Below are 57,671 nucleotides of genomic sequence, written 5' to 3' on the forward strand. Positions count from 1 at the left end.
GAAAGCCAGCCTTTAGAAACTATTTTCCGCGAACTGCAGGAGCTTTTTCTAAAAAATACAATACCAATAAGAAATAACCGAACAAATCAAAGGAATAAGGATAAGCTCAGAGCCAGAGTGAAACCTAAAGTAAATAAAAATCAAAAAGATGCAATATAAAAATCCTTAACTTAATGACATTGGGCCTGGGCCACGTGGTTGTTAGCTAGATTGGCAGGATGGAGTGGATATAAATCTCATGGTCCACCAGGATATATCACAATCAAAGAGGGGTTAGATAAGTTTAACCAACAATTTATAGTTTACGCGCAAATAATGGAATATAAAGATGTGTGTAAAGATTAGCTCCAAAGAGGGGATAGCATGGCGCAGAAAAGTCTATAGGGCTTGGGGTGACAATTGATTGGAGCAGATGAAAGAGATTGCTTTGGCTCGCTCAATTCCAGGCCTCGCAATGACGAGTTATGGTTAGTGTCCTTCGACTCCGCTCAGGATGACATAAATGTTTTTAGGCAGTGGGTTCCCGGCATAGAAGATTTTGGAAGCAGAAAGCAGTGAAATCTGTGCAGTTGTTTACGGCTTGCACAAACAAGGGAATTTGCAGCTGCAACGGAATGTGATTAGGGATAGCCTCAAATTACCGCTCACGAGATTTCGCTAGCTTAATGCGACAAAAGATTCAAGCCTTGGGTTTTTGGTCCTTTTTGGGCCAAGCCAAAAGGACTAGGTCTTCGCCGCCAATGAGGCGAGGCAAGCACAGAGTGTGGGGTAAAAGAAATATAGAAAAATCGTGCTCGTACAAGCTAAGCACGACAAATGATTTGAGGAACGAGAAAGGTTGCCATGACTCGCTCAATCCCGGGCCTAGCAATGACGGTCTAGCAGATGAAGAACCTATATTAAAGATAAATCCTCCCCCTACCCCCTCCAAAGGGGGATAGCATGGCGCAGAAAAGTCTATAGGGCTTGGGGTGGCAATTGATTGGAGCAGATGAAAGAGATTGCTTTGGCTCGCTCAATTCCAGGCCTCGCAATGACGAGTTATGGTTAGTGTCCTTCGACTCCGCTCAGGATGACATAAATGTTTTTAGGCGGTGGGTTTCTGGCATAGAAGATTTTGGAAGCAAAAAGCAGTGAAATCTGTGCAGTAATTGACAGTTTTCACTAACAAGGGAATTTGCAGCTGCAAGGGTATGTGTGTGGTCTAGCCTCAAATTACCGCTCACGAGATTTCGCTAGCTTAATGCGACAAAAGATTCAAGCCTTGGGTTTTTGGTCCTTTTTGGGCCAAGCCAAAAGGACTAGGTCTTCGCCGCCAATGAGGCGAGGCAAGCACAGAGCGTGGGGTAAAAATCGTGCTTGTACAAGCTAAGCACGACGCAGAAAAGTCCGCAGTGACGGACTAATTCCAAAGCGTGAGGGGGTATAAAACAAAAAAGCAACCCAAGGTTGCATTAATTTAAATTATTTAATTTGTTTGAGTAAATAAGCACCATAACCACTTTTAACTAATGGAGTTGCTATTGCCCTAAGCTGCTCTGCATTGATAAAGCCCATGCGGTAGGCAATTTCTTCTATACAACCTATTTTTAAGCCCTGGCGTTCTTCAATAATTTGAACAAACTGTCCGGCTTGCATTAATGAGGTAAAAGTTCCAGTATCTAGCCAGGCGGTACCACGAGATAAAACGCCAACTTTTAAAGTACCTCTTTCTAAATAAACTTTATTAATATCTGTAATTTCGTATTCTCCACGAGGAGAGGGTTTAATGTTTTTAGCTATCTCAACAACTTCGTTATCGTAAAAATATAAGCCGGGTACAGCGTAATCTGATTTTGGTTTTTCAGGTTTTTCTTCGATTGAAATTGCATTTTTATTTTCATCAAATTCGACAACACCATAGCGTTCCGGATCAGAAACCTGATAGGCAAAAACAACGCCCCCTTGCGGATCTGAACTGGCTTGTAGTAATTTCGCCATTCCATCGCCATGAAAGATATTATCACCCAAAACCAGTGCAACTTTGTCCTTTCCAATAAACTCTTCGCCAATTACAAAGGCTTGCGCCAAACCATTAGGCTCTGCCTGAACCGCATAACTAAATTTGCAGCCTAAAGAAGCTCCATCGCCAAGTAACTTCTCGAAATTTGGCAAATCGTGAGGGGTAGAAATAATTAAAATTTCTTTAATACCAGCAAGCATTAAAGTCGATAATGGATAATAAATCATCGGTTTATCGTAAACCGGCATCATTTGCTTGCTGCAAGCTAAGGTTAATGGATGTAAACGGGTTCCGCTACCACCGGCTAGTATTATGCCTTTCATATCTAGATATTAAATTTGAGATTTGAGGTATTCTCAAATCTATGCTTCGTTAAAATTATTATTTATTTAATTGTTTAATACAGTCGACCAAACTATCTCTCCAGTAAGGAATTTCTATATTAAAAGTAGATTTTATTTTTGATTTATCCATAACAGAAAAGGCAGGGCGCCTGGCTTTTGTAGGATAGGCCGACCCAGGGATTGGATTAACCTTAACCGAAGTTTTACTGATATCAAATATGGCTTTTGCAAAATCAAACCAGGAGGTTACCCCTTCATTACTATAGTGGTAAATACCGTAGATTTTACTTTCAGATTCGATGATATCAAAAATTGCATTCGCCAAATCGATAGCATAAGTGGGTGTACCCACCTGGTCCGCTATAACACCCAATTCATCGCGTTCAGCACCAAGTTTCAGCATGGTTTTCACAAAATTATTTGCATATTCCGAATACAGCCAGCTTGTACGAAGGATAAAATAGGCTTCCAGGATATCGGTTACTGCTTTTTCTCCATCCAGTTTGGTTACACCGTAAACATTTATCGGATTTGCAACATCATCCTCTTTCAAAAGTTTAACCTCATTGCCTTCAAACACAAAATCGGTTGAAACATGAACTAAGGCAACTCCATTTGCCTTACAGGCCCGGGCTAAATGAGCTGCCCCTGTTTCATTAACTGCTTTCGATAAATCAACTTCATCTTCAGCTTTATCTACAGCAGTGTAGGCCGCACAATTAATAACAAATTGTGGTTTCTCTTTTTCAAGAAGCGTATTTAAGAGTTCCTCATTCAGGATATTGGCTTCCTGCTCTATAGGAAATACAATTTCAGAAATGCCACGACGCTCTGCAACTGTTCTAAGGCATTGCCCCAGCTGTCCACCAGCGCCAATTACTACGATTTTGCTCATATTATTTTAGAGAAGAAAAACTGTTTAAGATTAAATCTTTTTCCGAAACAGCTTCTTTATCAAATGGAATCATCCAATCGATAGCTAAGTCTTTATCGTTATACATCACCCCAATTTCTGAAGCTTTGTTATAGAAATTATCGCATTTATAGAAAAACTCAGCGGTTTCGCTTAAAACTGAAAAGCCATGTAAAAACCCACGCGGTACATATAGTTGCAGTTTATTTTCTGCACTTAGTTTTACCGAAATGTGCTGCCCATAGGTGGGCGAACCCGGGCGTATATCTACCGTAACATCTAATACCTCGCCTTTTATTACCCTAACCAATTTAGCCTGTGCAAACTCACCCGATTGGGCATGAAGCCCTCTGATAACACCATAAGAAGAGAAAGACTGGTTATCCTGAACAAACTCGCCAGACATCCCTGTTTTGTCTTCAAAAGTTTTTTTATTGAAGCTTTCAAAGAAATAACCCCTCGCATCTTCAAAAACCCGGGGTTTGATAATTACACAATCCTTTAATCCTGTTTCCTGAATCTCCATTATTTAGTATTGTATTGCTGTTGGTAATAAGATTGATAGTTCCCGGAAGTAACATCATTTAACCAACCCTCATTTTGAAGATACCAGTCTACCGTTTTGGCTAAACCTTCCTCAAATTGAAGACTAGGTACCCAATCTAATTGATTTTGCAATTTCGAAGAGTCGATTGCATAACGTAAATCATGCCCGGCTCTGTCGGTTACATAGGTAATTAATTTAGCAGATTCACCTGCTTCACGTCCTAATTTCTGATCCATTATGCTACAAAGCAGGTTAATCAGATCGATGTTTTTCCATTCATTATGACCGCCGATGTTATAGGTATCTCCGGTTTTAGAATTGTGGAAAATCACATCAATTGCACGCGCGTGATCTTCTACCCACAACCAATCGCGAACATTTTCGCCTTTGCCATAAACCGGAACCGGTTTATTATTTTTAATATTATTAATCGCAAGTGGAATCAATTTCTCCGGAAAGTGATGTGAACCATAGTTGTTTGAACAATTTGAAATGACGCAATCCATTCCGTAAGTATCGTGATAAGCACGTACGAAATGATCAGAACTAGCTTTCGATGCAGAATACGGACTATGTGGGTCATAAGCAGTTGTTTCTGTAAACATGCCTTCCTCACCCAATGCACCATAAACTTCATCTGTACTTACATGATAAAAACGCTTTTTATCATAATCACCTTTCCAGTATTCGCGTGCAGCATTTAATAAATTTACAGTCCCGATTACATTGGTAATTACAAATGCAGTAGGATCCGTGATTGATCTATCCACATGACTTTCTGCAGCCAAATGAATCACGGCATCAAAATGCTCCACTTTAAATAATTCATTCATCGTAGCCGCATCTGTAATATCTTCCTTAACAAATCTGTAATTAGGTTTATTTTCTATATCTGTTAAATTTGCTAAGTTTCCTGCATAGGTTAACTTATCAAGATTTACGATTTCGTACTGAGGATATTTATTTACAAAACGGCGCACAACATGTGAACCGATAAAGCCGGCACCACCGGTAATTAAGATTTTTTTCACTTTATGAGGATAAATGTTTTTTTCAATCCGCTAAAATAAGATAGATATTACACATAAACAACTTATTATGCTTTTTGACTTGGTCTTCATGACTGATTATTTCTTACAAAAATTTGGCAAACTATTTCCAAAACCTTATTGAAAACGGAGCACTTCGTGGTTCTCCGCTTAGCTCGAAAAGACGATTTAAGAAGTGAATAGTCAAGCTAATATTTAGTTTTCCAAGCGCTCAGGATGATAAGATTTGAATGAAGATTTTTGCAAAAATAGATTGCTTTGGCTCGCTCATACAAAGACCTCGCAATAACAAATTATAGTATCCTTCGGCTCCTTTCAGGATGATATATGTTTTAACCATCTAAGGAAACCTAAGCTTAAATGGACTCATATATTAAATGGTCAACTCTTAGTTTTTTACTAAAATTGATATTATAAATAAGATATTGATTGCATTAACGGAGTTATGCCCCAAATTAATCTGCTTTCAATTACATTGCTGCAACAGAACTTTCTAATTCCTTATACCACTCTTCACCATACTTACGGATAAGTGGTCCTTTTAAAAAGCTGTAAACGGGAACTTTCAATTCACGTCCAAAAGTACATGCATCGTGGCAAATGTGCCACCTGTCGTAATTTAAAACTTCAAACTCTGGGTATTTAGTAATTCGAATTGGATATAAATGACAGGAAATGGGCTTTTGCCAATCTACAATACCTTGTTCGTATGCCTTTTCAATGGCACATTTTGTTATGCCGCCTTCAAACAGCACGTATGCACATTCTTTATTTTTATCTACGCAAGGCGTGGTTAAATCACCATCTTCATCAACAACATAGGTGCCTTGCTCTTCTATTGCTTTTATGCCTTTTTCGTTTAAGAGGTGTTTAATTTTAGGATAAATCTCTTCCAGAATTGCTTTTTCATCATTATCCAATGGCGCACCAGAATCACCTTCAACGCAACAAATTCCTTTGCACTTACTTAAATTGCAAACAAAATTCTCTTTTAACACATCTTCGTGCACCAGCACTTGCTCAACTTCTATCATCATGACTCTTTTGCTAAAGCATATTTTAAACCCGAGGCAGATTTCAATTCCATCGTTACTGCACCAACTAAAATCTCAACCTGTGCTTTCACAGGCACTCTATTTCCATCATCGGTAACCCAAAGGTACAAACGACTATCCTTTTTAAAAATTCTACCTGGTTTAATCGAAGGACTAAATTTCAAGCATCGAATATTACCAAGTTTACTTTTAACTATTTCTTTCCCGATATATTCGATTTCGAGGGCAGAAATTTCATCTCCAAGAAAATAATTTAGTTTAAACTTATCGCCTGTTTTAAGTTTTGTTATATCAAGGCTTCGGGCAAAATAATAAGCAGATACTAAATCAAATGTTTGAGTAGTAGGCGTTGTAAAAGTTCCTCTATTCGATACTACTTTTTTGGCATCCTGGTTAAACCTTGCTTTATCTTGTCTTTTATAACTGGCTTCTCTTATATTTTCCTGATAGAAATAAGGTAACAAATCTGTTTTATCAATATAAGAATCGTAATGATCCCTTATTTTATAGAAAACATCAAATGTTCCGGAGGTTTGTGCATCAACGGTTAATTTATAGGTTGGTTTGTTATCAAATTTTAAATCAGAATTCTGAACTTTTATTGTTGCTTCTGCAGCGGTAATAAAGCCATATTTTAATTTATAGCTTAATACTTCACCTTCCTGGAAAACGGCATCTTTCTTTACGGGCAGCTGCTGCGCCGAAGCGATGAGCATACTGAGCGTAGCAGTTAAAATTAAAAATAACTTTTTCATTTGCTTTGTGTGTTTCAATTTTGTGAATATCTGCATAATAAACGATTCCTTTGCAGCCATCCTTACCTGATAACCAAAATTAATCTTTACGCTTGTATACGGGCACAGTTGAGCAAGGCTCGCCAAACATAATACTTTTAACTACAGGCGTTAATAAATTAGTAATTTCTACATAAGCAGAAACCGGAACCTCTATATCGCCACAACCTTTAACCACCACACGTTCATTGGCATAGGCTTGAGGATCGATTTTAGCCAATGCTTTGGTAAACAGCATAGCTTCCAAAGTATCGAGCCCACCGAATACAACTTCGTTGGCAAAAGGTTTTAATCGGTTTGCCAGTAACATATAAGCCCAGGTTGGCACAATGGCATCAGCAGAACAGATAATGGCTACGTTTTTATCCTGATACTGCGACCAGTCGTGTGTTTTAATAAATTCCCTGAAATCTTTCTCTCTAAGCATTAAACCATGAAAAAGGTTTTCTTTGATATCATAAACAACCCTTTCACCTGGATGATAATACTCTTCCAGATTTAAAGATATTAAACCACTATTTGCGACTTTATTAACGAAGTTTTCCTGAATTTCCATGGCGTTTAAATAAAAAAACCGTTCCGACTATACATCGGAACGGTTACAAAATTACGCAATTTCTAATTAATAGAATTTCACGCGATTGTCTTTTATCTTAGCATTATCTTGTAAAGCTTGGAAAGCTGCTCCTAAAGAACGCTGACCTAAATTTAACATCATCGTTTCTTTTTGCTTAAACATGTTTGCAATTGGTGCAGGATTTGAGAATCCATCAACAGTGAAAACATATACGCCACGTTCGCCATTTACCGGAGTTGAAACTTTACCTGGTTGAGAACCGAATACTGAGCCTACTAATGTATTTTCCTGAGCAACACCCGGAATAATAGGGTTTGCAAAAACAATGTTTTGAACGGGCATTACAGTACGGCCAACTTTAGAGGCAATTTGCGCTAAACTGCCCTTACCAGCACTTTCAAATTTGGCTTTTAATAATTTTGCTTTCGCAGCATTAAGCACCATTGGCTGGATTTCTTTTTTAACAGCCTCTAATGGTAATGTACCTTTAGGTTTAACATCAGTTAAGTGTGCTACAACATATCCATCGCCCATGGTGTAGATTTCAGGTAAAACATCACCTTTATCTGCAGCATAAGCAGCCTGAATTAGTTTACGAGGGTTATCTAAACCTGGAGCGAAACCTTGGGTTGCTGTAATTTTATCTGCTACAGAAACTTTCAATTTATCTTTCTCTGCTAATTTAGCAAAGTCATTTCCCTTAACATCGGCTAAGAAATTACTTGCCGCTTTATATGCTGCTGCTTGTGTTTTACTACTTGCCGCTAAAGATTTCTCTACATAGGCTAACTTAGCTACTTTAGAAGAACCAATTTGTTTTTCAATTTTAATTAAGTGAATACCGAACTGAGATTTAACAACTTTTAAATCTCCGGTACTGCCGTCGAACGCAGCGTTCTCAAATTCTGGAACCATTGCACCACGAGCAAATGTACCAAGCTCACCACCTTTATCTTTAGAACCATCAACACTATATGTTTTAGCTAACTCAGCAAAACTGCCGCCTTTAGAAACTAAACCCTTTAAAGAATCTGCTAATTTAACTGCATTCTCTTCGCCACCAACTTTAGCCGGGTCGATTAAAATGTGACTTGCTTTTACTGAATCTGGAGAGAAGCGACTTGAAACAACCTTAATTACTTTGTAAGAATTGCCTGATAAAGCGGGGCCATAAAAACTACCTGCAGGTAAAGAGAACACAGCCGAATCAATTGCAGGATCTAATTTTCCTTTTGGTAAATAAGTGTATGGAACTTTAACATCAGAATTAATTGCTGCGAAAAGCGAATCGTTTGCTGCTACTTTGAAATCGGCGGCAATTTTTTCGATTTGTGCCTTAACTGCTGCAGAATCTGCTTTAGTTGGTTTGATACTGAAAGCAACATATTCGAAAGTACGTGTTTCTGAAGGGTTGTTAAAGCGTGCCTTGTTTTGATCGTAGTATTCTGAATAATCAGCATCTGTTAACTTAACAGAAGCATCAGAAATACTTGTATAATCAAGATTAACGTATTTAAAGTTAGCCAGTTTGTTACGGTTAGTATACTCATCAGTTGCTTCTAAAGAAGTAACATAAACCGAATTGCGGATTAAGTTTGAATATTTTTGTTGTAATGTTTGGTTTTTAACCTCGGTTTGTAACATGGCAGACTGGCTTTGTGCCTGCGGCTCTTTAGATTTCAAAAAGCTGTTTAACTGCATACGATCCAACTGACCTGTTTGAGGGTTGGTAAAGTATTGTTTAATTAGAGGACTTGGATTTTGACCAACTAACAAGTCAACCAATTCATCCTCAGATACGGTTAAACCTAAACGTTCGTATTCTTTATTTAACAATACGTTGGCTAATTCTGCATTCCATGCCTGATCTACAGCCATTGCCTGCATTTGTGCATTTGCACTACCGCCATATTGTTGTTTAAATTGATTTAAACCTTGCTCTACTTTTGGCCCGAAATCATCAATACTGATATCATTTCCATCAACCGAACCTACTGTTTTTTGGTTAGCGGCCCAAAAAGGCTTACCCACGTTAATTGCATCACCTACTAAAAATGCAACAATTGCAAAACCAATAGCAAACACAAGTATATAGCCTGCACGGTTACGCAAAAATGTCATTAATCCCATATTGTACTTTATATTATTTAGTTTTTTTTAAGAGGGCGCAAGATACAAATTTGCCTCAAAAAAGAAAACACAAAATTTTATTTATCAACTGTTTAATTTTTAAGCAAATAGCGAAGCAAAAAAAAGGCTTTTTTAAGGCACAATTTCGTCCTTTAATACCGCCTGACCCGTAGCTGTATTTATTGTATAGGTACTAAAATCCTGTGGTGCTTCGAAATCTATGCCGTTGAGAATATTGCCATCGGTCGTTTTGATTGTAACGTTCTGTTTAGAGAAAAAAATTTTTTTTGATTCATCCCAGATGAGCTCCTCGGATGAAAAGGTATCGCCTTTGGCATTTTTTACAATTACATTCTTTCTGAAAAAGGTTTTCATCTCCTGATCACGCCTGATGGCATAATCGCAAATCAATGTACCATCAACAACCCCAGGCTGGTTAACATTGAAAAAATCAATTTTAACGCCTTTAATCATTTCCTGATAAGAGCCCCCGTTATCTGTGGTAACCTTATCCATAATTGGCGCATTACCTTTTGCTTTAACACGGGCAGAGTCGCTGTAGATGATTTCGACACCTAGTGTCCGATCTCGGTTTAAAACAACTTTCTGATTACTAATCGCACTTGCTTTTTTAAGGTCATCATCTCCACAGGAAACCAAAAATAATGGTACCCCAAGAACAAAGCCATATAAAAATGCCTTTAATGTCATTAATCTACCCTGTACTTACGGAACCAGGTATCGTTTAAGGTAAAGCCTAAATGGAAGTTTATGAATTTCTCTTTAACCAGGTTATTGGTAAGTGTGCCTCGCTGGCCAAATTCTGTTGTAAAGTTAATTTTGTAAAAAGACAGGCCATTAGCAGAAGGAAGAGGAAAACCAAATCCTAATGAAGCGCCCATTTGTTTAATATCCTGATTACCTATCTTGATATAGGTTTTATCATAATTGAAACCTAAGCGATAATCAACACGCTTAAAATAACTATTATAAGAGGTAATGTCTGGTGTAAACTGGCCACCAATTGATGCACCATAACTATTTTGTAAGCCCTGATTAACATTATTAATGCTAACATCAGACCATTTGCTTGTTCTAACATCGGCTCCGATTAACCATTTATCTGTTTGCTGTATCGAAATACCAAAATTATGAGACATGGGCAGCTTAATGCTTGATTTAGCGCTTATCACAGAATTTAGAGTATCTAAGGCGGTATTTTCATTACCATTTACATCTCGTGTATAAACGGTTGCGAAGTAAGATTGGTTTGAGTTTATTTTACCAGAGCTACTACCTGAATAACCTAAAGTAACAACTGTTTTAGGCGCAATATTAAAATTATACTGTATCCCGTAAGAGTAGTTTAAACCACCTACACTGTTCTTGTTTTGTAGTTTTGAATTTAAGGCTCCAGCATCAGCATATTCAGTTGCTCTGGTTGTAATCAAATTACCAAAGATATATTCTAGGTTACCACCAATGCTTAAGTGATCGCCAAAACGATGACCATATCCAAAATATGCTTTAGATAAACCGCCTTCACCTTCGTAAAGCTGATCAACGGACATCGTATCTATTTTAACCGAATTTTTATAACTATAACCTAAATCAGAATATGGTAAAATACCAAAACTAATAGCCGAGCGTCTGCTAACAGGAATTGCAAATGCAAGATGACTAAAGGTTGAATTGAATTTGCTTTCTTTTACATCTCCTCTTGATAAACTGCTTAAATTAGCGCTCATACCAAGATCGATTGTTGTTAGTGTTATACCAGAATACGATGCCGGGTTTTGCATGTTAATGTAATTAAATCCATTAACCTTATTTACTGCGGTAGAAATACCACCCATTGCCCTAAGTTGCGGAAGTAAAGAACCTTTAACATTTCCAAACCCATATCTTGAATAAGGAGATGAAGTTGTAACCTGTGCCTGAACACTGAAACCACAAACTAGAACGAGTATGGCTGTAATATAATTTATTCTTTTGTACATTTTAATCTGCAATAGCTTCATTTAATCCTTTTAATACCAAGTAAGGATCTTTAATTATTTGAGGCGCAAAGATGCTGTTTTGTAATTGCTTAAACAAAAAAACGGCATCACCACCTGTTATAATAACCTTTAAGGCACTTTCTTTTATATTATTTAGGGCAATAAACCCTTCAATTTCATTAATAACCCCTTGCAAGACACCATTTTTTATGGCCGTTTCCGTATTTTCTCCTTCGGGTATCTGGTCTTCTTCGCTCCAGCTTACCAAAGGTAAACGCCCGGTAAACTCGTGTACCGCTTTAAACCGCATGGTAATCCCGGGGCTAATACTTCCGCCGAAATATTCACTTTTTTTATTTAGCAAATCGTAGGTAATGCAAGTTCCTGCGTCAATTACCAAACAAGCTTGTTTTTCAAAAATTCCATTAGCGCCTAAAACAGCCGCCCATCTATCCAAACCTAATGTAGCAGTCGTTTTATATTTATTCTGCACACCATTACCCAGTAAGGCCGAAAAACGAATATATTCTGTTTTTTGCTTTAGAAAATCCTCCAGTTGAAGGATTTCTTCATCGACGGTACTGATTATCGATTTTTTAATTTCAAACTCTGCAAGTAAAGGTTTTAAATCATCAACCGTAATTTTACTAATCCGTTGATAAAATATAATTTCCTTACCTGAAAAAACGGCAATTTTTGTGGTAGTATTACCTATATCAATACTTAAATTATGCATTTATCTAAATAAGAATCGATTATCTGATTATCACAAATATGTATTAATAATTGCAAAACTCCACAATCATGGCACAAAGCTATTAATCTTTACCAAGTTTCGAGGTATCATTTTGTTAAAAAAGGTTAAACAAACAGAAAGTACTGCACAGAAACTACAAACAGTAAAAATAGTGTTTCGTAGAACCACCGCTTTTTTGCGTTACTAAAATAATACGCTAAAAGTACAGCTCCAGGAGGCACACAAAGCAGGAAATGCCAAATACGAAAATTAGGCTTTAGGTAAAAACATACAGCAGATACTAAAAACATGAAGAATAGCATTTGAAAACCTTTTCTTGTACTGATAAAACTCCTGAAAAAGTTTTCCCGAAGTTGTAAAGAAGCCAAAATAATAATTACCGCTACCGGAATCAAAACCAGGTAATCGTTATAATTTATTTTAAAAACAGAAGGGAACTTATTCCCAAGTGGTTTCCATATCTGATAAAATGAGTTTAAATTATCTTTCCAGTAATAAAACACAGCAAGAAAAAAGAATACCGTTAAAAAGCCGATCAAACCAGCTACCCACTCCCGCCAGTTAAAAGAACGAAAAAGTAAAAGCGAAAGAAAAATCATTAATAACATGGCCATAAATGGAAAATAAATTAATGTTCCAATGGCGATAATCATTCCGATATCAAATACAGTAGTTATAGCATTTGGGCTTTTGCTTAGCTTTAAAAACTTATCAATTATCCATATTAAAAAGAAATTGCACACTAAGGCAGGTGTTAAAATCATAAAAGGCAGAAACAAACTTGCTCCTGTTATGTACATTAATGCTGGCAGAAAACTTGGTTTTGTCAGTAAATTATGATTGTTAATTATCCTGTTAAAAATTAAAGCTTGAATAAAAACAAGAATAGCGGCAAAGAAAATGTTTGCAGAAGCTGAGAATGCATTTTCTAAATCAATAGAAATTAATAACCTGGCAAAAGGCTCAAGGAAATCGAAGTTCAGATGGGCCGGTGTTTCATAAAAAATGACAATACGCATCACAAATGTGTAAGCCAATAGCAAAATGAGGTTAACCGGATTTAATTTTCTGAACTGATTAATCATGCCTTTTTTAAGAGTAGGCAAAGTAAAGATAAAAAGCTGAAAGCTGAAAGGCTAAAACTTAAACTCTTGCGTATTTCTTAACCATATCGTCGATGATTTGCGCAGTTTCATCCGGAAAATCAAATTGATGTTTCTGAGGATTTGAAACCCAATCTTTAATTATTGGGAGCCACTTTTTATTGCTACCCCAGATAACCGGCAACCCTAGTTGCTTTAGGGCATAAGCGTTGCACTGCTGTTCAAATTGAAACCGCATTGGTGCTACAAGTAGTTTCTTGCCTAAATAAAGTGCTTCAGATGGTCCTTCGAAACCTCCTCCCGTTAAAAGTCCCTCGCAGGTTGCCAAACTTTTATTAAACTTTTCATTGTTAACAGGCTCTACAAAAACATTTTCTTCCTGATAAGCTTCTTTGTTATGCTTAGAAAAGACCTGCCATTTAACCCCGGGAATTTGTATCAAAAGTTTAACGAGTCTTTTATCATCTATAGCAGGCAGGTAAACGGTATAATGTCCTAAATTTTCGCTTTTTAAGCTTCTAATTTCTGCTCTGATAACCGGGGTATGAATAAAAGTATCGTACCTATCGAAATGGAAACCAATATGATATTTTGTTGGGGCGTAATGACTTAAAATAACCTTTCCCCAATCTATAGTTTTAGGCCGGGGCACCTTTTTTGATTTAAATGCGGCTTGATGGCTTAGTGACACACACTCCACACCTTGCAGTTTACATGCCCAGGCACTAACAGGTTCAAAATCGTTTACGATGAGGTTATAGTCTTTTACCGGAATTTGCTTCATGTCTTTTCTAAAACGGAAAAGATTCATACTAAGCCATGTTTTGAAATGATCTACGCCACCCTTTTTACCGAAAATAAAGCTGAAACCATGCAACTGATATTTAACGGGTTGGCTCAGTTTTACATCAGCCTGTGTTCCGCTGACTAAAATATCAACTTCGCCGTATTTTTGAAGTAAGGGAATAATTTCCCTTGCCCTGCTGATGTGACCGTTTCCGGTTCCCTGTATTGCGTAAAGTATCTTCATTTATTAAAGCCGAATATCTAAAATTATCGGGCAATTTCATACTTTATGTTCTGTAAAAGTAAATTAATATCTAATTTACTTTTCAAATCTTCCGCATCAGATAAAATTCCTTCATCAACTTCATCCTTAACAAAGTCTTTATGTTCATACTTGAAAATGCTCCATTTTTGCTCATTATATTCAAGCGCAGTTAAACTTTCTACCCAATCGCCACTATTTAAGTAAGTAACTTTCCCATTATCTACATTAATTTCTCTTTTCTCTGGTTGATGGATGTGACCGCAAACTACATATTCATATCCCTTTTCCACCGCCAGTTCTGCGGCAACTTGTTCAAAACTGTTTATGAACTTAACGGCATCTTTAAACCTAGCTTTTATCTTTTTGGAAAAACTCATTTTCTCTCTTCCAAAAGCGTTAAGCAGCCAATTCACAAAGCTGTTAATCAAAATTAGCGTATCATAACCAACCGCACCCATTTTAGCTAACCATTTAGAATGCTGCATGGTTACATCGAAAACATCGCCATGAAAAAACCAGGCTTTCTTACCATCGAGTTCCATAATTAATTTATTACCCAAATGGAATGAGCCCATTTCCATTCCATCGAACTTCCTCAGCATTTCGTCGTGGTTACCAGTTAAATAATGAACCTCAACACCCTCTGATACAAATTTCATCAGTTTACGAATCACTTTCATGTGCGACTCGGGCCAGTAACTTTTACTGAACTGCCAGATATCGATAATATCTCCGTTTAAAATAAGCGTTTTAGGCTTAATGCTTTTTAAATATTTTAAAAGCTCTTTAGCATGGCAACCATAGGTACCCAAATGCACGTCGGATATAACGACTACATCGACATTTCTTTTATCCATAAAAGGGAATTTTTAGGGGAGCGAATTTTATTACCGCCTGAATTAAGCAGTTTAAACAGATTGAAGCTATGTTACCACTCTTCTTCCTCATCGAGTTTTACCTCAAAGGGGCTAAAAAAATAAATAATAACAATCAATAGACAGATGGCAAAAAATGATTCCAACATAATATCTGATTTATAATACAAATGTAAGACACTGTTTATCAACCAAATGTTACGGGACTGTTAAATTTTTCACTAAAGTGATAAAGTATGTTAAAGTTGCTTTAAAATGATTAATTACCAGATTTACGAATTACTGAATTTTAAATACAATTTTTGGAATTCCGATAAATAAAAAAAGCCCATAAACGATGCTTATGGGCTTTAAAATACTATAAAGGAAAACTAAGCTTTTACTGCTTTTTTCTTTTTGTTTTCTGTGTAAAAACCAAAGCCTAATCCTACAACTAAAAGAATTGAACCAGCTAACGAAATATTTTCGCCAACGTAATAAGAAGTTGGGTGGAATATAAACTCTAATTTATGATTTCCAGCTTCTAACTGGGCTGCACGTAAAACGTAATCGGCCCTGAAATAAGGTTTTTCTACACCATCGATGTACATTTTCCAGCCTTTGTTGTAGTAAATCTCAGAAAAAACTGCAATCACGTCTTTAGCGGTAGAATATTCATATGTCAAGTGATCTGGAGTATAATTCGTTAGCTTGATAAAACCCTCCTGTCCTGTACCTAAAATCTTGCTGTCCATTAAGCCTTTGTAGCTCTGATCTACTATTGCCTCTTTTTTGGCATCAAAACTACTAATGGCCTTCATTTCTTCATCAGAATTTTTAACATATTGTACACTTTCTACAAACCATGCATTACCACAAGCAGTAGCATTACGTTGCATTTTGTAAGAACCAGTCTGCTGATCTTGCGTAATTATGTATTTGGTATTCAACATATCCAAAACATCCTGGTTAATGCTTTTTGTTAATTGGTTATCAACTAATTCCTGAAAACGCTTTAACCTTGCCGAATGAAAACCACCAACCGTTTTATGAAAATATGAGGTTTCTGCACTTTTAAATGGATCGCCAAGTGTTAAATCGAAAACCCTGAAATTTGGATCCTTATCTGCCGATATAAAATTATCTACATCTCTTGCTTTGTAATGGTCAGTCAAATCCGATTTATTAACAAAGTTTTGATTGTTTAAATAGCGACGATCAACTTGCCATAAATCTATTAATACCGCTAAAGCCAACAAACCAAAAACAAGTTGCATATTCATCTTTTTGGTTATAAAAGCCCAGATTAATCCAAATCCAATAGCAACGAATAAAAGCGTACGCAAGGCATCGGCTCTTGCTAAAGAAACCCTATCGGCAACAATTGCATCGGTAATTTTAGCGGTAAGTGCCGCATTGTTTTGGGTAATTTGATTTAACCAGGCAGTAACCTCTCCTTGGTTTGAGCTTCTGAAACCAAAAAATACTGTTGGTGCAATTACAATTATTAATGCGAAACCACCAGTTATTGCAGCAGACCAGGTTAATCTTTTAACTAAATATTTTTGGTCGTAAGCTCCATCCTGAGCCTCTTTAATCGCTAAAATCGCTAATAAAGGAACCAATAAGCCAACAACAGCCAAGATAGATTCTACCGCTCTGAATTTATTGTAGCCTGGCAAATAGTTAAAGAACAAATCGGAAACTAACGGAAAATTAGAGCCAAATGAAAGTAATAGCAATAGAACACTTGTACCTAAAACCCACCATTTCCAGCGATGCTTTACAATAAATAAGCCGAAAACAAAAAGAAGACAAATGATAGAACCAAAATAATACGGCCCGGAAGTACCTGGCTTATCTCCCCAATATTGCGAGCCAACATTTTGAGCGATTGCGTTAACGGCTTGTCCGGTATTTTCACCATAAATTGGCCCTAATGCATTAGAAACAGTTCCGTCTTGCAAAATTTTAACAAATTCCCCTTTTGGATCTAAAGCACCGCCACTAGCGCCGCCATATAAATTTGGCACAAGAAAAGTAAAACTTTCTCCAACACCCTGACTCCATTGATATGCGTATGCTTTATCCAAACCATTTGCTGGTTCAGCTTTATCTGTTGTAAGGTTCGATTTACCACGAATTGTTTCGTTACCATATTCGTAGGTTGTCCATAAAGTACCTGCATTTACTAAAACGGCCAGAAAAATACCTCCAAAAATAAAGGCTACAGATTTACCAAATGCAGGTAGTTGTTTTGCCTTTTTTGCATGATATAATTCAATACACCCCAAAATAAACAACGCAATAAACAAATAATACGTCATCTGGATGTGATTTGAGCGAATTTCTAATGCCATAAACAAGGCTAATAAACTTCCGCCAACTAAATATCGGCCTCTTAGTGTTAAAATTATAGAAGCTAAAATAGGAGCAAAAAAGCCGATAGCTAAAGCTTTATTACTATGCCCGGCGGCAATTATGATAAAATTATAAGAGGTAAATGCAAATGCAACCGCACCAGCGGCTGCAAGCCATGGGTTTACTTTTAAAACACAAAAGAGTAAATAAGCCCCTAATAGGTAAAGCAATACCGTTCCAACCGGATCAGGAAAAACACCTTTAATTACATCGATACCATAAGTTGTAATATTTAGGGGATATTGAACCCAAATTTGATATGCAGGCATGCCACCAAACATTTGGTTAGTCCAAAGCGGTCCTTTTCCGGTTGCTTCTTTAACATCCATAATCTCTTTTTGCATAGCCTTGGCCTGCAAAACATCGCCCTGCATTGGCGCTTTACCCTGCAAAACAGGACTGAAGTAGGCAAAGCAAATGACTACAAAAATTGCAATAATGGCTAAATGGGTGCCATTGTTTTTAAACCAGTTATTCATTAAGGGTTGTTTAAGTTTAAACGAATGTCAAAAATAAAAAATTGAACGGTATATTAAAGGAATAAATTGAAAGCCTTCGCATTAAAAAATTTAGATTTGTTTAAACATCGTATAAACAATTTAATAAGCCGCATGAAAACATTGTTTTTATCAGTAATTTTTAGTCTTTTGCTATCACCTGTTTTTGCACAAGTAGTAAGTTTAAATCCTTCTGAAATTAAACGCCTAAAGATTGAAATCAGCAAAGATGAAAAAACAAAAAAGTTATATTCAAACTTTAAAAAAAATGCATCAAATTTCTTAAAAGAACAACCCAATCCTGTTGATACTATACGCACAGAAGGTTTATTGAAAGGCAATCCAAAAAAAGAAAAAACAAGTATCGCACTTAGGGATATGTATAAAATCTTTGCATTAGCATTAGAATACAAAATTAATGGCGATAAGAATTACCTAAATAAATCGGTTGAATTTCTAAAAGCCTGGGCAAAAACTAACCAGCCAAATGGCGATCCGATTGATGATACTAATTTGGATAAAGCAATTGAAGGTTTCGATTTAATTAAATCGGATTTAATGGATAATGATAGACTTTTAATTTCAGATTGGTTAAATCGTACCGCTTTAGCAGAGATAAATAGTAAACGAATGAATAGAAATGTGGGTACGGGCATAAATAACTGGAATGCACATCGCCTAAAAATTGTTGGGGAGATTGGTTATGCCTTAAATAATCAAGAATTTAAAAACTGGACAACTGACCGATTTAAAAAACATATTGAAGTTAATTTGAATGCCGACGGAACAAGTCTTGATTTTAAGGAACGAGATGCGATGCATTATCATATTTATGATTTGGAACCCATGTTAAAGCTGGCTTTACTAATTAAGCGTGCCAGAGGTGAAAATTTCTACACTTACGAATCTCCAAAAGGCGCTTCGATTAAAAAATCTGTTGATTGGCTTATTCCATACATTGAGGGAGAAAAACAGCATGAGGAGTATGTAAATACCACAGTTAAATTCGACCGGGATAGGGCAAAAAACAATGAACCTGGTTTTGCAGCAGGAACAATGTTTGAACCATTACTAGCTTTACCAGTTTTAAAACTCTCCGTTTATTTTGATAAAAAACAATCGGAACTACTTTCTAAAATAAATGTAAAAGGTAAAGATTGGGAGAAGATATTAAACGATATTAAGTTTCAGGAAAAATAAACTTTCAAAAAGTTTTGAAAGTTTAAAAAAATAATTATCTTTGTTTATGGAATTAGCGGCAGCGAAACTTAAATTTATAGAGGCTTGGGGCAAATTAGGCTCTGAGTGGGGAATCAATAGGACCATGGCACAAGTTCATGCCCTTTTATTAATTTCTTCTGTAGCGCTAACAACTGAAGAAATTATGGAGCAGTTGAGTATTTCCAGAGGAAATGCAAATATGACCCTGCGTGATTTAATAGGCTGGGGATTGATAGAAAAACAACATAAAGCTGGCGAAAGAAAGGAATATTTCTTTGCGGATAAAGATGTTTGGAATATAGCCCGTCAGGTTGCCAAAGAACGTAAAAAACGTGAGTTGGAGCCGGTTTTAAAAATTCTAAATGAGCTTTCGAACGTAACAGGCGACGAAAAAGACCCAGAATTTACAACCTTTAAAAAATCGGTAGCCGACATTAATAAGCTTGCAAACAATGCTGATAGAACTATAGAAACCATGCTAAAAGCCGAGGAAAGCTGGTTTTGGAGTTCAATATTAAAAGTATTTAAGTAAATATCAAGCCGAGCTATACTTAAGTAAGCATAAACAAAGCCCTGATCGGCTTTATTTTTTAAGACAAACTTTCAATTTTTACTGAAAATTTAAAAACTACATAAAATGAAAACGCTAGCCAACCATGTTATCCTGTTTGATAATGAATGTCCGATGTGTTTTGCCTACACCAAAGCCTTTACCAAATTAAAAATGTTACCAGCTAATGGTCGTGAAGCCTATCAGCAAATGCCCGCAGCTATTTGTCCTCTGGTAGATAAACAAAGAGCCGCTAATGAGATTGCACTTGTCAATACAGAAAATGGCGAAGTAATTTACGGCATTCCTGGTCTATTTAAAATTATTGGAAATGCAATGCCTGTTTTTAAGCCTTTGTTTGGCTTCGCTCCCTTCTTAGGGCTAATGAAAAAATTTTACGCTTTCATCTCTTACAATAGAAAGGTAATTATTCCGGCAGCAGTTAAAGAAAATACGATTCAGCCAGACTTTAAACTTCATTACCGCATTGCTTATTTACTTTTTACATGGTTTTTAACGGCATATATCTTAACCGCTTACGCTCATCTGTTAACTAACTTTGTTCCATTAGGAAATCAATATCGGGAATATTTAATCTGCGGCGGACAAGTGTTTTTTCAGGCAGCGATTATCTTATTCTATAAAAAAGATAAAATCTGGGATTATTTAGGCAACATGATGACAATTTCTTTCGCTGGCGCAATGCTACTTTTAATTCCATTAATAGTGGCAAAATATTTAGAAATTGAACCACTATCTTTCATAGCTTACTTTTTATTAACCGCAGGGCTTATGTTTTTAGAGCATTTACGCCGCAGCAAAATTTTAAAATTAGGCTTATTAATGAGCCTAACCTGGGTAATTTACCGATTAATTGTTTTGGCTTTAATCTTAGCACTTTAAAATCATGAAATATAATAAGATAGTTTTAGCAGGTGGTAATGGCTATTTAGGTGGTGTTTTAGCCAAGCATTTTAGCAGCATAGCTGATGAAGTAATCATTTTCTCAAGAAAACAAAAAGCTGATGAGGGTAATATTAAAACCTTGTTATGGGATGGCAAAACTGAAGAAAATTGGATTAATGAATTAAACAATGCTGACTTACTTGTAAACCTTTGTGGAAAAAATGTGAACTGCAGGTACACTGCAAAAAACCGGGAAGAAATTATAAATTCAAGAGTTATACCTACAAATTTACTGAACCGAGTTATTGATAAATTAGCTAATCCTCCTTTGCTATGGATTAATATTACTTCTGCAACTATTTATCGCCATGCAGAAGATGAGCCACAAGATGAGTTAAATGGAGAAATTGGTTATGGCTTCTCTATAGATGTTTGCAAAATATGGGAGCGAGCATTCTTCCAACCTACTAATCCTAAAACTCGCAAAATTGCTTTAAGGTTAGGTATCGTTTTGGGAAGAACGGATGGCGCTTTCCCAAGGTTATTGAATTTAGTTAAATTAGGAATGGGCGGAAAGCAAGGACATGGAACACAATATGTTAGTTGGGTACACGAACAAGATGTTGCTTTGAGTATAGAATGGCTTTTAGGTAAAGGAGAAATAAAAGGCATAGTTAACTGTACCGCTCCGAATGCTATTAAAAACACAGAACTAATGAAAACGCTCAGAAAATCTTATGGAATACCTTTCGGTTTACCTGCTCCAGCCTGGCTTTTAGAGATTGGCGCAATAATTATTGGTACCGAAACAGAATTGATTTTGAAAAGCCGATGGGTGAAACCGGGCGTGCTATTAGATTCTGGCTTTAAGTTTCAGTATGGAAATATTGATGAAGCGGTGCATGATATTTTAAGTTTGAGGGTTTAGAAAGTAGAAATTTCCTCTTCCCGTCATTGCAGTAATCTTAATGTATCAGCTAAACTAGTAAGATTGCTTCCTGCCTCACAATGACGATTTTTATAAAACAAAAAATCCTGATTTTCATCAGGATTTTTAATTTTATTTAACTTCTTCGTAATCTACAAAATCACCGAGTTTATCCGTTTTTCCCTGGTCGGGTTTTGGCGGCATATAATCGATAGATATAGACCCTTCAGGCTTTCTTCTAGGCTGTTGCGCTTGACCGCTTGCTTGCTGTTGCATTTTGCTTGCAAGGTTGCCAAACAACATTGGTAAAATCAATCGAATTAACATTCTGATGATCCAAAGCACCAATATTGCGATAAAAATGAACTTAATTAATCCCATTCTAAATTTTAAATGTTATACAAATATAGACGTAGCTATAATTATTATGTTACTTTTTGCAAGTTTAATTGCATTTTAATTACAATTAATTAACCTTCAACAATTTCGCAAACCCTACCCACTTGCCCATCATCAAGTCTAACTTTAATACCTCTGGAGTGGAATGAAGATGAAGTTAATAAATCTTTCACAATTCCGTAGGTAACATTTCCGCTTCGCTGGTCCTTTTTTAAGATAATTCCAACTTCTAAACCTGGGAAAACATCTTTTCTATTTTGTCCGTCCATATTCGCCAATTTCCTGCAAAAATAGTTTTTGAATGCTAATTATCGATAAAGTCTTTGTTTTTAATTGAAACAAACTTATTAAATCTTTATTTCCCAAATTTCTCCGCAAACATTTTCTCTAAGGCAAACATTTCATCACGCAGTTTAGCCGCTTGCAAGAAATCCATATCCTTTGCTGCCTTTTGCATATTTTTTTTGGTGTTATCAATAGCTTTCTGCAACTCAGCCTTGCCCATATACTGCACAATTGGATCGGCAGCAATGCTGATTTCTGCATTTTCTATATAAGCTCTGGCTTTATTATCGCTCGCTTTTTGAGAGAAATCTAAAACAGATGTCTGCTCTAAAATTGCCTCACGGGTTTTACCAACAGTCATTGGCGTAATTCCATGTTTTAAGTTATAAGCAATTTGGATATCTCGACGGCGATTCGTTTCAGAAATTGTTTTCTCCATACTATCTGTAATACCATCGGCATACATAATTACACGACCTTTATCATTTCTTGCAGCACGACCAATGGTTTGAATTAAAGATTTTTCAGAACGAAGGAAACCTTCTTTATCGGCATCTAAAATAGCTACTAAAGTAACCTCAGGTAAGTCCAAACCTTCTCTTAACAAGTTAATCCCTACCAAAACATCAAACTCCCCTAGCCTTAAACCACGAAGAATTTCTACGCGTTCTAAAGTTTTAATTTCGGAGTGAATGTAACGGGTTTTAATATTTAATCTATCGAGGTATTTTGTTAACTCTTCGGCCATTCTTTTGGTTAATGTTGTTACCAAAATACGGCCTCCCTGTTTTATTGTAATATCGATTTCATCTAATAAATCATCAACCTGATTAATCGCTGGCCTGATTTCAATAACAGGATCCAATAATCCCGTTGGGCGAATAACCTGCTCAACCACTACACCATCAGATTTTTCCAATTCATAATCGGCAGGTGTTGCACTTACATAAATGGTTTGTGGCGCCAAGGCTTCAAACTCGGTAAAATTAAGCGGACGGTTATCTAAAGCTGCCGGTAAACGGAAACCATATTCTACTAAAGACAATTTACGCGACCTATCGCCGCCATACATCGCTCTAATTTGAGGAACGGTAACATGACTTTCATCAATAACCATTAAATAATCATCCGCAAAATAATCGAGCAGGCAGAAAGGGCGCATGCCGGGCGAACGACCATCAAAAAAGCGTGAATAATTCTCAATACCAGAGCAATAACCCAATTCCTTCATCATTTCGATATCGAAATTGGTTCTTTCTTCCAATCTTTTCGCTTCTAATAAATGCCTGTCGGCAATAAGTTGATTTTTTCTAATTTCTAGCTCTTCCTGAATTCCCCAAATAGATTGGTTAAATCTATCTTTTGGCGTAACGAAAAGATTAGCAGGATAAATTGCCATATCTTCTAATTTCTCAATAGTTTTCCCTGAAACCGGGTCTATAGCAGAAAGCTCTTCAATGTCATCGCCGAAAAAAGAAACCCGATAAGCATGATCTAAATATGCCGGATAAATATCAACCGTGTCGCCCTTAACCCTAAAAGTTCCACGTTTAAATTCTGTTGTGGTTCTGGCGTACATAATCTCTACCAAACTATGTAAAAACGAATTTCTTGATATTCGAAGACCAACACCAAAACGAAAAACCATTCGGGAGAAATCTTCGGGATTACCCATACCGTAAATACAGGAAATGGATGAAACCACAATAATGTCTCGCCTACCACTCATTAAGGAGGAGGTTGTGCGTAAGCGCAGTTTTTCTATTTCTTCGTTTATGCTTAAATCTTTTTCTATATAAGTATTGCTTGATGCGATGAAAGCTTCAGGCTGATAATAATCGTAATACGATACAAAGTAATTAACCGAATTTTCCGGAAAGAAGTTTTTAAACTCGCCGTAAAGCTGGGCTGCCAACGTTTTATTATGACTTAAAATAAGTGTTGGTTTTTGAGTCTGTTCGATAACATTTGCAATTGTAAAAGTTTTACCAGAGCCAGTTACACCTAACAAAGTCTGGTAATTTTCATTTGCATTTACGCCATCTACTAATTGTTTTATGGCTCCGGGTTGATCTCCGGTTGGTTGATATGCTGAAGTGATTTTGAATTTCATAGACTGTATCAAATATACGATTTTGAGCGTAAAGACTAAACAGCAGAAAGTCAGGAAAGTTAGCTTTTAGATTTAACAAATTACCAGCATTATTGAATAAGTAGAGGTTAATATCCAATACTCTGATAATAAAGACATACTCCTTTTATAGAGTTTTAAAAAGCATTAACCTAGTAAATCGAAAGTTAAACTTTCGATTTACTAGGTTAATTTATGGATTTGAATTACGTTAATATTTTACCTGAAATTCAAAAAAAGAGCATCTATCATAATTTCAGCTATTCAAAAATTTATGCTACAGCCACCTTTTTGAAAATACCGAGCGGAATTCTGTACCATGCTTTTATTTACCCGCTGCTTTCTGCATTGGGTTCATGCCTACAGATTGACCACGAACAGATGAAGCTGCTTTAGCTTTAAAAACTTTAAACTTGCTTTCTTTAGCTTTGCCACCCCAAGTGTTGTTGCTTGTATCAATATCAGCCGTTTCTCTGAGTGGATCGATTAAAATAGACTCCACTTCTTTATCCTTTACGTAAAACTTAGATGTTTTCAACTCGTTATGTCTCCAAATTTGAGCAGGGATACGGTCTATTTCCTTGCTACCATCCTTGTAAGTAAATTCTACAATAATGGGCATTACCAAACCGCCTTTGTTACTAAAATCTAATTCATAAAAGAATTTGTTCTCGTATTTCTTTTGCTCTGCATCTGCTACAACCTCCAAAGGCATTGAGCCTTGAGTTTTAACTGCAGTGGCTGTATCAACAGAAACTAAGCCTCTATCATATTTATAGTAAAAATCTTGTGCTGCAGGTGTTTTATCTACGTAAAAACTAACTTTTTTATCCTCACGATTCCTGATTTTAGAAATATCCTGAAAAGCATTAACCGCAGGTTTATCCACCTTAACCATTCTTGCTCTGGCTTCAGGAATTGTTGTTGGAAAATCTGCTTTGGCAAATTTAACGGTATCCAAAGCGATATCGCAAGGTTCAGTTCCAAAGAACCAACCTCTCCAAAACCAATCTAAATCCTCTCCGCTAGCATCTTCCATTGTGCGGAATAAATCTGCTGGTTGTGGATGTTTAAAGGCCCATCTTCTTGAATATTCTTTAAAAGCATAATCAAAAAGTTCTCTACCCATAATGGTTTCACGAAGAATATTTAAACCAGTTGCAGGTTTTGAATAAGCATTGGGACCGAAACGTGTGATATTTTCCGAATTGGTCATAATTGGCTCCAACTCATCCTTTGGTAGTTTCATGTAATCAACAATAGTGTATGCTGGTCCTTTTTTACTTGGAAAGGTATTATCCCACAGTTCTTCCGTTAGGTATTCTACAAAGGAGTTCAAACCTTCATCCATCCAGGTCCATTGGCGCTCGTCACTATTCACAATCATTGGGAAGAAATTATGCCCAACTTCGTGAATAATTACGCCTAACATACCGTTTTTAGTACTTTCACTATAAGTTCCATCTGCATCTGTACGGCCATAATTAAAGCAAATCATCGGATATTCCATTCCGTTTGCTGCCTCAATACTTTGCGCAACCGGATAAGGATAAGGGATTGTAAAATCAGAATAGGTTTTAATAGTGTGTGCCACGGCACGGGTTGAAAATTTACTGTATAAGTTATAGGCTTCCTTTCCGTAAAAACTCATACACATTACCGTATTATTATTTGCCGCAATTTTTTGAGGCATTGCATCCCAAATAAATTTACGCGAAGAAGTCCATGCGAAATCGCGAACATTGTTTGCCTGAAAGACCCATGTTTTAGTCCCTGTCGCTTTTTTACTTTCTGCGGTTTTTGCCTCGGCAAGGGTTTGAATTTCTACAGGAGCTGTTGCGGTTTTTGCAGTATTATATCGGCTTAATTGCGCAGGATTTAAAACAGCGCTGTAGTTTATACATTCGCCGGTAGAACCAACCAAATGATCTGCAGGCACGGTCATTTGTACTTTAAAATCGCCAAATGTTAAGGCAAATTCGCCTCTACCGGTAAACTGATGATTCTGCCAGCCTTGAAAATCGCTATACACACATAAACGTGGATACCACTGTGCCATGGTAAATAAATAATTTCCATCTGCTGGGAAAAACTCGTATCCACCTCGACCGCCAACAGTCATTCTATCAGTAATTTTGTAGTTCCAATCGATATTGAAAATGTATTTTTGCCCGGTTTTTAAAGCTGCCGGCAAATCAATTCTCATCATGGTTTTATTTACGGTATAGCTTAGTTTTTTGCCTGTAGCATCGGTAAGTTTAAGTACATTGATACCATTACCATTATTTGTGGTTTCACTTAACTTATCTATGCTTTGCGTTGTACCAACTGACGGCATTTTCGTCGCATCCTGATAGTTGGCATTTTTATCTGTACTATGCTCATTTTCATCAAGCTGTAACCAAATATAAGTTAAAGGGTCTGGCGAGTTGTTTGTATAAGTAATAGTTTCACTGCCTTTTAAAAGCAGGTTTTTCTCATCGAGTGTACATTTAATGTTATAATCGGCACGTTGCTGCCAGTATTTTACGCCTGGCGCACCACTTGCTGTACGCTGCTCGTTAGGGGTTGGCAGAATTGTCCCAAGCTGCTCAAATTTATTCCCGTGATTACTCCCTGGATTATTTTGGATGTTCTGAGCCATTGCCAAGCTTCCTGAAAAAAGCAACAGACCTGTTAATGTAAATAGTTTATTCATTTTTATATTTTATTAAAAGGGAATTCTTTCTAAAGCCATTTTTAAAGCCAGGCTAAATACGGCTGCAGATACAAATAAAACCCAATCTCTGCGTTTAATATTGGTGTAGCTAAAAATAATAAAAGTAAGCGCTAAAATTAGCACAACTACAAAAACTTGTCCCGCTTCTAAGCCCACGTTAAAACCGAAAAGTCCCCAGCCAATGTTTTGGTCTTTTGCTAGCATCATTCTTATCGAATTGGCGAAACCCATCCCGTGAATCAATCCAAATACTAAAGCGAGATAATAATTTATTTTAACTGATTTTAGCGAAGAGCCTTTTCCGAACAAATTAATTACTGCGGTAATTACAATTGTACAGGGAATTAAAAACTCTACCCATTTGCTATCAAATCTTAAAACATCGGTAATGCTTAAAAATAAGGTTAACGAATGCCCAATTGTAAAAGCGGTAACTAATATCAAAACTTGTTTTAAGTCTCTGTAACTATAAATTGCAACAAGTGCTAATACAAAAAGCTGATGATCTAAAGCGTCGGCACTTATAATATGTTCCCAACCTAATTTAAAGTAGAAGATGAAATCTTGTAACGGCATTATAAATAATTAGCTTTATGGATTGAGCTTTAGTATTTTTGAAGGCCTAAAATTAAAGTTTTAATTGCACAAAAGTTAAAAACAGTAAAAATGCATTTGTTAAATACCAAATTTGTTACCTTATTTTTAGTTTTCACTCTATTTGGCTTATCAAATAAGGGTAAGCACCCGCTTCATGTAAGTACAACTGAGGTAAACTTTAATTCAAAAGATAAAACACTCGAAATAAGCTCGAGGATTTTTAGTGATGATTTTGAAGCAATACTTGGTAAATTGTATAAACAGAAAACGGATTTAGCAAACCCGGCGCTAAAAACACAGATGGATGCTCTTGTAAGGAAATACATGCTTTCTCATTTACAAGTAAAGGCAAACGGCAAGCCTGTCAGTTTAAATTATATTGGCTTTGAAATAGACCATGAGGCTACTAATATTTATATGGAAGCCGAAAAAATTTCTTCGCTTAAATCGGCAGAAGTTAGCAGCACCATTTTATACGACATGTTTGATGACCAGATGAGTATCGTTCATTTGGTTAAAGGCGCAACAAGAAAAAGCAGTAAAATTCTATACCCTGATAAGAGTTTCTCTGCAAACTTTTAATTGTAATTATTGTATTAGTTATTAAAATACTGTTAATTTTATTAAATCCCCCTTAAGTTAAGGTTTTGTGAAAAGGCAATAATTGGCAGGATAAATTGTTTGTTATCTTAGTTTATACTCTCCCTATTGCTAAAATAAGTATGCACATAATTATCTTTTCCCCTCTACTTACGCCAAGAATTAAATATATCTTCAATTTTATATTTAAAGATATTTTAAGAGCGGAGGTAGAATTTACTGGTAATAGTGAATTTTTTATCCAAAGTGAGCATGCCAAAATAAGCTATGCAGACAGGCCACTTGGCGATGAATTATTTTTCAAAAATACAGCACTGCTGTTATCCAACAAGGTTGAAGAGCCTAAACTCAAAACTATTTCATTTGGCGATTATATTGTTCCTTTCCCTGTTGAAGAATCCGCTTTACCCTTTGATGTTTTTGCTGCATCTTTTTTCATCATTAGCCGTTATGAAGAATATTTGCATAAAGAAAAACCCGGTGACAACTTTGAGGCTAAAAACAGTTTTCAATATAAGTGGAAAATATTAAAAAGACCGATAATTGATGAATGGGCATTGATTTTAAAGAATATGATAAAGAAGAAAAACCCTTCTTTTAAGTTTTTCGAAAAAAAATTCGTTAATCAACCAACCATAAACCTTACTTTGAGGCCTGATGTTCCTGCTGGATTTTTGCCGAAAACAAAGTTCATCTTCTCATCAGTCTTCAATAAAAAACAAAAATATTTAAGCACGTTATTTGATGATTTTACAGGTTTGGGAACAGACAATAAAAAAGTTATTACCAGTTTAGACATACTGAAAATACAGCCTATTTATTTCATCAACTTTATTGAAGACGATAAAAACAGGTTAGCTTATGAAAAGAGCAAATTACTTTTAAGGGGAAAACAGATCGGCTTGCTAAAACCTTGTTCAGACAAGGAAACATCAACTTTTTTAAAAAAAGATTTAATAAAACTAGGTAAACTTCAAAATAGCCCTGTTAACCTGATAAGTCAGCAATTAGAGGCTTTAAAACTACCAGCTTGTTATTTAAATCTTGTTTCTACTGGTATTACTTCCGATTACTCGATGGGTTATGCCAATCAGGTAGGGTTTAGAGCAGGAACTTGTACGCCCTTCAGCTGGTATGATTTAGAGCTCGAAAAAGTTACGCCACTTAACGTAAAATCGTATTCGATAAGCGATACTGCAATTCATTATCTGAATATTACAGATGCAACACAAACAATTAGCAATTTTATAGATGCCGTTAAACTTGTTGATGGACATTTTTATACTTGTTGGCACCTTAAAAATTTATCAGAAAATGTTAAATTTAAAAAATGGAAAGCTATTTTTAACGAAATGTTAAAATCTGCGGGATAACTAAAATTATGATTTTCGACTTAAGCAAAACAAAATCAATAGCCAATACCTTCATCGCCGAACTTCGGGATGAAAATATTCAAAAGGATTCCATGCGTTTTCGCAAAAACCTCGAACGTGTTGGAGAATTTTTTGCTTACGAGATTAGCAAAACGCTAAAATTCACTTCGAGGGAAGTGATTACCCCATTGGGTACTTCACAATGCGATTTTCTAGAACAGCAACCTGTTTTAGCCACTATTTTAAGAGCGGGTTTACCTTTACAACAAGGCTTATTAAATATTTTTGACAAAGCAGAATGCTGCTTTATTTCTGCCTACCGGAAAGTTAAAAAGAATGGTAATTTTGTTATTCAAATGGATTACATTTCCTCTCCAGATCTTGATGGAAAAATATTAATCATGGCCGACCCGATGCTTGCAACAGGACAAAGTATGGTCATGTGTTGTAAAGAATTAATTAATCGGTATAAGATCGCTGAACTTCATATTGTATCGGCAATCGCCAGCACTGAAGGTATTGTGCATGTAAGAGCAAATTTACCTAAAGCGAAATTGTGGATTGGTGCAATTGATGAAGAAATGACAAGCAAATCTTACATCGTTCCGGGTTTGGGCGATGCCGGAGATTTAGCTTATGGCGAGAAAGTATAATTAGGACTTTATCGCATGGCAAGAATAGCTTAAAAGCTTTCAACAATTTTAACAACATTTTAACAATCCTTAAAAATTGCAAAACAAAAAACACATCTTCTTCGACCTTGACCATACCATTTGGGATTTCGACCGCAATGCAGAGGAAACTTTAAGTGAGCTTTTTCATACTTACAAGTTAAATGAACTGGGGCTCAGTTCTTGCGCTGATTTCATTACCACTTATACAGAAAACAATCACCAGCTTTGGGCAGATTACCATCTTGGAAAAATAACTAAGGAATTTTTAAGAGCCGAAAGATTTAGTAAAACTTTTATTCAGTTAGGCATTCATCCTGATGCTGTGCCACATGAGTTTGAAGATGATTATGTAAATATATCTCCAACAAAAACCAATTTATTTGATGGCGCAGAAAATGTCTTAGCATATCTTCAACAGAGATATACACTGCACATAATTTCTAACGGCTTTAAGGAAACCACGCTTACTAAGATGGATCTATCGCGGCTGAATCCATATTTTACAAATGTTATTATCTCCGAAGATGTTGGCGTTAATAAACCCAACCCTGTAATTTTCGAATATGCTTTAGATAAAGCAAAAGCATCAAAAGAAGAAAGCATTATGATAGGCGACAGTTTAGAAGCTGATATTTATGGTGCCTTAGGTTTTGGAATAGAAGCTATATTTTTCAATCCAACGAAAAAAGAAAAACCTGAAGACGTAAAAAAGCAAATCGTACACCTTAAAGAGTTATTAAGCTTATTTTAAACAGGATTAATTACCTTTAAGAATGACTGCTTCGAAAACAAAGGTTTCTTTACAACACATTGTAGGTGCGTATAAGGCAAAGCTATCTTCTTATCCTGATGAAATTTTTCAACTTACCCCACCCATAAACGGCTGGAGTTATAGCGAGGTTTATTCGCACATTTTCGATGCGAGTTTACTTTCATTAATCGCTTTAGAGCATAGCGCAAATGGAAAGGGAGAAGATAAACCTACTCATTTTGTTGTGAAATTAATTTTATTATTAGGCTCATTACCCCCAGCGAAAAAATATAAAGTACCCAAAAGGCTAATCGACAGGGTTAAAAAAATAAGTAAAACCCAGGCAATGGATTTTATTCTTGAATTTGAAAAAGCATTGGCTGATACTTATCCGCTTATTGCAAATGCCAATAAAAAATGTAAAACCAAACATCCCCGTTTAGGTTACCTGAATGCAGAACAATGGTTACGTTTTATAGAAATTCACTTAAAACATCACCTTAAGCAGCTTGAGCGTATTGAAAATAGTTTTCAGCTTAAAGCTTAATTCTTATATTTAAGAAAAATGCTGCTCATGAAAAATCTATTTTACTTCCTTACTGTAATCATATTTTGTGCTTGCAATAGTAAAAAAACTCCCAATCAGGTTATAACTGCTACTCCAACAGGTATACAAGGTTTGCAAAAGAATGTAGCAGTAATCAAAACAGATGTACCGGCAAAAAGTAGTTTAATTTTTAATCCACCTCACGGGCAAGCAGGTCATAGCTGCGATTTGGCCGTTGGCGCACCCTTAAATCAAATGGCTTCTGCAAAGCCCCAACAGATAATTCCACAAACTACAAGTACAGCTAAGGCAGTTAATCAAACTGGCAAGAATTTAAATCCAGCTCATGGCAAGCCAAATCATAGATGTGATATTGCAGTTGGTGCTACCTTAGATTCCAAACCCGCTCAAAAAGCTATAGCTAATCAGACTGTAAATGTTAATACTGCTAGCAGCAAAAAAGTTGCAAAAGGTTTAAATCCGGCTCACGGGCAACCAAACCACAGGTGCGACATAGCAGTTGGCAAGCCTTTAAATTCTAAGCCTGTGCAAAAAGCTGCTTCAATAAATTCATTAGAGGTTAAGAATTTAGAAGTGAGTAATGGTAGTAAATTAAATCCCAAACATGGAGAATCGGGGCATAGATGCGATATTGCGGTTGGCGCTCCTTTAACTTAAAACCTAAAGCATTTTTTTACATCTTTGCGTTAATGAAGTTACCCGTAATAAAAGGTTTTGATGAGGATGCATTTAACAAGTATTTAAAAAATGCTGGTTGGTTAATGTTTGGCAAAGCGCTTAGCCTTATCGTAAATCTTTTAATTGCCCGTTATCTTGGGCCAATTTTATTCGGAGACTTAAGCTTCGGTTTATCTTTGGTAGCTATACTTGCTGCAGTTGGTGCCCTGGGATTAGATACCTTTATTATTCGCGAAATTATTCAGGAACCTGCTAAACGAGATGAAATTCTTGGAACATCACTATGGCTTAGATTAGCTGCAAATGCATTGCTTATTCCCATTGCAGTTGGTGTTTACTTAATTAGTCATCAATTAACTCCAAATCCTGGCGAGCCACTAACCTTATTGGTCGGCCTGCTTGCATTGGCTTCATTCTTTAAATCATTTAATGTTATCGATGCTTACTTTCAATCGCAAGTTCAGTCTAAGTATGTGGTTCAAGTTCAAAACATCGGTTTAATCATCACTTCAGTTGTTAAAATTGTAATCATTACATTAAATCTTCCATTAATTTATATTGTATTTGCTTACGTTTTAGATGGCTTCATTCTTGCCGCAGGCTTGATTATCATCTATCAAAAAAGAGGACTAAATATCTTTAACTGGCATTTCAATAAAGAACGGGCCAGGTTCTTATTAAAAAAATCATCTCCATTAATCCTTTCGGCAGTAATGGTAACTATTTATATGAAAATAGATATCGTTATGCTAAAGAGCATTGGCAGTAAGGCTGTTGGTATATATAGCGCTGCTCAAAATTTAAGTGAAGCCTGGTATTTTATTCCAATTGCAATTGTAACTTCTGTATTTCCAGCTTTGTTAAATGCCCGGAAAACAGATTTAGACAGGTACCAAAAGCGCCTGGGCAATTTGTACGACTTATTGATTTACATAAGCCTGCCAGTTGCATTATTTATAAGTTTTTTTGCATCTGATATTATTCACATCATTTATAGAGGCAAATATGACGGGGCCGGGCCAATGCTATCTATCCACATCTGGTCTGGAATATTTGTATTTTTAGGAACGGCAAGCTCTCAGTTTTTGGTAGCTGAAGGATATACTAAAATTTCATTTTACAGAACCGCAGCCGGAGCACTTATAAATATTGGGCTTAATTTTTGGTTAATTCCTAAGTATGCAGGTGTTGGTGCATCAATTGCAACGCTAATTGCTTGCTTTGTTTCTACATTTTATCTTTTATTAATTCGAAAAACTCGTGGGCAAGGTATAATGATGTTAAAATCATTATTTTTGGTCACAGCATTTCAAAAAATATTTAAACGTTGAGTACTCTTAAAGCATTAACAGAACTGATTGCTAAACCTTCGAGGTTAAAAGCATTATTATCTTACGGACATAAAGGCTATTTGAACAGCATAGGCTGGTTCACTGCCTTTGATAGCAAACAAGCCGTAGATGGCAACGGCAAGGCTTTACCTTGGGTTACTTACTCTTTCATCGATTTTATTAGGGAAAGAATTAATAAATCTCAAAATATTTTCGAGTATGGCTCTGGAAATTCTACCATCTTTTATGCTGAAAAAGCCGGTACGGTAACTTCAGTAGAACACGATAAAAACTGGTTCGAGAGAGTAAAAAATACAAGTCCGGCAAACGCAGAAATGATTTACTGTGAATTGCATCGAGATGGCGAATACGCAAAGAAAGCCGCTTTGTTAAAAAAGAAATTCGACATTATTATTGTTGATGGTAGGGATAGAGTAAGATGCTGTAAATATAGCCTTGAAGCATTATCTGCTAATGGAGTTATTGTTTTGGATGATAGCGAACGCGAAGTTTACCATCCGGCAAGAATTTTACTTAAGGAGCAGGGATTTAAAGAAATCAGCTTTAGCGGTATCTCTCCGGGATTGTTTTACGAAAAGGCTACATCCGTATTTTACAAAGCTGATAATTGTTTAGGCATATAACCACAAATACACCAATGTTAAGCGAAGAAGTAAAAACAGCCTACGATAATTTTTATACGAACAGTGATGTTGCCTGGCGAATGCTTGGTGCAAAATATAAAGCTCAAAACATTGTTGATGTTTGTAAAAATATAAAACCTAAAAAGGTTTTAGAAGTGGGCGCCGGCGATGGCAGCATTCTCCATTTCTTAAATGAATGGAATTTTGCTCCGGAATTATATGCTTTAGAAATTGCGCAAAGTGGCGTAGATATAATTAGAGAAAGAAATTTATCTAAACTAAAAGAGGCACAAACTTTTGATGGTTATAAAATTCCTTATCAGGATGATGCGTTTGATTTAGTGATTCTTGCCCACGTTTTAGAGCATGTTGAGCACGAGCGAATTTTACTTCGTGAGTTAAAGAGAGTAGCGAAGTACGTTGTGGTAGAAGTACCCAAAGATTATCGGTTCGGCGTAGACCAACGCATGAAACATTTTCTTGATTATGGTCATATCAATATGTATACGCCAACCTCTTTAAGGTTTTTATTACAAAGTGAAGGCTTAGAAATTATAGAAGATAAAGTTTCTATGACAGCTCCCGAAACGGTAAAGTTTAATGAATTCGTTAACAGAAAAGCACCTAAAACTTTTACTAAAAACCTAAAAATCGAATTAGAATACCGTATTAAAAAGACACTCGGCAACTTTTTGGGCAGAAAAAAACAAGAGCAATTTGCAAATGCTTATACTGTTTTAACCAAAAAATCTGATTCTAGCCTGCAGATATTTTAACATTTTTAATGCTTTGGCTTGGCTGGCCTTAAATTCAAATAACGTCAAAATAAGTATTTGTTAAAATCAAAAACCTTCAACGGCAAACCAAAATCATGCAAAACCTTGCTCCAATAGCACTTTTCGTGTATAACCGTCCGCTGCACACCGAACGAACGATTAAATTTTTGCAACAAAATGAACTTGCTGCCGATAGCCGATTATACATTTTTTCTGATGGAGCAAAAACCAATCAGGATGATGAAAAAGTTACAGAGGTTAGGGCAATCATCAATAAAACTGAAGGTTTCAAATCAGTAAAAATAATCGAAAGAAAAGACAATGCAGGTTTAGCAAATTCTGTTATCGCTGGTGTAACGCAACTGATAAAAGACTATGGGCAAGTTATTGTTTTTGAAGATGATTTGGTTACATCTCCACACACCCTTACCTATTTTAACGATGCGTTAAACCGTTATCGAAGTGACGAAAAAGTAATGCATATTGGCGCTTACATGTATCCTTTGAAAGCAGAAAATTTACCTCAATCATTCTTTTACCGAGCAGCAACCAGCTGGGGTTGGGCAACATGGGATAGAGCCTGGGGAAATTTCGAACCCAACATAGATATCTTAATAAAGCAATTCGACGCAAAGAAAAAATCTGCATTTTCAATAGAAAATTCAATGAATTTTTGGAAACAAATGCAGGAATTTAAAAAAGGTAAAAATAATAGCTGGGCTATTCGTTGGTATGCTTCAATATTTTTAAAAGGGGGATTAACGCTAAACCCTTCTCAATCTCTGGTTAATAATATTGGTCATGATGGAACGGGGGTGCATTCTGGCATAAACGACATTTACAACGTGATTATTAACCCAAAACCTATTACTCAATTTCCAGAAATAATAGAGGAAAACAGGGAAGCTTATCAAGTTATTAAACACTTTCTAGCAAATAGAAAGGGAAATATGGTTTCGAGAATTAAACGCTTTATAAAAGAAAAATTAACCCAATATTTCTCAAAATAATGGGTCTTGACGGTTATCATAGAAACAGATAACCTCTACTTTTTCATTATTAATTCTGTACAAAATAGAACATTTGGATGAATGTGGTATTTACGAATTTGAAAATTATCTACTATAACTTGGTTCAAAAAAGGATCTGTTGCAATTAAATGTATTCCTTTTTCCACCAGATTCTGAAATTCAATTACTTTTCCAATGCCCCAACGTTCTAATAATTGTTCTGAAATAGAATCAAATGTTACTTCAGATTCCGGAGTAAATATTACCTCATACATTATCCGGCTTTAAAATGTTTTAATTTAAAAGCTTCAAAGGATATTGTTTCCCCATTATCAGCTTCATTAATACCTTTATCAATACTCCTCTTTAAATTATCAGTTATTGTGTTAGCTTGATTTTCAAAGTCAATATTTAATGCTTGCATAAATGCTTTAATTGCAGCAAGCTGATTTTCATCTTTTGGGTGTACAATTAATGTTTCCATATTATCAATTTTAACAAAAAATCATTAATTTACGTGCAAACTATTGATTCGAAATGAAAAAACTTACTGCTTTATTTCTTCTGATAAGTACATTTATTTTTGCCCAGAATCCACCGAAACCTTATGGTGCTCTACCATCTAAAAGGCAATTAGCTTGGCATGATATTGAGGTTTACGGTCTGATTCATTTTACGCCTACAACTTTCGAAAATAAAGAATGGGGATTTGGTGATGCTGATCCAAAAACATTCAATCCATCAGATTTTAATGCAGAACAAATTATAAAAGCTGCAAAAGCGGGCGGATTAAAAGGTATAATTCTAGTTGCCAAACACCACGATGGTTTTGCGTTATGGCCTACCAAAACAACCGAGTACAACATTACAAAAAGCCCTTTTAGAAATGGAAAAGGCGATTTGGTTAAAGAAGTAGAATCTGAAGCCAGAAAAAATGGTTTAAAATTTGGCATTTATTGTTCTCCATGGGATAGAAATAATGCACTTTATGGAACTGATAAATATTTAGCTATTTATCAGGCACAGCTTAAAGAACTTTACAGTAATTATGGTGAGCTTTTTATGAGCTGGCATGATGGTGCCAATGGTGGCGACGGATATTATGGCGGTGCAAAAGAAAAACGTTCGATTGATAACACAACATATTACGACTGGAATAACACCTGGGGCATAACACGTAAAATGCAACCAATGGCTAATATTTTCAGCGATATTGGTTTAGATATTCGATGGGTTGGTAGCGAAGACGGTACCGCTGCAGAAAACAGCTGGGCAACTTTTACACCGCTTCCTCCCGAAGGTAAAAATGTAGCTGTCCCAGGGCAGGCAAATTATCCTCAAAGCCCAATGGGCATTAGAAATGGTAAATTCTGGATGCCAGCTGAGTGCGATGTTCCATTGAGAAAAGGTTGGTTCTATCACCCTACAGAAAAACCTAAATCGCCTGAAACCTTATTTGATTTATACCTTCAAAGCGTTGGTCATGGTGCGGGTTTGGATTTAGGCTTAGCTCCAGATACCCGCGGGCAATTGCACAGTGATGATGTTGCGGCTTTGAAAAGTTTCGGAGATATGGTAAAACATACCTTCGCTACCAATTTAGCTAAAAAAGCGAGTATAAAGGCTAACAATATTCGCGGTAAAGCTTATGGAGTTGCTAATCTTTTAGATAATAATAAGCAAAGTTATTGGGCAACGGTAGATAACGTTCATACAGCAAGTTTGGAAATTGATTTAAATACTGATAAAACTTTCGACATCATCAGCCTTCAAGAATATATTCCGCTGGGACAAAGAATCGAAGAGTTTAACGTTGAGGTTTTTGAAAACAACAACTGGAAAAAAATCTACTCGGGCGAAAGTATCGGTGCGAAGAGATTAATCAAATTGGAAAAACCTGTTAAGGCTTCAAAAATTAGATTAAACATTACAAAATCGCCTGTTTGTATTACCTTGAGTGAATTTGGGGTTTATAAAAAGACAGAATAATTAAACTTTTTTAGCCTCCAAAATAATATATGGTGATAAACTTTTGCTTTCGAAAGGGATAATTTTTGTGAAAATTTTTCCACTTAGCCAAACTGCTTTTTTGAACAGACGAACGCCTGCAGATTTTTGATTTTCGTTTTCCAACCAAACACTAAAGCGACCAAAATAACCTGATTTTACTTCCTTCAATCCTGCTTCCTCACAGATTGATTTCAGTAATTCAGGGTTCATGCTATCGATATTATGCTTATCGTAGTTTTCTTTGTCGAAATTTTTCTGGAACCATCCGTTTACAGCTTTAAAATTTGGCAAGGTTATAAATAAGGTTCCTCCTGGTTTTACGAAGGCAATATGACGATTAATAATGTCGGCAGTATCATTAAAATGTTCTATTAAACCACAGCTTAACACTAAATCATATTGTTGTACGGGCTTGTAATTAAACAAGTCTGTTTCGATGATGTGGATATCTGACTCCTTTAAATCGTTCTCTTCTAAAAGTTCATTTACTACTGGCGGATGAACAAAATAATCTAAAAGCGTAACATCTAATTTTAGATATTTGTTTAAAAAAACTGCATAATAACCAGGAAAACCACCCAATTCTATTGCTGTCTTTACTTTTCCATTTTTTACAATCTCTGCCAACTGGCGATGAAATAAGTAGTTAGCTGGTAGCCGAACCGCAAGTCCTTTTTTACTTTCCCAATAATTTACCCAAAAAGCCCTGTCGGTTAATAAGTTTACCATGTTTTAAATTGATTCCAATCCCAAAGAAACGGAAAAAGGTTAATTGTTTGAAATATAAGAATGTTAATTATGAAATTAGCATAGGAAGAAATTATTTATCATCGTAATGGCCAGCTGCAGATAATAATAAAACGATTAGTTTATCATCATAAATCTGATAAACTAATCTATGCTTTTGCGTAATTCTTCTGGAATAACATCCAGCTAAATTATATTTTTTTAATTAAGGTTTTCCTGTTCCTATTTTCGGATGGAGCTACAATTCTTCAATAAGTGATTGAGCTTTCTTAAATGTAGCAGGTTCAGATTTCTTAAGAAATTTTTAAATCATCAATTGCATGCTTTGTAAGCTCAATCGTGTACATTATAAATTCTTAAAGAAATTTTTCAACTCTTCTGAATTCGTAGCTTTTTTCGTTTTTCCTTCTTCGGCTTGAAGAATCGAATCTTTAATCCTTTTTATCATTTGAGGAGAAAAATAAACGTCTTCTTCTGTTACAGGTGTAATGGCATAAGCTTTATTCTTTCCTCGTTGAATAATGATTTGTTCCCCCCCGTCTAGCTTATCCATGTATTCCGCCTGCTTTTCCCTAAATTCTCTGCTACTTACAACTAACATAATTTATTTTTTTGCGTACCATTATGGTACATAATATAAGGAAAATGATTTGCAAATAGTATTATTAATCAATTCCCTATTTCAAATCTTTCAATATCTCCTCAACTGCCTTTTCCAATTGTGGATCTTTATCAGCCAATCTATCCTGAAAAGTATTCTGCACAAAAATATCTGGCTTAACACCTTCCTTTTCGATGTTTTTACCATCCATTGTATAACATCCCCAAGAAGGTAGACGATAAGAAGAACCGTCAACCAAGCCTTTTGCGGACGTAAAAATAATCCAGCGGTAGGTTTCTGTGCCGATAATTTTACCTAATTTCAATTGCTTAAATCCAGCAGCTGTCATTTCGGCATCGCTTAAAGATTGTTCGTTAACCAATAACACAATTGGCTTAACCGCCGGACCGAAATTACTTTGAGGAGCCATTTTTCCGCCGCGGTACTTCCATTTCAAATAGGGTTTTTGTGCAAGAAATTTCAATACCGCATCGTGTACATTTCCGCCAGTATTATAGCGTAAATCTAAGATAATAGCATCTTTACTTTCTTCCTGTTCAACCATATCCAACATAAACCTTTCCAGCTCTCCAGCACCCATGTTTTTCATGTAGGAGTAGGCGATGCGGTTATTCCCCCATTTATCTACATTCTGACGATTCTTTGCAATCCACTCATCATATAAATTATTTTTCAAAGCAGCCGAACTTTGAGGGTGAACATTTGTATAGATTTCTTTTCCATTGCGAGAAAAGGTTAAAGTCATTTCCTTATCCAAAGAGGGTTTGCTGAAATAAAAATCGCGGTCTATTTTGTTATCAACCTTCAGGCCATTTACTTCTGTTAAAATGTCTCCAGCCAAAACATTAACACTTGTATATGCCGCGTTGCTTTTAGCGATAACCCGTTCTACTTTGTAAGGATTTTCGTCATTGAATAAAATACCCGTTTGGTTGGTAATGTTGGTTAAATTTCTTTTTTCTTCAGCACCGAAACTGTTAAAGCCCATGTGTGATGAATTCAGTTCGCCAAGCATATCATTAAGTAAAATCCTTAAATCGCTACGATTGGTAACATAAGGCAAATATGCTGCATACCGGGTTTTCATTTTTTCCCAATCTACACCGTGGAAATTCTCATCGTAGAAATTTTCATCCAAACCAACCCAGGTTTCGTAAAACATCTGATTAAACTCAGCATTTAAATTTCTCGCGAATTTGTAAGCATGGTCTATTTTATCCAGTTTATTGCCATCTAAATTATACTTACTAATTACCCCGCCAGTTAAAGTGAAAAATTTATCACCAACCTGTATAATACTATAATCTTCTCCATCGCCAACCTTTTCGGTTTTATTTGCTTCAAAAGGCTCAATTGTTGTTCGGTAAAGGGCAGGTTTTCCACCTTCATGGTTAGATGAATAAAAAACATAAGTTTTATCTCCTTTGGCAAAAGCATCTGTTCCAAACTGGCTACCAAACCCAGGACTAACCAATTCTATTCTATCCAAGATATTCTGCGTATTAATTGTAATAATAGCAGCAGGTTTTGGGGTTGGTTTGATATCCGTTTTCTTTTTAGCGGTATCGGTAGCTTTTTTGCCCTTTTTATCTACAACTGCAGGCTTAACATCTTTTGGTTCAGCGGGGGCTTCTTTAAATAAGTCGTCAAATTTATCGGAACGGAAAGGTGTATCATAATTATTCAAAGCCATCCTATAAATGTGAACATCTGCACTTCCCGATGGATAAAATGGTTGAGTTCTAGCGCTGGTAAAGAAAATATATTTCCCATCTGGCGACCAAACAGGCGCAGTTTCTGTAACCCCGGTATTTGTTAAATTAATGGTTTTGTTGCCCTTAATACTATGAACTAAAATATCTTGTTCGAAATTGCGATAAGCAGTAAAAAGCACATATTCATCATTAGGAGAAAAACTTGGTATAGAATTTTGAATCGCCCAAAACTCATCGCTAACCAGTGTTTTGCTTTCAAAAGTTTTTAAATCAATCAGTTTTAATTCGTTTCTACCACTTAAATAAACACCCATTGTTCTGGTTTTATTCAAGGTAATATCTCTATCGTTTGCTTTATCTTTAGTTATTTGTTTTAGTGTTCCTTTCCCATCGCCGGTTATGGTAAACCAGTTTTGATAACCGTTCCAGGTTTGGCAAAACAGAATGGTTTTATTATCGGCCAGCCATTTACATTGCATGGCTCTTTCACCGCTATTGGTTATTTTACGGATAAACTTTCCATCGGCATCACTTACAAAAAGTTCTCCTCTAGAAATAAAGGCAATCTTTTTCCCATCGGGTGCAACATCAAAAGCAGAAACATTTCCTTTTACATCATATTCTTGTGCTTTAGTTAAAACCTGATTTCTTGAGGTGCTGATGCTTACTTTTTCGGTTTTTTTAGTTGCTACATCGTAGGTATAAATTTGGTAATCTTTTTCAAAAACAACTGTTGTACCATTGGCAGAAACAAAAGGACGTTTTATAGACGTATCAAAATTGGTTAAAGCTGTTTTTTTATCATTGCTGAAAGTGTAAAGGTTGTATTCTTCATTACCTTCATCTGATACAAAAAATACATTTCCTTTTGCATCTACACTTGTCCAAAAATCTTTACCAAGATAATTTGTGTAGCGTTTATAAGCCTTGGTTTTGGGATTATAAGATTGAATATCGGGATTGTATGCCCCTTTATAATGTTTGCGGTTTGCAAAGCGGTAACTTTCCCATGTATCGTTAAAGAACAATTCACCATCTGGCGATTCTGCAATGTGGTGGGTAGTATTAAAGTAGTTTTCGAAAAGGCGAACAGCCGTTCCCCCGTTTACATTCACTTTATAACTCGAAAAAGAATTAAATCTTCCGGAGGTAAAATAAATTGATTTTGAATCCCAGCTCCAATTGTCAACTTCATCAGCTGCATCGTTAAAAGTTAATTGTTTAATATCGCCACCAGCCATTGGCATTAAATAAACATCGTAATTACCAAATTGATTTGATGAAAACACCATCCATTTTCCGTCAGGTGATATTTTTGGATTAATTTCTTCACCTTGCATAGCTGTAATTCGCGAAGCCAGGCCACCTTTTACCGGAACTTTCCAGATATCGCCATCATAGCTGAATACTATTGTTTGTGCATCGGGCGTTAAAGCAGGGTAAGCAGCAAAGTAGGTTTGTCCTTGCGCAAAAGAATTAAGAGGCAGCAAGAAAGCAATTGCCGCAAGCAATTTAATTAGGGATTTAATCATGATTTTGTTCGTTTGGCTTTGGAAGGTTGAATCCGACTTAATTAAAATAATCATTAGTTTTCACCTCTAATTACTTTAAATTATCGAAGGCTCCGTCCTTTAATTAAAAGGCAATAAAATATTAGGATGAAAATACGCAACAGTTTTTATAATCGTAAACAATAAAATGTATTTTTGATTGATTTGAAAGTAGTACACCTAAATACATATGATGGAAATGGCGGTGCAGGAAGAGCCTGTTTGCGCTTAAGCGATGCTTTAAACAGCTCGGGAATTGATTCTAAAGTTCTGGTTTATTACAAATTTGGGCAAAACCCCACCATCGATACCTTTAGCAAATCTCCATTTCAAAAAGCATTCGCCATTCATAATATACTTTCAGAACGCTATTATTCGAAGTGGTTAAGCAAATCGGTTAAAACACCATTTAGTTTACAATGGTTTGGCCGTTCAATTAAGAATCATCCTGAGGTTAAAAGTGCCGATATTATTCATTTGCATTGGGTAAATCATGGTTTTCTTACACCCAAATTTTTAGCCGAGCTTGATGAACTCGAAAAACCAATTGTGTGGACTTTTCATGATAGCAATGCTTTTACGGGCGGTTGCCATGTACGTTATGGCTGCGAAAATTTCCACCAGCAATGCGGCAATTGTCCAATTTTAAAAATTAGTGGCAAGAACGATATTTCGCACAAAACCTGGCTTCGTAAGCAAAAAGCTTATACAGAATTAAACTTTCATATTGTGGCGCCAAGTAATTGGATGGCTGCTTCGGTAAAATTTAGCAGTTTACTTGGAACCAGAAATACATCGGTTATCCCAAATACTATTGAAACTAATATTTTTAAACCTTATGTTAAAAGCGAAGCGAAGAAAATATTAAAAATCGACCCCGATAAATTTGTTTTGATGAGCGGATTTATGCCATCGAAAAATGATAAACACAAAGGAACCCCTTATTTAATTAACGCCTTAGAAATTTTATCGCGTAGAAAAGGAATTGATAAAGAAAAAATAGAGCTGGTTATTTTCGGAAATAAAGAAAATGCAGAGATGCCGACCTTCCCTTTCAAAACCACGTTCTTAGGCACCATAAACAAAGATGAACACCTGGCTAAATGCTATTCTGCAGCTGATGCTTTTATAACGCCATCTTTAGAAGATAATTTGCCAAATACAGTTATGGAAAGCTTAGCTTGTGCAACTCCGGTAATTGCTTTTACAACTGGTGGCATTCCAGACATGGTTAAACATCAAAAAAACGGTTATCTGGCAGAATATCAAAATGCCGAGGATTTGGCAAATGGAATTGAATGGCTGTATCATCGCCCCAATAAAGAAGAAATTCATAAAGCAGCAAGATTGGGGATTTTAACCGATTTCTCAGAAGAAGTTATTGCCACAGAACATATTCATTTATACGAAACGCTTATTGATTTGCAGCCCAAATAACAGGTTCTGTTTGATAAGCTTCATTTTCTTATACACACATTAAAATACAGTCAATCTTTATTAATTTTACCAAATCCAACAACGACAACATTGCCTAAATTAACAGTAATCACCATTGTTTACAATAACGTCCGCGATATCGAGCGAACGATAAAATCTGTTTTAAATCAAACCTACAGAAAGATAGAATACATCATCATCGATGGAAAATCTACTGACGGGACAATGGAGGTTATCGAAAAGTACAAAAATCGAATTTCAAAAATCGTTTCTGAACCTGATAAGGGCATTTACGACGCCATGAACAAAGGCCTTGCATTAGCAACCGGCGATTATATTTTATTTATGAATTCCGGAGATGAAATTTATGATGAGCAAACCGTTCAAAATGTTTTTGATTCGTCGCCAGGTGCTGACATCTATTATGGCGAAACCGAAATGTACAATGATAACTGGGAAAGTTTAGGTAGAAGGCGACATGAGGCGCCAGAAGAATTTGACTGGAAAAGCTTTAAATTTGGAATGAATGTTAGCCATCAGGCGATTTACATTCGTAGAAGTATCACCGTACCTTACGATTTAAAATACAAATACAGTTCTGATATTGACTGGATAATTAAGGCGGCTAAAAAGTCATCAAATATTGTAAATGTTCACCGCTATGTTGCCAAATATTTAGTTGGTGGTATGAGCAAGAAAAAACATCGCGAAAGCTTAAAAGAGCGATTTCAAATTTTCTCGAAATATTATGGCTTGCTTCCAAACATACTTAACCATATTATTATTGCAGGAAATTTAGCATTCTATTTCTTAAAACACAGACGAACAAACGATTAAAACGGCTCAAACAAACTTATCCCTTTAAACTTTAGGTAACTCAAAATCGGGAAATCCCTGATAATTTTTAAAAGATAAATCCAAAGATTTCTCCGCTAAGGTCGAAAGGAGGGGACTTCAAAATCTCAAATTTTAAAAACAATCTCATTTTACAAGTGTCTTTTATACATCTATAATAAAAAACATAATACTATGGGACAACTAAGTAATCGTAATATAGCCGTACTTTCCGAAAGTGGATTTGAAGAAGTTGAATTAACAGAACCTGTTAAAAGGCTTAAAGAAGAGGGTGCTACTGTGCACATTATTTCATCAAAAAGCGGTAAAATAAAATCGTGGAATCAGGATCATTGGTCGATAGAAGTTGATGTTGACAAAACAATTAGCCAGGCAAATGCTGATGATTACAATGGCTTGCTTCTACCCGGTGGCGTTATAAATCCAGACCAGTTACGTGTTAACGAAGATGCGATTGCCTTTGTGAAAGCTTTTTTTACAGCTGGTAAACCTGTTGCTGCCATTTGCCATGGGCCACAAACTTTAATTAATGCTGATGTTATTAAAGGCCGAAAACTTACTTCGGTTAAAAATATTTCGCAAGATTTAATTAATGCCGGTGCACATTGGAGTGACGAAGAAGTTGTAGTAGATCAAGGTTTGGTAACAAGCAGAACTCCAAAAGATTTACCTGCTTTTAATGATAAAATTGTTGAGGAATTTGCAGAAGGAGTTCACGAAGGCCAGCATGCCTAAAGGATTTGAACGCTCTCCTAAATTACTCAAAAGACGGCTGGTTTCCATAACCGGCCGTTTTAATTTATAATTTAACCTGCCTGATTATATTTTTAATATTCAGTTCAATAATATCGGTCATTGTTTTACAGCGTAGATAATTAGGGTCTTTGAAATACGCAGCCATCGAATCTTTTAATAGAGCGATATTTTCTGGGGTGGTCAATTCCTCCTTATTAGAAACATCCCTTAAATCGGTTAACCGATGGCGCTCGCTTCTAACCCGGTGAACTATAGAAGACCTTTCTTCCTGTTGATACTGTAAAACAGTTTTGTCGGTTAATTGCTCCATACTCATCTTCACGTAAGGCAAGTTCTCTTTAAAAAACTGGGGCAAATAAACCTTCAAATTGCCTTCGTAAAATTGCTGGTCGAAATCTATTGCCCGGATACGGAATTGAATATCATCAAAATCTGGAGTAATTTGCACTACAAAATTATAAGCACGCATATCGCCTAAAAGCATAATTAAGCAACGTTCGTTAAACTTTACGAATTCTTTTGCGATTCTAGTAGGATTAAATTCGGGTGTATATAATTGGCCTTTTGTAAAAACATCGCCAGGAATACCTGCGATATGCTCCTCAACTAAAGTATCACCATCAACTAAATAATTAACTTGGTTTGGAGATAAAATTTCCTCCAATTCTAAACCATAAATACGGGAAGCATCGGCTTTTTTGATATAAAAATAATCGTACACATCGTTTAAACGATTTACAATTCTTATTCGAAATGGATGCGTATTTCCGAAGGTACAATATTCAATTTTATCGATGTATTTATGTTCTACAATACGAAGGTTACCAGATGCTTTAAGATTCGCATAAATTTCCTTTAATCCGTTATGTAAGGTCTCAATTAAATCCTGAGCATAAATAGGCCCCTCCCAAAGCGAATCTTTGCCAAACTTATCCATTAAAGGAAAAGCCTCATTAAACTGCATTAAATCGCTGTAAGAGATTGGTAATTTTGCTTCACGCTGGTAAAGCCGAAGATATTTTTGCAAAGCAGCAGTAACCGGAAAAATCGGCTTCTTTTTTAGAATTTTTACGTCTTCGTTTTCCATGGATAAGCAATGTACTACTTTAAAAATTTAACTGCAAAGAACGCTAAGGTAGAATCTAATCTTAATTATTTCTTTGCGAGAAACTTTGCGCCATTTGCAGTTAAACGTTAAAAATTGGGATAACTAAACTTCAAACCAGCCAAATATCTACTAATTTTTCGATAAGGATAATTACCTGCGCCACGTTCTGCAAACTGAACAATAATGGTGTTTGTTTTGGGATCTACGTAAAGTCTTTGCCCTAGCATACCTTCCGCAGCAAAATCACCATTATCTCCTTCTTGAGGAATCCACCACAAATAATGATGGGCCGATTTTTGCCAACCTTTAGCCGATGCAGGTTTTTCTTCACCAATCTTTATTGATTGATTTACCCAATCTTCTGAAACAACTTGTTTTCCGTTAACCTTACCCTTTTGTAAATATAACTTACCGATTTTAGCAAAATCTATAGCCGTAACCTGAAATCTGCTTGCGGTATTTGCCAAACCATTTTTATGATCTAAGCCCCAGCTCGCATTATATTGGGCACCGATTTTATGCCATAAATTTTCTTCGAAAAATTGAGTTACAGATTTCCCTGTTGCTTTCTCCAAAACCCACCCAAGTAATATTGGGTCGATACTTTTATAAACCCAAACTGTACCAGGCTCATTTACCAGCCTTGCTTTCATTAGCTCGGCTTTCATATCGTGTGTATAATAATATTTAGCTTCATCGGATAAGAAAGCCCTTACTATTCCGCCTAAAGCATCCTGAAATTCCAAACCCGATTTCATATCCAGCAAATTCTTTAATGTAATATTATTGAAAGCAGAGTTAGATTTTAGTTCGGGAATATAGTTGGTAACCTTCTCGTTCAAACTTTGAATTTTGCCTGCTGCCAAAGCCTGACCAATCATAATTGAAATCATACTTTTAGCTCCAGAAAATATTGTCGTTAAAGTGCTGTCGCTATAACCTTCGCTATATTTTTCATAAAGGATGCTATCATTCCTTATAACCAGAAATGCATTTAGTTTTCCATTCTTAAAATAATCGGTAAAAGGAATCGATTGATTATTTCCATCTAAAACACGTAATGAATCTATATCCTTTCGCATTTTGCCAGTACGATAAAAGTGAAAAGCGGAATCGCTTTTATGAACAAAAGCTTGTGGGAATATTTTATAAGTTACTGCATTTGGCGTACGGTATTGCAAAACCCGCAACAAATAGGGCTGAGAGATAATTAAACCCGCAAAAATTAAAATAATGACTAAAATTAAACTGTAAACAATTCTTTTGAAAACTTTCATTGGCGACCATCAGGATAACAAATATAGCCCATTCACTATTTTTTCAGGAAGAAACAGGGCAGATTTATGCCGGAATTTTGTCGTTATCAGATGATGATTCAACAGTTTTTCTATCTTGTTTATGCTTCCACCTTCTATGGCTCCATAACCAATAAGCAGGTTGTTCTTTTATCATTTCCTCTAAAAAATGAGTATGCATTTCTGTGATTTCGAATTCGGCGGTTTCTTTTGGATGTAAACAGATTGGCACACAATCTACCTCATAATAACCACGTTTTAAATAGCTAATTTTAAGATAAAAAACTGGTCGATTGGTTTTCTTAGCAATTTTCTCTATACCTAACTGAATTGAAGCTTCCTGATTTAGAAAGGTAGTCCAATAGTTAGATTCATCTTTTGAAGGTGCTTGGTCGCTACCAAATGTAAACATATTTGCAGTGCCTTTGCTCGATTGAATTGCCCTTAAAGTTTGGCGCATGGCAACCATTCTATTACCAAATCTGCATCTCATATTAAAGAACCAGTTATCAAAAACTTCGCTGCTTAAAGGTTTATAAATTGGGTAATGCGCTCCAGAGAAAGTTAAGCCAATTGCCATACAAACCCATTCGTAATTTCCGTAATGCGACGAACAAAAAAGTACACTCTCGTTATTTTGAAGATAGGCTTCTACTAAATCGACATTTTTAAACTTTACACGCTTTTGAAGCTGCGTTTTAGAAATGCTCTTCATCTTAATTACTTCAAAAATTAAGGAAGAAAGAAATTTATAATATTTTTTCTCAATCGAATTGATTTCTACCATCGATTTTTTTGGGAAAGCATTCATCAAATTCCCCCTTACAACCTTTCTGCGGTAGCCGAAAATGTGATAAATTACGATATAAAAAATATCTGCCAAAACATAAAGAATAGATAGAGGCAGAAGAGATAGGGCCGATAAAAAAAATATCCCCAACCAGGAAATTGCTTTTTGTATCATGATTGATTTGTTTGTTAATACAAAATTAACGTACAAATGCGGGAGAACTTGCCATGGAATTGTTTGTTTTTTATTCCAAATAGTTGTTTTGATTTTTACATGACCAAAACTCAATCAATTGATTGCTTTTTACGGATTTTGCAAGAAAACATTGCGCAAAGCACAGCATTATTTCCAATAAACCTTATTGCAGCGGTATCTCCCGATTCATCATCAGGAATTTAGCGGAAAGAAAGACGAACATTAAAAAGAGATTCTGCCTCTGCTTTAAAAAAAAATTAACCTATCAAAGCAATTTCAATCTGTTATTTCACTACAATCCCTCTCCTTGAAGAGAGGGTTGGCGTGACAAAAAAAAGCCCATCTCAATTAAGAAATGGGCTTCATATATTATCCTATTCCCCTTCAGGGGGTTAGGGGTGGGTTTAGTTTTTACTACCGTTTGCTTTACGTAGTTGTTCCGTTAAGTGAATTTTACGTAAGCGCATGCTTTGCGGCGTAACCTCAATGTACTCATCAGCTTGGATGTATTCCATTGCTTCCTCTAACGAGAATTTAATTGCAGGTGCAATACGAGCATTATCATCTGTACCGGAAGCACGCATATTGGTTAATGCTTTTCCCTTAACAATGTTAATGACTAAATCGTTATCGCGAATGTGCTCTCCCAAAATCTGACCTTCGTAAATATCAGCTCCTGGATCTACAAAGAAACGACCTCTATCTTGTAACTTATCAATTGAATAAGCAGTAGTCATCCCTTTATCCATAGAGATTAAAACGCCGTTTAAACGACCAGGAATTGTACCTTTCCAAGGCTCGTAAGCTTTGAAACGGTGCGCCATAATCGCCTCACCAGCAGTAGCGGTTAATACGTTGTTACGTAAACCGATAATGCCACGAGATGGAATTTCGAATTCTAAATGTTGTAAATCGCCTTTTGGCTCCATAATTAACAACTCACCTTTACGTTGAGTTACCAATTCGATTACTTTACCAGAAACTTCACCTGGTACATCAACAATTAAAGTTTCAATTGGCTCATGTTTTTTACCATCGATTTCTTTAACAATAACCTGTGGCTGACCAACTTGCAACTCATAACCTTCGCGACGCATGGTTTCGATTAATACCGATAAATGGAGAATACCACGACCATAAACTAACCATGAATCTGCACCTTGTGTTTCAACAACTTTAAGTGCAAGATTTTTTTCCATTTCCTTCATCAAACGGTCTTTGATACGTTGTGAAGTAACTAATTTACCTTCTTTACCAAAGAATGGAGAGTTATTAATCGTGAACAACATGTTCATTGTTGGCTCATCAATGCTAATTACTGGTAATTGTTCTGGCGCTTCAAAATCAGCGATAGTATCACCAATATCAAAACCATCGATACCTACAACTGCGCAAATATCGCCTGAACCTACTTCTGTAGCACGGATTTTTCCTAAACCTTCAAAAGTATAAAGTTCTTTTACTCTTGATTTAACGATTTTGCCATCGCGTTTAATTAAAGTAACTGGTTGGTTTTCTTTAATTGTACCACGGTGAACACGACCGATTGCAATACGACCTACGAAAGATGAATAATCTAACGAAGTAATTTGCATTTGTAAAGTACCATCGTTAATTGGAGCAGGTGGAATGTTAGCCACAACAGCATCTAATAAAGCGAAAATATCTGTAGTTGGTTTTTGCCAGTCAGTACTCATCCAACCTTGTTTAGATGAACCGTAAATAACTGGGAAATCCAATTGATCTTCAGTTGCTTCAAGGTTAAAGAACAATTCGAAGATTTGCTCGTAAACCTCTTCTGGGCGACAGTTTTCTTTGTCTACTTTGTTTACAACCACAATTGGTTTTAAACCTAATGCCAAAGCTTTTTGGGTTACGAAACGCGTTTGAGGCATTGCACCTTCAAAAGCATCGCAAAGTAAAAGTACACCATCTGCCATTTTCAATACACGCTCTACCTCACCGCCGAAATCCGCGTGACCAGGAGTATCAATGATGTTAATTTTTACGTCTTTGTATTGTACCGATACGTTTTTAGATACGATTGTGATTCCACGTTCACGCTCTAAATCGTTATTGTCCAATATCAATTCTCCTTTTTGCTCGTTATCACGAAAAACAGAACAAGAGTGTAAAATTTTATCAACCAATGTGGTTTTACCGTGGTCAACGTGTGCTATAATAGCTATATTTCTAATCTTTTGCATAAAATGCGCCTATAAATTTGGCGCAAAGATAGTGTTTAAAAATTGATTTTCTACTATATCGCCCACTATTTAATGCTATGATAATGTTGTAATTATCTCATAATTGATTAGAAAGTAGAAGAATAAAAATATATTCTCCTGAACCTCGATAAAAGTTTTTCCTTAATGAAATCTCACTGGTTCTGTCCTTAAAATATTATCTATTTTAGCTCCAAACAAAAATAATAAAAGAGAAATTATATATGGAAGTTAAAGAGCACCTTATAAAAAACATCAAGATTGCCGAGGTAATTTCAAAAGAAACTGTCATAAAAAATGCGGAAGATGGTTTGGAGCTGTTAGGCAGTTTATATTACCAAGGTTTTGATTCAATTATTATCTATGAACAAAATATTATTTCTGATTTTTTTGACCTTAAAAATGGAATAGCTGGAGAGATACTTCAAAAATTCTCCAATTATCGTATGCGCTTAGCAATCGTTGGTAGCTTCGAAGCATATACAGGGAAAAGCATTCGTGATTTTATTTACGAAAGCAATAATGGAAAGCAAATTAATTTTCTGCCAACCACAATTGTGGCATTGGAAAAACTCTCGATTTAGTTAACTGCATCATTAAACCTTAATGAAATAATAGAAATTGCTCATAAGTATCATTATTGTCTTCCTTATAAAAGCCAAAAATAATTCATGTAAGCATCAATTTGTCATTCCAATAAAAAAACAAGGTAATAGACTGTATATCAGCAATAAATTGTATCTTCAATAAACCTTAACTCTTAATTAAATATGAAAAAAACAATCATCTCTGCAGGTGCAGTTTTAATTGCGCTTAGCACATTATCCCTACAAAGCTGCAATAGCGAAAAAAAAGAAGCTAAAACGGATACCCTTACCACATCAACCGATACTATGATGGCTGATAGTTCGGCAACAATGTCTTCAAAAATGACTGACACAACCGACACTGGCGGTAGAGCAGGACAAGCGCCTCCAGCGGTTAAAAAGTAAAAACGATTCGTAATAGAGTTTTTAGCTATTTCCACTTGTTTCTGCTCTATTCTCCTCGTGCTCGTTTTCAGTATTTTTTTGTCGACTGAGTACGTGTTGTTGATGCAACTTACCTAATTTACTTATCAGCCAATGTTCTACTTTATGATGTGTTGGTGTTAGTAACGAAGCAATAATCATGAAAACAATTATCTCGATTATCGGAGAATGGTGAGATTGCTCAGCAACAAAAGGATGAATAAACAGCGTTAAATATTCAAAGAACATTAATAAAGAAATAATGCCCGAAAACTCTATTACTTTCTTATTAACCTTTCTGCGACTTAAAAATACGCTAATAAAAAACAAAATAGGTATCATTACGCCAATAGCAAGTAATTGTAATTTCTGCCTTCTATCTTCCGCCTCTTTCAATTTTGCTTCCTCGATCTCTTTCTGCCGAAATTCTTCTGCTATAGTAATACTTTTTACCTCTTTAGCACGCTCTTTACTATCAATAGAATCAGAAAGTTTAATGGATATTTCTTGATATGCAAAAGCGCTATCAATTTTGTTCTCTTTTTTATAAACCTTTACTAAGAAAGAACTGGCTTCAACTGCACGGGCAAAAAACTCATTCTTTATGGCTAAATCATAAACTTTCTTTGCGTAAGCCTCTGCCGAATCGGTCTTGCCCTGCTCCTGATAAACTTTCGCCAAACCTAAATTACATTCTGCCAAAGTGTTTAAATCCTCAACCTTTTCTAAGATAGGAACACTCTGTCTATAATAATTAAGTGCACTTGCATAGTCTTTCCTTTTAAGATAGATATTACCTAAATTATTTAAAGATGTTGCTGTAATTAGTTCGTTCTTTTGCAACAAAGAAAGTTCATAGGCATCGTGGGTATAAATCATTGCTGATGTCAACTGATTTGATTTCTCATAAATATCGCCGATATTCAGTTTTGAGTACAATATAAGGGCTGCAAAACCATTCTTTTTCGACATTGATTCTGCATTTAATGCGTAAGAAAGTGCCTTTTTGTATTCCCCTTCACTACTATAAACTAACGCTATACTTAAATAGGTATTAGCAATACTCTCTGTCATATTTCTTTTTTCATGTATTTTCAATTCCTCTATAAAATATTCGATAGCCCGAGGGTAGTTATGAAGCGAATGAAATGCATTTGCTATACCATTTAAAGCCCAGGCCTCTCCTTTTAAAAATTTACTTTTCTTTGCAATTATATATGCCTTTTGAGCAAGTATTAAAGCAGAATCGGGTTTGTTTTTATGGTAGTAATAGCTTAAATCGTACATAGCACTTACCTTATCACTATCGGTTTTTTGAGCCGCTAAGTTTTTATACAAGCTATCTAAATAATACTTTTGAGCGAAACCTGTAATACAGAAAAAAAAGAGAAATAATAAAAGCGCTATTGATTTCATTTTTAGGGATTTTTACACTAAATTTAATACATTAAAATATTTTATTGCTATAAAAATTTAGATATTTTCCGCTGTTAGTTTTTTATGTTCAAGCTCTTTTGTGAAAACAGACAATAAATCAAAACCCCTGGTAAATTAACTTTTCGCGAAAATGAAAACTTCCCTGATTTTTTCGGCTTTAATTTTTTCGGCGTTGATAAGCTTTGCTCAGAATAAATATGCCGTAATTGTTGGCATAAACGAATATTATGAAACACCCGGCGTAAAAAGTCCGAATTATAGTTTAAAGGGCTGTATGAATGATGCAATAAGTATGAAATCCCTTCTTATAAACCGCTTTAGTTTCCCAAAGGAAAATGTAAAAACACTGGTAAATGCTCAAGCTACTCAAAAAACTTTTATTGCAGCAATGACAGAGATGTTGAATAAAAGCAAAGCAGGTGATGTTGTAGTTTTCTATTTCTGCGGTCATGGTGTTTACACCATTAACCCCGCAAACGAGGATGATTCAGTTAAAGCAGGTTATAACCAGGCGATCTGTATGAGCGACTTATATTCGCCAAATTATGAATGTTTGGTTATGGATAATACCTTAAAAAAGCTTTTCAATATGTTTGTAGGCAAACAAGTAACCCTAACAAGTATATTCGATTGCTGTTATAGTTCTAATCTTTCTATGGTAAAAGATGGCCTTTCGTTTCATAATCCTTATCAAAAAGTTGATGTAGAAAGCAATAAAATTGCACCCAAAACTATCATCGATTTAAGAGCCTTTAAGCTTAATCAAACCCTTACCATTACCGATAAGTCGATTGTAAGCCGACCATCAGAAACACCAAATTCGCGTTTTGCTAACTTAGCTGCCTGCTCGTGGCAAGAAAAAGCGGTAGAAGTTTGGGATGAATCTGGTCGCCCTCATGGTGCATTTACGAAAACTTTGATAGATGTTTTCGAAAAAAGTAAAGTTGACCTACCACTTTCTGAAATTATTGCAAGAATTAATAATGAAATTGATGTTGTACAAAATCTGCAACAAAGTCCGGGTTTTCGTTACGATACAATCAGCCGGAATAAGTTGAATTTAGTTGGGTTGCCTTTGCAAAAAAATATTCCTGCATTACAAACACAAATTTTAAACAGCCGCCCGGGTTTGGTTATAATAAACAAGGGTACAAACGACGAAATAATGGTTGGTAATGTTTTTTCTTCATTGGACAAAAAAACCAATTTTACTATTTCGAAAGTTTATCCTGATAGTGCGCTTGGTGCAACAAATGCAACAAGTATAATTAAAAAGGATGCAACTTTTAAACTAACAGATGGATACAGGATTTCAAAACCCTTAATAAAAATTCATATACCGAGTTCTAAATTATCATCTGTAGTATATATGGAAATGTTTAATAAACAGATACTTCCCTACACTAAGGACAAATCATATAACGATTATTTTAATTTCAACTATGGTACAGCATCAACATTTTTATTTACCAATCAAAAAAACTCTGGCTTAGAAATTTCGAAAATCACTAAAGAAAAAGGGTTCTTCGTTCTTATGGCTTTGCCATCAGATATAGCGAATTCTGTAAAAGCTATGCTTCAGAAAGAGCAAAGTATACAATTGGTCAGCTCGCCCGCTGAAGCAAATTTTGTTCTATATGTAAATTACGCAGCCATATCAAACGACAATAAAACTCCAAAATTTGTTTTCAGTTTTCGGGAACCTTTGCCAAGCGACATTAACATTAAAAAGCAAGCTAGAATAATTTTCTGGGCAGATAATATAAGCTTTCCCAGCCTTAATTTAAACAATGCACAAATGGCAAATTTAAAAAAAGGTATAAGACAAATATCCTATTCTGCCATTCGCAGCACTGGCACACATTGGATTAATACTTATCCCCGCAAATGATTACGAGGTCTTTTGAACAAGCCAGTCTTCGTAACTAATTACGCCAAGTTCAGGCTTTGCTGTTCCATCTAAAATTGCTATAAACTCTAAGTCGTGCCCATCTGGGTCTTTAAAATAAATGGCTAGAGCTGGCATCCAAGCAAAAACCATTGGTTTTTCAGTTCCATCTTTCAAAAAATTATACGGTTTTAAGTTTCTAGCTTTCAAAAACTCAATAGATTTATTTAAAATATCATCAATATCGCACCTAAAAGCAAAATGCCTGATGTCTATTTCTTCTTTGGGCTTTTCCCACAAACCAAGCATCGCTCCTTTGGGTTCGCCGATCCAAAAAAATGCAATTCTTCTATCGTCGTTGTAACCACATTCAGTTAAACCCAATACGTTTTTATAAAAATCGACAGATCTTTCTAAATCTTCTACAAAAATGTGTGTCTCAAATAATCCTTTTATCATTTTGTAAAACTACAGTTAAACAGAAGCGAAAGAAAATCACTAATTTCAATCTTAACATCACTTAAATTGATACGCTCAACTATTTTCCAACAAATTTGTTTAACTAGCATTAGCCTAATCGATCACTAAACAATGGCTATTATGATCAGATATGAGAAAGAAAGCAATTTTAATTGGAGCAACGGGTTTAATTGGTCAAAATCTTTTACAAAAGTTATTAGCTAGCGCTAACTACGATGAAGTATTAGTTATTGCCCGCAAAAATTTAGAGAACAATCATCCTAAGTTGAAACAATTGATTATCGATTTTGACAATCTCCATAAATACGAAACCGAAATTTTGGGCGATGATGTTTTTTGCTGTATGGGTACAACTGCAAAAAAAACACCAAATAAAACCTTGTACAAAAAGATCGACTATCAATATCCACTAGATGTGGCGAAAATAGCGTTCAAGAATGGCGCTAAAAGTTACCATTTGGTTTCTGCCATGGGCGCAGATGTAAATTCGAGTATTTTTTATAACCGCACCAAAGGAGAAATTGAAAGAGACTTGCAAAAAATTAGTTTTGATAGCCTGCACATTTATCGGCCTGGTTTATTAGATGGAGATAGAAAAGAAAGCAGGTTCTTAGAAAAACTAGCAATTAACGTAATGAGAGTTATTAACCCAATTTTAATTGGTGGTTTGAAAAATTACAGAAGTATAAAAATAGAAAAAGTTGCATCTGCTATGCTAAACCAAGCAAATGAAAATAAAAAAGGTTTGCACATTTACCCCACGCAAGAGATTGAAAAATTAGGAGATTAATTTAAAATTTTAATCCACACTGGTTACAAAAGTTAGCGTTATCTGGGTTGTCGTTTTTACAATCCTCACAAACTTTATCTTCTGATTTATTTTTTGCCAATTCAACTGTAATAATACCTGTTGGGACTGCTATAATAGCATAACCCAATATCATGGCAATAGATGAGAGAAATTTACCTAATACTGTTTGGGGTACAATATCGCCAAAACCTACTGTGGTAACGGTAACAATTGCCCAATAAATACTTTGAGGTATACTTGTAAATCCATTTTCACCACCTTCTATAACGTACATAAGTGTTCCAAGCAAAACCATTATAGATATTACTGCCATAAGAAAAACACCAATTTTGTGGCCGCTTCCTCTTAATGCAAGTAATAATTTTTGAGCCTCCCGATTAAATTTTATAAGTCTTAAAATCCTAAAAACGCGTAACAACCTAAAAATACGGATGGCCAATAAATAATGAAAACCAAAATTTATTAACTCCATATATGTTGGCAATATAGATAGCAAATCAATAAA

The 57,671-nt window shown here is 35.6% G+C and carries 54 protein-coding genes and 1 pseudogene (1 of these 55 running past the window's edge); 22 read left to right on the forward strand and 33 right to left on the reverse strand.

Translation table 11 applies throughout. The annotated features are described in order from the left end of the window. Positions 1–1,464: 1,464 nt before the first annotated feature. The 15 genes from rfbA to ACFOUY_RS01885 all read right to left on the reverse strand — a co-directional run bounded on the left by rfbA (position 1,465) and on the right by ACFOUY_RS01885 (position 18,076). On the reverse strand, positions 1,465–2,325 hold the full coding sequence (rfbA, locus tag ACFOUY_RS01815) for a glucose-1-phosphate thymidylyltransferase RfbA (protein ID WP_378958734.1): 861 nt from the start codon (positions 2,323–2,325) through the stop codon (positions 1,465–1,467). Between the two features lie 58 nt (positions 2,326–2,383). Beyond that, positions 2,384–3,241 carry a dTDP-4-dehydrorhamnose reductase gene (gene rfbD / locus ACFOUY_RS01820; protein ID WP_378958735.1) on the reverse strand — a complete coding sequence of 286 codons (858 nt, stop codon included), beginning with the start codon at positions 3,239–3,241 and terminating at the stop codon, positions 2,384–2,386. A gap of 1 nt (position 3,242) precedes the next feature. Beyond that, positions 3,243–3,785, reverse strand: coding sequence for a dTDP-4-dehydrorhamnose 3,5-epimerase (gene rfbC / locus ACFOUY_RS01825; RefSeq protein ID WP_378958736.1), 543 nt, complete (start codon positions 3,783–3,785; stop codon positions 3,243–3,245). Continuing rightward, the gene (gene rfbB / locus ACFOUY_RS01830; protein WP_378958738.1) at positions 3,785–4,837 is read right to left on the reverse strand and encodes a dTDP-glucose 4,6-dehydratase; all 1,053 of its coding nucleotides are present in this window, start codon (positions 4,835–4,837) and stop codon (positions 3,785–3,787) included. Before rfbB ends, rfbC begins: the two co-directional genes overlap by 1 nt. Before the next feature lie 488 nt (positions 4,838–5,325). Further along, positions 5,326–5,889 (reverse strand): DUF3109 family protein, encoded by a 564-nt coding sequence (locus tag ACFOUY_RS01835; protein ID WP_378958804.1) that lies wholly within the window; start codon positions 5,887–5,889, stop codon positions 5,326–5,328. Next, positions 5,889–6,665, reverse strand: a complete 777-nt coding sequence (locus ACFOUY_RS01840; protein ID WP_378958739.1) for a DUF3108 domain-containing protein — start codon at positions 6,663–6,665, stop codon at positions 5,889–5,891. Before ACFOUY_RS01840 ends, ACFOUY_RS01835 begins: the two co-directional genes overlap by 1 nt. A gap of 79 nt (positions 6,666–6,744) precedes the next feature. Continuing rightward, a complete protein-coding gene (locus ACFOUY_RS01845) occupies positions 6,745–7,260 on the reverse strand; it encodes a DUF2480 family protein (protein WP_378958740.1) in 516 nt (171 codons plus the stop codon). Between the two features lie 66 nt (positions 7,261–7,326). Next, complete coding sequence (locus ACFOUY_RS01850) at positions 7,327–9,411, reverse strand: peptidylprolyl isomerase (RefSeq protein WP_378958741.1); 2,085 nt, start codon at positions 9,409–9,411, stop codon at positions 7,327–7,329. 132 nt (positions 9,412–9,543) lie between these two features. Further along, positions 9,544–10,122 (reverse strand): hypothetical protein, encoded by a 579-nt coding sequence (locus ACFOUY_RS01855; RefSeq protein WP_378958742.1) that lies wholly within the window; start codon positions 10,120–10,122, stop codon positions 9,544–9,546. Further along, positions 10,122–11,411, reverse strand: a complete 1,290-nt coding sequence (locus ACFOUY_RS01860) for a hypothetical protein (RefSeq protein WP_378958743.1) — start codon at positions 11,409–11,411, stop codon at positions 10,122–10,124. The genes ACFOUY_RS01855 and ACFOUY_RS01860 overlap by 1 nt, the downstream gene beginning before the upstream one ends. A gap of 1 nt (position 11,412) precedes the next feature. Beyond that, positions 11,413–12,147 (reverse strand): type III pantothenate kinase, encoded by a 735-nt coding sequence (locus ACFOUY_RS01865; protein WP_378958744.1) that lies wholly within the window; start codon positions 12,145–12,147, stop codon positions 11,413–11,415. Positions 12,148–12,272: 125 nt separating this feature from the next. Further along, on the reverse strand, positions 12,273–13,253 hold the full coding sequence (locus ACFOUY_RS01870) for a DUF6427 family protein (RefSeq protein ID WP_378958745.1): 981 nt from the start codon (positions 13,251–13,253) through the stop codon (positions 12,273–12,275). Between the two features lie 58 nt (positions 13,254–13,311). After that, on the reverse strand, positions 13,312–14,301 hold the full coding sequence (locus tag ACFOUY_RS01875) for a glycosyltransferase family protein (protein ID WP_378958746.1): 990 nt from the start codon (positions 14,299–14,301) through the stop codon (positions 13,312–13,314). Positions 14,302–14,324: 23 nt separating this feature from the next. Continuing rightward, the gene (locus ACFOUY_RS01880) at positions 14,325–15,179 is read right to left on the reverse strand and encodes a UDP-2,3-diacylglucosamine diphosphatase (RefSeq protein ID WP_378958747.1); all 855 of its coding nucleotides are present in this window, start codon (positions 15,177–15,179) and stop codon (positions 14,325–14,327) included. 389 nt (positions 15,180–15,568) lie between these two features. Next, positions 15,569–18,076, reverse strand: a complete 2,508-nt coding sequence (locus ACFOUY_RS01885; RefSeq protein WP_378958748.1) for a YfhO family protein — start codon at positions 18,074–18,076, stop codon at positions 15,569–15,571. A 132-nt stretch (positions 18,077–18,208) separates the two neighbouring features. On the opposite strand from ACFOUY_RS01885, the gene ACFOUY_RS01890 reads away from it, so the two are divergent. The 4 genes from ACFOUY_RS01890 (at position 18,209) to ACFOUY_RS01905 (ending at position 21,699) form a co-directional block, all read left to right on the forward strand. Next, a complete protein-coding gene (locus ACFOUY_RS01890; protein ID WP_378958749.1) occupies positions 18,209–19,294 on the forward strand; it encodes an alginate lyase family protein in 1,086 nt (361 codons plus the stop codon). A 46-nt stretch (positions 19,295–19,340) separates the two neighbouring features. Further along, positions 19,341–19,847 (forward strand): GbsR/MarR family transcriptional regulator, encoded by a 507-nt coding sequence (locus ACFOUY_RS01895; protein ID WP_378958750.1) that lies wholly within the window; start codon positions 19,341–19,343, stop codon positions 19,845–19,847. A gap of 105 nt (positions 19,848–19,952) precedes the next feature. Beyond that, positions 19,953–20,768, forward strand: coding sequence for a DUF393 domain-containing protein (locus ACFOUY_RS01900; RefSeq protein ID WP_378958751.1), 816 nt, complete (start codon positions 19,953–19,955; stop codon positions 20,766–20,768). Positions 20,769–20,772: 4 nt separating this feature from the next. Beyond that, positions 20,773–21,699, forward strand: a complete 927-nt coding sequence (locus tag ACFOUY_RS01905; RefSeq protein ID WP_378958752.1) for a TIGR01777 family oxidoreductase — start codon at positions 20,773–20,775, stop codon at positions 21,697–21,699. A gap of 132 nt (positions 21,700–21,831) precedes the next feature. On the opposite strand, the gene ACFOUY_RS01910 is transcribed toward ACFOUY_RS01905, so the two are convergent. From ACFOUY_RS01910 to ACFOUY_RS01930, 5 genes are all read right to left on the reverse strand, one after another. Next, positions 21,832–22,080 carry a DUF4834 family protein gene (locus ACFOUY_RS01910; protein ID WP_378958753.1) on the reverse strand — a complete coding sequence of 83 codons (249 nt, stop codon included), beginning with the start codon at positions 22,078–22,080 and terminating at the stop codon, positions 21,832–21,834. Positions 22,081–22,169: 89 nt separating this feature from the next. Beyond that, positions 22,170–22,367 (reverse strand): YwbE family protein, encoded by a 198-nt coding sequence (locus tag ACFOUY_RS01915; RefSeq protein WP_378958755.1) that lies wholly within the window; start codon positions 22,365–22,367, stop codon positions 22,170–22,172. Positions 22,368–22,453: 86 nt separating this feature from the next. Further along, a complete protein-coding gene (gene uvrB, locus ACFOUY_RS01920; protein ID WP_378958756.1) occupies positions 22,454–24,496 on the reverse strand; it encodes an excinuclease ABC subunit UvrB in 2,043 nt (680 codons plus the stop codon). A 343-nt stretch (positions 24,497–24,839) separates the two neighbouring features. Next, positions 24,840–27,212: a M1 family metallopeptidase gene (locus ACFOUY_RS01925; RefSeq protein WP_378958757.1), complete on the reverse strand. Its 2,373-nt coding sequence runs from the start codon at positions 27,210–27,212 to the stop codon at positions 24,840–24,842. Positions 27,213–27,224: 12 nt separating this feature from the next. Continuing rightward, positions 27,225–27,809: a HupE/UreJ family protein gene (locus tag ACFOUY_RS01930; protein WP_378958758.1), complete on the reverse strand. Its 585-nt coding sequence runs from the start codon at positions 27,807–27,809 to the stop codon at positions 27,225–27,227. Positions 27,810–27,899: 90 nt separating this feature from the next. Here ACFOUY_RS01930 and ACFOUY_RS01935 point away from each other — a divergent pair, with 90 nt between their 5' ends. The 10 genes from ACFOUY_RS01935 (at position 27,900) to ACFOUY_RS01980 (ending at position 36,235) form a co-directional block, all read left to right on the forward strand. Next, complete coding sequence (locus ACFOUY_RS01935; RefSeq protein WP_378958759.1) at positions 27,900–28,412, forward strand: DUF6702 family protein; 513 nt, start codon at positions 27,900–27,902, stop codon at positions 28,410–28,412. A 140-nt stretch (positions 28,413–28,552) separates the two neighbouring features. Then, on the forward strand, positions 28,553–29,803 hold the full coding sequence (locus ACFOUY_RS01940; RefSeq protein WP_378958760.1) for a DUF7033 domain-containing protein: 1,251 nt from the start codon (positions 28,553–28,555) through the stop codon (positions 29,801–29,803). Between the two features lie 8 nt (positions 29,804–29,811). After that, complete coding sequence (gene upp / locus ACFOUY_RS01945) at positions 29,812–30,456, forward strand: uracil phosphoribosyltransferase (protein WP_378958761.1); 645 nt, start codon at positions 29,812–29,814, stop codon at positions 30,454–30,456. A gap of 76 nt (positions 30,457–30,532) precedes the next feature. Then, positions 30,533–31,228 carry a YjjG family noncanonical pyrimidine nucleotidase gene (locus ACFOUY_RS01950; protein ID WP_378958762.1) on the forward strand — a complete coding sequence of 232 codons (696 nt, stop codon included), beginning with the start codon at positions 30,533–30,535 and terminating at the stop codon, positions 31,226–31,228. A gap of 22 nt (positions 31,229–31,250) precedes the next feature. Further along, positions 31,251–31,775: a DinB family protein gene (locus ACFOUY_RS01955; protein WP_378958763.1), complete on the forward strand. Its 525-nt coding sequence runs from the start codon at positions 31,251–31,253 to the stop codon at positions 31,773–31,775. Between the two features lie 27 nt (positions 31,776–31,802). Further along, the gene (locus ACFOUY_RS01960; protein ID WP_378958764.1) at positions 31,803–32,453 is read left to right on the forward strand and encodes a hypothetical protein; all 651 of its coding nucleotides are present in this window, start codon (positions 31,803–31,805) and stop codon (positions 32,451–32,453) included. Between the two features lie 32 nt (positions 32,454–32,485). Continuing rightward, positions 32,486–33,805 (forward strand): flippase, encoded by a 1,320-nt coding sequence (locus ACFOUY_RS01965; protein WP_378958765.1) that lies wholly within the window; start codon positions 32,486–32,488, stop codon positions 33,803–33,805. Further along, the gene (locus ACFOUY_RS01970) at positions 33,802–34,449 is read left to right on the forward strand and encodes a class I SAM-dependent methyltransferase (protein ID WP_378958766.1); all 648 of its coding nucleotides are present in this window, start codon (positions 33,802–33,804) and stop codon (positions 34,447–34,449) included. Before ACFOUY_RS01965 ends, ACFOUY_RS01970 begins: the two co-directional genes overlap by 4 nt. A 14-nt stretch (positions 34,450–34,463) precedes the next feature. Next, on the forward strand, positions 34,464–35,225 hold the full coding sequence (locus tag ACFOUY_RS01975; protein ID WP_378958767.1) for a class I SAM-dependent methyltransferase: 762 nt from the start codon (positions 34,464–34,466) through the stop codon (positions 35,223–35,225). 95 nt (positions 35,226–35,320) lie between these two features. Then, positions 35,321–36,235: a glycosyltransferase family protein gene (locus tag ACFOUY_RS01980; protein WP_378958768.1), complete on the forward strand. Its 915-nt coding sequence runs from the start codon at positions 35,321–35,323 to the stop codon at positions 36,233–36,235. A 35-nt stretch (positions 36,236–36,270) separates the two neighbouring features. Here the strand turns inward: ACFOUY_RS01980 and ACFOUY_RS01985 are convergent, their stop codons facing one another. Both ACFOUY_RS01985 and ACFOUY_RS01990 read right to left on the reverse strand, forming a co-directional pair. Continuing rightward, positions 36,271–36,510, reverse strand: coding sequence for a hypothetical protein (locus tag ACFOUY_RS01985; RefSeq protein ID WP_378958769.1), 240 nt, complete (start codon positions 36,508–36,510; stop codon positions 36,271–36,273). Beyond that, positions 36,510–36,719, reverse strand: a complete 210-nt coding sequence (locus ACFOUY_RS01990; RefSeq protein WP_378958770.1) for a DUF2683 family protein — start codon at positions 36,717–36,719, stop codon at positions 36,510–36,512. Before ACFOUY_RS01990 ends, ACFOUY_RS01985 begins: the two co-directional genes overlap by 1 nt. 53 nt (positions 36,720–36,772) lie before the next feature. On the opposite strand from ACFOUY_RS01990, the gene ACFOUY_RS01995 reads away from it, so the two are divergent. Beyond that, positions 36,773–38,224, forward strand: coding sequence for an alpha-L-fucosidase (locus tag ACFOUY_RS01995; RefSeq protein ID WP_378958771.1), 1,452 nt, complete (start codon positions 36,773–36,775; stop codon positions 38,222–38,224). Here ACFOUY_RS01995 and ACFOUY_RS02000 read toward each other — a convergent pair whose 3' ends face one another. The 4 genes and pseudogenes from ACFOUY_RS02000 to ACFOUY_RS02015 form a co-directional block, all read right to left on the reverse strand. Continuing rightward, a complete protein-coding gene (locus tag ACFOUY_RS02000) occupies positions 38,225–38,974 on the reverse strand; it encodes a class I SAM-dependent methyltransferase (protein ID WP_378958772.1) in 750 nt (249 codons plus the stop codon). A gap of 91 nt (positions 38,975–39,065) precedes the next feature. After that, positions 39,066–39,179 (reverse strand): annotated as a pseudogene (locus ACFOUY_RS02005) (type II toxin-antitoxin system YoeB family toxin); the annotation flags it as partial. A gap of 159 nt (positions 39,180–39,338) precedes the next feature. Next, positions 39,339–39,593, reverse strand: a complete 255-nt coding sequence (locus ACFOUY_RS02010) for a hypothetical protein (protein ID WP_378958773.1) — start codon at positions 39,591–39,593, stop codon at positions 39,339–39,341. Positions 39,594–39,669: 76 nt separating this feature from the next. Continuing rightward, entirely contained in the window at positions 39,670–42,861 is a 3,192-nt protein-coding gene (locus tag ACFOUY_RS02015; protein WP_378958774.1) for a S41 family peptidase, read from the reverse strand. Between the two features lie 183 nt (positions 42,862–43,044). Here ACFOUY_RS02015 and ACFOUY_RS02020 point away from each other — a divergent pair, with 183 nt between their 5' ends. From ACFOUY_RS02020 to ACFOUY_RS02030, 3 genes are all read left to right on the forward strand, one after another. Then, a complete protein-coding gene (locus tag ACFOUY_RS02020; RefSeq protein WP_378958775.1) occupies positions 43,045–44,316 on the forward strand; it encodes a glycosyltransferase in 1,272 nt (423 codons plus the stop codon). A 90-nt stretch (positions 44,317–44,406) separates the two neighbouring features. Next, positions 44,407–45,153, forward strand: a complete 747-nt coding sequence (locus tag ACFOUY_RS02025) for a glycosyltransferase family 2 protein (protein WP_378958776.1) — start codon at positions 44,407–44,409, stop codon at positions 45,151–45,153. A gap of 192 nt (positions 45,154–45,345) precedes the next feature. After that, complete coding sequence (locus ACFOUY_RS02030) at positions 45,346–45,906, forward strand: type 1 glutamine amidotransferase domain-containing protein (protein ID WP_378958777.1); 561 nt, start codon at positions 45,346–45,348, stop codon at positions 45,904–45,906. A gap of 64 nt (positions 45,907–45,970) precedes the next feature. On the opposite strand, the gene ACFOUY_RS02035 is transcribed toward ACFOUY_RS02030, so the two are convergent. The 4 genes from ACFOUY_RS02035 to typA all read right to left on the reverse strand — a co-directional run bounded on the left by ACFOUY_RS02035 (position 45,971) and on the right by typA (position 51,522). Beyond that, positions 45,971–47,014: a hypothetical protein gene (locus tag ACFOUY_RS02035; protein WP_378958778.1), complete on the reverse strand. Its 1,044-nt coding sequence runs from the start codon at positions 47,012–47,014 to the stop codon at positions 45,971–45,973. Between the two features lie 107 nt (positions 47,015–47,121). Continuing rightward, the gene (locus tag ACFOUY_RS02040) at positions 47,122–48,312 is read right to left on the reverse strand and encodes a serine hydrolase domain-containing protein (protein ID WP_378958779.1); all 1,191 of its coding nucleotides are present in this window, start codon (positions 48,310–48,312) and stop codon (positions 47,122–47,124) included. Between the two features lie 64 nt (positions 48,313–48,376). Next, the gene (locus ACFOUY_RS02045) at positions 48,377–49,294 is read right to left on the reverse strand and encodes a lysophospholipid acyltransferase family protein (protein WP_378958780.1); all 918 of its coding nucleotides are present in this window, start codon (positions 49,292–49,294) and stop codon (positions 48,377–48,379) included. A gap of 425 nt (positions 49,295–49,719) precedes the next feature. Continuing rightward, positions 49,720–51,522, reverse strand: a complete 1,803-nt coding sequence (typA, locus tag ACFOUY_RS02050; protein WP_378958781.1) for a translational GTPase TypA — start codon at positions 51,520–51,522, stop codon at positions 49,720–49,722. Between the two features lie 242 nt (positions 51,523–51,764). Between typA and ACFOUY_RS02055 the strand changes: the two genes are divergently transcribed. Together ACFOUY_RS02055 and ACFOUY_RS02060 are read left to right on the forward strand one after the other, a co-directional pair. Further along, positions 51,765–52,124 carry a DUF4180 domain-containing protein gene (locus tag ACFOUY_RS02055; RefSeq protein ID WP_378958782.1) on the forward strand — a complete coding sequence of 120 codons (360 nt, stop codon included), beginning with the start codon at positions 51,765–51,767 and terminating at the stop codon, positions 52,122–52,124. Positions 52,125–52,310: 186 nt separating this feature from the next. Then, entirely contained in the window at positions 52,311–52,532 is a 222-nt protein-coding gene (locus ACFOUY_RS02060) for a hypothetical protein (RefSeq protein WP_378958783.1), read from the forward strand. Positions 52,533–52,553: 21 nt separating this feature from the next. Here ACFOUY_RS02060 and ACFOUY_RS02065 read toward each other — a convergent pair whose 3' ends face one another. Beyond that, a complete protein-coding gene (locus ACFOUY_RS02065) occupies positions 52,554–53,966 on the reverse strand; it encodes a tetratricopeptide repeat protein (RefSeq protein WP_378958784.1) in 1,413 nt (470 codons plus the stop codon). 151 nt (positions 53,967–54,117) lie between these two features. Between ACFOUY_RS02065 and ACFOUY_RS02070 the strand changes: the two genes are divergently transcribed. Continuing rightward, entirely contained in the window at positions 54,118–55,878 is a 1,761-nt protein-coding gene (locus ACFOUY_RS02070) for a caspase family protein (protein WP_378958785.1), read from the forward strand. On the opposite strand, the gene ACFOUY_RS02075 is transcribed toward ACFOUY_RS02070, so the two are convergent. Next, positions 55,879–56,334, reverse strand: a complete 456-nt coding sequence (locus ACFOUY_RS02075) for a VOC family protein (RefSeq protein ID WP_378958786.1) — start codon at positions 56,332–56,334, stop codon at positions 55,879–55,881. A gap of 151 nt (positions 56,335–56,485) precedes the next feature. On the opposite strand from ACFOUY_RS02075, the gene ACFOUY_RS02080 reads away from it, so the two are divergent. Further along, positions 56,486–57,145 carry an oxidoreductase gene (locus tag ACFOUY_RS02080; protein WP_378958787.1) on the forward strand — a complete coding sequence of 220 codons (660 nt, stop codon included), beginning with the start codon at positions 56,486–56,488 and terminating at the stop codon, positions 57,143–57,145. 1 nt (position 57,146) lies between these two features. Here the strand turns inward: ACFOUY_RS02080 and ACFOUY_RS02085 are convergent, their stop codons facing one another. Beyond that, a protein-coding gene (locus ACFOUY_RS02085; protein ID WP_378958788.1) for an ion transporter crosses the window boundary here: on the reverse strand, positions 57,147–57,671 show its 3' portion. Its footprint extends 255 nt past the window's final position; 525 of the gene's 780 nt are visible here — the last part of the coding sequence; the start codon falls outside the window, past its right edge; its stop codon occupies positions 57,147–57,149.

The sequence above is a fragment of the Pedobacter jamesrossensis genome, assembly GCF_042650905.1.
Taxonomy (GTDB): domain Bacteria; phylum Bacteroidota; class Bacteroidia; order Sphingobacteriales; family Sphingobacteriaceae; genus Pedobacter; species Pedobacter jamesrossensis.

Excerpts from the sequence above, each read along its gene's own strand:
- ACFOUY_RS01840 (WP_378958739.1), bottom strand. The coding sequence starts at position 6,665 with ATGAAAAAGTTATTTTTAATTTTAACTGCTACGCTCAGTATGCTCATC.
- ACFOUY_RS02060 (WP_378958783.1), top strand. The coding sequence starts at position 52,311 with ATGAAAAAAACAATCATCTCTGCAGGTGCAGTTTTAATTGCGCTTAGC.
- ACFOUY_RS01880 (WP_378958747.1), bottom strand. The coding sequence starts at position 15,179 with ATGGATAAAAGAAATGTCGATGTAGTCGTTATATCCGACGTGCATTTG.
- ACFOUY_RS02035 (WP_378958778.1), bottom strand. The coding sequence starts at position 47,014 with ATGGAAAACGAAGACGTAAAAATTCTAAAAAAGAAGCCGATTTTTCCG.
- rfbC (WP_378958736.1), bottom strand. The coding sequence starts at position 3,785 with ATGGAGATTCAGGAAACAGGATTAAAGGATTGTGTAATTATCAAACCC.
- ACFOUY_RS01965 (WP_378958765.1), top strand. The coding sequence starts at position 32,486 with ATGAAGTTACCCGTAATAAAAGGTTTTGATGAGGATGCATTTAACAAG.
- ACFOUY_RS01935 (WP_378958759.1), top strand. The coding sequence starts at position 27,900 with ATGCATTTGTTAAATACCAAATTTGTTACCTTATTTTTAGTTTTCACT.
- ACFOUY_RS01875 (WP_378958746.1), bottom strand. The coding sequence starts at position 14,301 with ATGAAGATACTTTACGCAATACAGGGAACCGGAAACGGTCACATCAGC.
- ACFOUY_RS01925 (WP_378958757.1), bottom strand. The coding sequence starts at position 27,212 with ATGAATAAACTATTTACATTAACAGGTCTGTTGCTTTTTTCAGGAAGC.
- ACFOUY_RS02040 (WP_378958779.1), bottom strand. The coding sequence starts at position 48,312 with ATGAAAGTTTTCAAAAGAATTGTTTACAGTTTAATTTTAGTCATTATT.
- upp (WP_378958761.1), top strand. The coding sequence starts at position 29,812 with ATGATTTTCGACTTAAGCAAAACAAAATCAATAGCCAATACCTTCATC.
- ACFOUY_RS01850 (WP_378958741.1), bottom strand. The coding sequence starts at position 9,411 with ATGGGATTAATGACATTTTTGCGTAACCGTGCAGGCTATATACTTGTG.
- ACFOUY_RS01985 (WP_378958769.1), bottom strand. The coding sequence starts at position 36,510 with ATGTATGAGGTAATATTTACTCCGGAATCTGAAGTAACATTTGATTCT.
- ACFOUY_RS02075 (WP_378958786.1), bottom strand. The coding sequence starts at position 56,334 with ATGATAAAAGGATTATTTGAGACACACATTTTTGTAGAAGATTTAGAA.
- ACFOUY_RS02030 (WP_378958777.1), top strand. The coding sequence starts at position 45,346 with ATGGGACAACTAAGTAATCGTAATATAGCCGTACTTTCCGAAAGTGGA.
- ACFOUY_RS01990 (WP_378958770.1), bottom strand. The coding sequence starts at position 36,719 with ATGGAAACATTAATTGTACACCCAAAAGATGAAAATCAGCTTGCTGCA.
- ACFOUY_RS01845 (WP_378958740.1), bottom strand. The coding sequence starts at position 7,260 with ATGGAAATTCAGGAAAACTTCGTTAATAAAGTCGCAAATAGTGGTTTA.
- ACFOUY_RS01835 (WP_378958804.1), bottom strand. The coding sequence starts at position 5,889 with ATGATAGAAGTTGAGCAAGTGCTGGTGCACGAAGATGTGTTAAAAGAG.
- rfbA (WP_378958734.1), bottom strand. The coding sequence starts at position 2,325 with ATGAAAGGCATAATACTAGCCGGTGGTAGCGGAACCCGTTTACATCCA.
- ACFOUY_RS01900 (WP_378958751.1), top strand. The coding sequence starts at position 19,953 with ATGAAAACGCTAGCCAACCATGTTATCCTGTTTGATAATGAATGTCCG.
- ACFOUY_RS02000 (WP_378958772.1), bottom strand. The coding sequence starts at position 38,974 with ATGGTAAACTTATTAACCGACAGGGCTTTTTGGGTAAATTATTGGGAA.
- ACFOUY_RS02055 (WP_378958782.1), top strand. The coding sequence starts at position 51,765 with ATGGAAGTTAAAGAGCACCTTATAAAAAACATCAAGATTGCCGAGGTA.
- typA (WP_378958781.1), bottom strand. The coding sequence starts at position 51,522 with ATGCAAAAGATTAGAAATATAGCTATTATAGCACACGTTGACCACGGT.
- ACFOUY_RS01890 (WP_378958749.1), top strand. The coding sequence starts at position 18,209 with ATGAAAACATTGTTTTTATCAGTAATTTTTAGTCTTTTGCTATCACCT.
- ACFOUY_RS01865 (WP_378958744.1), bottom strand. The coding sequence starts at position 12,147 with ATGCATAATTTAAGTATTGATATAGGTAATACTACCACAAAAATTGCC.
- ACFOUY_RS01895 (WP_378958750.1), top strand. The coding sequence starts at position 19,341 with ATGGAATTAGCGGCAGCGAAACTTAAATTTATAGAGGCTTGGGGCAAA.
- ACFOUY_RS01860 (WP_378958743.1), bottom strand. The coding sequence starts at position 11,411 with ATGTACAAAAGAATAAATTATATTACAGCCATACTCGTTCTAGTTTGT.
- ACFOUY_RS01905 (WP_378958752.1), top strand. The coding sequence starts at position 20,773 with ATGAAATATAATAAGATAGTTTTAGCAGGTGGTAATGGCTATTTAGGT.
- ACFOUY_RS01940 (WP_378958760.1), top strand. The coding sequence starts at position 28,553 with ATGCACATAATTATCTTTTCCCCTCTACTTACGCCAAGAATTAAATAT.
- ACFOUY_RS02045 (WP_378958780.1), bottom strand. The coding sequence starts at position 49,294 with ATGATACAAAAAGCAATTTCCTGGTTGGGGATATTTTTTTTATCGGCC.
- ACFOUY_RS01915 (WP_378958755.1), bottom strand. The coding sequence starts at position 22,367 with ATGGACGGACAAAATAGAAAAGATGTTTTCCCAGGTTTAGAAGTTGGA.
- uvrB (WP_378958756.1), bottom strand. The coding sequence starts at position 24,496 with ATGAAATTCAAAATCACTTCAGCATATCAACCAACCGGAGATCAACCC.
- ACFOUY_RS01910 (WP_378958753.1), bottom strand. The coding sequence starts at position 22,080 with ATGGGATTAATTAAGTTCATTTTTATCGCAATATTGGTGCTTTGGATC.
- ACFOUY_RS01855 (WP_378958742.1), bottom strand. The coding sequence starts at position 10,122 with ATGACATTAAAGGCATTTTTATATGGCTTTGTTCTTGGGGTACCATTA.
- rfbD (WP_378958735.1), bottom strand. The coding sequence starts at position 3,241 with ATGAGCAAAATCGTAGTAATTGGCGCTGGTGGACAGCTGGGGCAATGC.
- ACFOUY_RS01930 (WP_378958758.1), bottom strand. The coding sequence starts at position 27,809 with ATGCCGTTACAAGATTTCATCTTCTACTTTAAATTAGGTTGGGAACAT.
- ACFOUY_RS02065 (WP_378958784.1), bottom strand. The coding sequence starts at position 53,966 with ATGAAATCAATAGCGCTTTTATTATTTCTCTTTTTTTTCTGTATTACA.
- ACFOUY_RS02010 (WP_378958773.1), bottom strand. The coding sequence starts at position 39,593 with ATGTTAGTTGTAAGTAGCAGAGAATTTAGGGAAAAGCAGGCGGAATAC.
- ACFOUY_RS01870 (WP_378958745.1), bottom strand. The coding sequence starts at position 13,253 with ATGATTAATCAGTTCAGAAAATTAAATCCGGTTAACCTCATTTTGCTA.
- ACFOUY_RS01885 (WP_378958748.1), bottom strand. The coding sequence starts at position 18,076 with ATGAATAACTGGTTTAAAAACAATGGCACCCATTTAGCCATTATTGCA.
- ACFOUY_RS01975 (WP_378958767.1), top strand. The coding sequence starts at position 34,464 with ATGTTAAGCGAAGAAGTAAAAACAGCCTACGATAATTTTTATACGAAC.
- ACFOUY_RS01995 (WP_378958771.1), top strand. The coding sequence starts at position 36,773 with ATGAAAAAACTTACTGCTTTATTTCTTCTGATAAGTACATTTATTTTT.
- ACFOUY_RS02015 (WP_378958774.1), bottom strand. The coding sequence starts at position 42,861 with ATGATTAAATCCCTAATTAAATTGCTTGCGGCAATTGCTTTCTTGCTG.
- ACFOUY_RS01960 (WP_378958764.1), top strand. The coding sequence starts at position 31,803 with ATGAAAAATCTATTTTACTTCCTTACTGTAATCATATTTTGTGCTTGC.
- ACFOUY_RS02080 (WP_378958787.1), top strand. The coding sequence starts at position 56,486 with ATGAGAAAGAAAGCAATTTTAATTGGAGCAACGGGTTTAATTGGTCAA.
- ACFOUY_RS01955 (WP_378958763.1), top strand. The coding sequence starts at position 31,251 with ATGACTGCTTCGAAAACAAAGGTTTCTTTACAACACATTGTAGGTGCG.
- ACFOUY_RS02070 (WP_378958785.1), top strand. The coding sequence starts at position 54,118 with ATGAAAACTTCCCTGATTTTTTCGGCTTTAATTTTTTCGGCGTTGATA.
- ACFOUY_RS01980 (WP_378958768.1), top strand. The coding sequence starts at position 35,321 with ATGCAAAACCTTGCTCCAATAGCACTTTTCGTGTATAACCGTCCGCTG.